Genomic DNA, 57,671 nt, shown 5'->3' on the forward strand with positions numbered 1-57,671 from the left:
GGTTTTCATGAAAAACAAACACTGAAACATCATATTTAAAATGACCGCGTAGATAACGATCGTTAGCAGTCCGGATGCGGTCCCGGTCAGGTCATGCGCGGAAAGCTTCCAAACGAGAATGGAGAACAATACGAAATGATCGAAGCACAAGCCCGCCAGCAAAGGTAAAAAGCGCCGCCGCTTCGGCAATCCCCATATCCCGTTCATCTCCGTTTCCAGCACGATAAAAAACAACCGGTAGCCTATTCCGATACGGGCAGGCAATCCCTCGGCACGAACCGCCAAAAAGTGTCCAAGCTCGTGAAACAACAGCAAGAGCAAAGAAACCGCCATCCAAACGAGCATGTTCGCGGTCATGGAAGGAAACACAAACCAGTCCGTATACCGGGGAAACAGACCCGGAAACGCAATCAACAACGCGATGTTCGCAGCAAATAGGAAGCCGAACAGGGTCTGCGTGATGCGATTAAATACCAATCTTGCAAAGCGGACAGGGATCCAGCTCAATTGCCCTTCTCCCGCCGTTCCGGTTTCCGTGCGTTCGATCTTACGTCCGTCCATTTCCTTTACCAGTCCGAATTCCATCAATTGCTCTACGAAGGAAGTCATATCGACTTCTTCCTCCGGATATTTTCTCCTTAATACCTCTTCAATCCGGTTTAAGGGCATTCCTTCTTCAAGCATATGGATCGCATCGATGCAAATGGGAGGCATTTCATAAAAATCGCCGCTATGCGGGTCCTCTACCGTAAACAGAGCTCCGTTCGGACGAATGTGCAGCGTATGCAGCCGGATTGACGTCATTGAGGTCATGGTGTCAGCCGTCCCCCGTTCTCTTTCATCTATATCCCTATTTGAGCGGCAAGCCGCTTGGAAGCAGCTGGACCGCAAACATTTGTCAACATGCAAAAGGATGCCTGTTAAGGCATCCTTTTGCCGAATGATTCCGTTTCAATCAACGAGGTGCCCAGAAACACCACCAGCAGGTAGTTTTGATCTTTTGCAATTTACGGATCTTCACATGGATCACCCCCTTCATGAAGTTTCAGCTTGTTCGAAAGCATGCATGTCCGGCCGTCGCTCGAAACTCGATGCCAGTTCTATCCAAACAGGATATATTTCTTTGAACACATTTACCAAAAACGGATCGAACTGCTTCCCGCTGCCTTGGCAAATTCGCTCATATGCAACGTCGGAAGGCAATGCGGGCCGGTACGAACGGTGCGTCGTAATCGCGTCGTAGGCGTCCGCTATCGTCGTGATGCGCGCCAGCAAGGGGATGTCCCGTTCTTTCAGCTGCTCGGGGTATCCTTTGCCGTCCCAACGCTCATGATGATATTTGATGACGTCCGCGCTCCATTGCAAGCCGTCGATCCCTTTGAGCGCTTCTACCCCTACGCACGGATGGGTCTTGATGACTTCATATTCCTCTTCGGTCAAGCTCGTGGGCTTGGTTAGAATATGATCGGGAATATTCACTTTCCCCACATCGTGCAGCAAACAGGAATAATAAAAGGAGTTTAGCTCTTCTTCGGAGTATAGGTTTAATTTCCGGGCAAGCAAAAGCGAGTAGTGCGCGACTCGTTCGCTGTGTCCCCTCGTATAAGGATCCTTAAGCTCCAATATGGCGACGATCCCTTTCACGATGCTGTCGATCTGCTTGCTGTAGGAAGCCGTAATCGACTTGACATACCCTTCGAAAATATTCAGCAGCAGGTACGCTACGACGGAAAGAGCGATAATAAGCGCGATCGGTACGAGCACCAACGGATATTGAATGCCTATGCCGACGATGGCGTACTTGAGCGCCATTCCGCATGAAACGGTCCAGAAGAACCGCTTGTTCACGAATATCGGCGTAAACAGGACAAGAAACAATTCGATAATATTACCGCCATGATATTGTTCCGCATTACCGTAATAATGGACGATTTCCGCTATCACGCTAAGGCAGACATAAACGTACAAATACATGTATTTGACCGTCTGAGGCTTATCGATTCTCATGAGGTAGAGGGCGATCGGCAACAAGCAGAGCAGGAGTCCGTTTAGCCATATCCCGCTGAAGCTGCTGACTATCCCGAGCCTAGGAATGCCTCCGGTCATGACCGGAAGAATCAGGTTGTAGACGATATCGTAGCCGATGCTGATTAAGTAGAACAAGGATAGAAACAGTCGCGTCGCCCGCCGTTCTTCCCCGATCAAAGCGGTGCTTAAGAACCCTTTTTGCATGAAAGCCTCCGGATTATGTTAGTAACTGTCATTATGTCACGGCGTTTGTGGACTTTCTTACCAGAAAAGATTCGACGAAAACGCTACCAATTCCTTCTTTTGCTGTATTTATTGGTTCTGTAGATATAGACAGCAGTAAATAATCGGTAGTTTCACGCATGAATCAAAAAAACTAAAAAAAATTAAAGTACAAAAAAAATGGCGCCGGGTAAGCGGCGTCATAAACGGCTGCCAATGGGGGATTGACTATTATTGCTCGGGTTGACCCGATGCTTTGCGCAGCTCGTTCGCAAGCCGGTGAATTTCTTCTTTATCCTCGTCCGAGCCGACAAAATACCATAGCGGCGATAAAAACGTATCGATCAGCTTATTGGCATCCTCCGGTTTCAGCATAGCCTCTTCCACCCCCGTTATCAGGTCGTAGTGGCGCTGCACCGTATCGACCGCATCCTGCCACGATTTTCCCCATTTGTTCAAATAGGCAATCGGGTCCATGTGCGTCGTTCCGCCTAGCCATCTGGTTACATCGGCATGTGCCCAAAGCGTACCCGAACCGTCGCTGGATGCGGAGTCAACCGGTAATTTACGTTCGCTCAGAAAAAAAGCGGCACGTTGACACCACATATCGAAGGACTTGTCGAAATCGCTTTGCGATTTGGCAACACACAGCTCCAGATGGACGAATCTCTGGTTCGCCGGGGAACCTGCGCCATACGCCAAATAATGAGGATCGGCAACCTGTAGAATCACGTTCGGATCGATAAATTCATGAACAAAAGCATTATCGTAATTCGTAGCCATATAGGCGCGCTCGTTCCACGCCGTACTATTCGAGTTGTCCGTATAATGCATGACAACCCCTTCCCACTTGCCTACGCCCAACCTGTATGCGATCTTGGGCAAGCCGGTAACCCAAACCGAATTGACCGGATAAAGCCCCACTCCGCCTCACCCCTTCTGTGCGTTTCCGGACTCCACGATGCCGGATCATTACAGAATATTCCTTTGGGACAAAGCTGGCATAGGGCTTATGCAGTAGTTCGGCAGAAATGGGGCTTATGTCCGAAGCGGAAGCCACTCCAGCACTCTTTTGATTTTCGCGTCCCAGTAGCCCCATTCGTGCGTCCCCGGTTCTTCCTCGTAGGTTAGGGGAAGAAAAAGCTTCTTCGCGTGCTCGCGGAACTGCGCATTCTCGGCATATAGGAAATCTTCCGTGCCGCAGCATTGATAAAGAAGCGGCGAAGAAACCTGCGTATTGCCTGCCGTTTTTTCCGCAAGCGCGATCAGATCGTTCTCGCTGCCGGCAAACTGCTCCTTGGAGCCGAATATGAGCCGAGCCTCATGCGGACGCGTTTCGAACAGCCAATCCGTAAGCAAAGCGCCAGATAAGCTCGCGGCCGCCGCAAATCGCTCCGGGTGGCTTAACGCCATCTTAAAGGCTCCGTATCCGCCCATCGACAAGCCGGCGACAAAATTATCCTCGCGCTTGTCCGACAGCGGGAAGAACGATCTCGCCAGCTTCGGCAGCTCTTCGCTGATGAAAGTCCAATATTGAGGACCCGTAACCATATTGGCATAGTAGCTCCGGTTCACGGCAGGCATCACGACTGCGATACCAAGACCGGACACATAGCGTTCGATCGAGGTTCTGCGCATCCAGATCGTATGGTCGTCCGACATTCCGTGCAGCAGGTATAAAGTCGGATGCTTGCCTTCGCCGGCCTTGCCGTTCATTCCGATCTGCTGAGACGTGCGCTGAGGTAAAATGACATTCATGGAGACAGCCAGGCCTAGCGTCTCCGAAGCAAAGTCGCATTGTATAAAGGCCACAAAAAAAGCCCCTTCCGGAGTTATAGTCGAAAAGCTCCTTCTATTATAGCAGATTTATCCTGCTAGCCCATAGCTTTCTTGTGCCGGAGGCTCACTCGGCGCTTGGCTAATCCGGTTTTACTCTATGTAGAAAAAAAAGCAGGCCCTGTGCAAGGATGCATAAAGCCTGCCGCATTTTAGTACGTGTTGTAGATGCTGTCGCATTCGCCGGCTCTTGGCTCGAAGAAGCAATGCTTCTTAAATCTGCCGACAAGAGGCTGATTGTACCAGGTCGGCGGACAATCACCCTCAGGCCTGAAATACCAGAGACTGAATTTTGACGGCCACAAGCGTTCCCCGTTTACCGCCCGTCTGGCCAAACGCCTGTCTCTATCCCTTGGTCTTTGATAAAAGTAACCGTGCTGGACGGCTTCGAACGCATGCTCCTGGTAAATCATTTGCGGAATCGTGCGGATATTTTTGAAGTCCGAGCAGTTCCCGATGATCCGGTTGATGCCCACGTTTCCGACCATCATCATCCCTTGTTCCCCTTCGCCCTCCGCTTCCGCGCGCAGCAGTCTCGCAAGCAGGTCGATATCGGAATCCCTTGCCTTTACAACAGCCATGATCTCACCTCTGTAGGTTTATATTCTTAAGGTATTGATACAATGGGCCGGGAGTGACTGCCTACTCGTATTTTTTGCGAAAACACTTTGATTGCCGAATCGGATGGAGGTTACAATTGAACCTTTTTTTGGTAAAATCATACGTATGGCAAGGAGGGAGTACGATTAGAAAAAAAGTGATTATTCCGTCTCTAGCATTGATTATTTTTATTTTACTGCCGTCGGTTTCGCCCGACTTATCCGTAAGAAGAGTTATATTCTTCAGGGGAAATCCCATTGAAGCCTTCACGGTACCTATCAAGAAGGGCAAGATTAACGAAAACGGAAATCAGCTCTATAACGTTCTAGATTATCATTATTGTTGTGTGTACGTACGAAAATCTATTTTAGGGTATTTCGTCACAGAGATGGGAACCGGCCCTTGACTTCTTTATCGGACAAAAAAAGAAAACCCCTTATCCATCAAGGGGTTTTAGCGTTTAAGTTATGGTGACCTGGGCCGGGTTCGAACCGACGACCCCTACCCTGTCAAGATAGTGCTCTCCCAGCTGAGCTACCAGGTCATGTTTTGCAGCAACGTGTTCAATCTTACCAAGTCTTTCATTCTTTGTCAACTACTTTTTTCTTTATTTACCTAGTTGAAAAAGTGGTGCCGTCGAGAGGACTTGAACCCCCAACCTACTGATTACGATTCAGTTGCTCTACCAAGTTGAGCTACGGCGGCAAGCCGAACATTTGTTTGCTATCGAACTGGTGTCGACAGTTATTTACTTTATCAGGGTTGTACCGCTTTGTCAACAACTATTTCATATTTTCCTTTTATCCAGCTTCCTCATGGTTCATGCCTTACGCAGCGCCTTGCTTTCCGTGCGTCCTTTGACTGCGCTCACCGCCAACGTCAACAACGGAAGGATCCACAAAAATACGGCGAACGGCACATAGCCTTCTACCGGTACGCCGACAATGGTGCCGCATAGGATGGCAAGCATATTCCACGGAACCATGGCGGCAAATACCAGGCTCGTATCCGCGACGACGCGTGCCAGTTGCTGTTTGCCGAAGGATTTGGACCAAATGGGCTGCAGCGCGCTTCCGCTCATCATGATCGGCAGCGTTTGCGTACAGGATACCAAACCTAGTCCCAGCCCGAACAGTCCCGAGCGCAGCGTCAAGCTTGCCATCGTTTCGGATCGGCCGATCCATCGTTCAATGTACGGTTGAAGCAGCCTATTTTCCTCCAGAATCCCGTTATATGCTCCCGCAAGCGCTATAAGCACAACCAGCCCCGCCATCTGCCATAAGCCATTGGTTTGAAGGGACGGCAGCTCGGCTGCGCCGTACCCGCTCCACAGCATGTCCAGCCACTGCGGAAGGGAAATCGCTTGCAGCCATGTCCCTATCCCGATACTTGCCCCTATAGACAGCATAAATGCATATTTGGTTCTCATCCGGAACAAAATCGCAGCGACAAGCACCAAAGGAGGAACCAACAGCAGCGGATGATAGCGGAAATAGCCGGCGAAGGAAACCGTTTCCGGCGCTCCCCCGCCCTTTCCCGTCCAACCGGCAAAAGCATCGAGACATGCATAAAACAGCAATGTGCATAGAATGGCAGCCGCCGTCGTCAGACGCAGCGCTTTCCACAACGAAGCGGTGCCGATTCCGGCCGAGGAAGCGACCAATTGATGAGCGCTTGAGAATGGCGAGGTCCGATCCCCGATGAACGCTCCGGATACGAGCGCGCCTGCGGCGGCAGGCAGCGGAATGCCGAGAAGAGCTGCCGTTCCCATTAGCGGGATGCCTACGGCGCTAAGCGTTCCCGTCGAAGTCCCTAAGATCATGGAAATCAGTGCGGCAAAAAGAAATGCGCTGACGAGAAATGATCGGGATCCAGCAGTTTGAGACCCGTTTCTATCATAAAGGGAATCGTACCGCTCGCCGTCCATGCCGGAATCAGCAGCCCGACAAGAACCAAAATCCAAACGACACCCAGCGTGCCGGAAACGCCTCTCCGCATACTTCCCAGCAGGTCAATCGGCTTCGCCACGTTCTTCCATACCCGTGCGTAAAGCGCCGCCAAGCCGAATGCGAAGCCTGACGCAAGCGGCATTCCAAGCCCGTACGCCGCGGCCAGGCCGCCGAGCGTTACTCCTAATACCGCCAACAGCTGCTTTGATGTCATCGTGGTTGTCCTTCCTTCCCGCAAACGGCGATACATGCAGCCCGATTCGATCAAATCTGCGAGCCACAAACCATTTTATCAGAATCGGTGTCAAGGATAAACGCCTTTCGGCGTCCTTTTCGTGCCGCGCGTTTGCCGAGTAATGAAGCAATCATAGAGGATAGACTTTCCGACATTTCAAAAAAACCTGCAACCAACCGCTTATTTTGCAGCCCGGATATTGCATTTCTTGCAATTTTGATTTTAACTGAACATATTCCTATACGATGCGAGCATATAACGATATTGCTTCAAGGAGAGACCCGAATGGAATCGGCTAAAAGACGTCATGTATATTTTCCGACATTATCCGAACCCACGCTCTTTTGTTTTCCCGAATCGGTGGGCAGATACAGCGATTTTCCCGAGCATCACGTCATCAGGCAGCCAGGCGCTCTAAACAGCTTTAGCATCCATGTCGTTGTGGAGGGCTCCGGGTTCGTAGAGGAAGAAGGAACGGAGCGGCTCCTTACGGCCGGCGACACCTTTCTTTATTTTCCGGATGACGAGCAGCGCTACTACAGCAGCAAGAACGACCCTTGGGACGTGCGCTGGATCCATTTTTACGGCACCAAGCTAAGGGAGCTGCTCATCGAAGGCGGCTTCCATCGCTCCACCATTTGGACACTCAAAAGAAGCGCGGAATGGGAACAATGGCATCAGACGCTGCTGGAGGAAGCCGAGCAGCACAAGCTGCTCCATGCTACCCGCTTATCGACGATGACCTACGGGCTGATCGCCGAATTCATGAGTCAAGCCATTCCCCTAACGCCTAACAAAGGATCGGAGGTGACGGACCGCATCGCCCAACTGCTGCCGTTAATCCAGCAGCAGGCTCATTTGCCGTTCGAGCTTTCGGAGTGGGCGGCGAAGGCCGGGGTCAGCGTCTATTATTTTTGCAGGCTGTTCCGAAAGCTGACGCAGATGACGCCGATGGAATTCGTGACCCTCTGCAGGCTGCAAAGGGCGAAACAGCTGCTTCTGGAGAAAATCGACTGGCCGGTTAAGCAAATATCCGCCTTATCGGGCTATTCGAACCCCAGTTACTTCAACAAACGCTTTTTAGAGCAGGAAGGAATGACGCCAACCGAATACAGAGCCGCACGACTCGAAAAAATGAGCGAAGAATAAGCAACATTATAGAGTCGTTCACCGTCAAGAAGGACGGAGGTGTTCAAGTAATGATATTACCCAAAATAAAACTATTGCTCCCCTTGTTAGTCGCCTTGCTCCTATTGCCTGCGGCCGGCTCCGCCTTCGCGTTCAACGATTTGAACGGAAATCCCGCGAAAGCAGCCATCGAACAGCTGGAACGGGACGGTATCGTAAGCGGCGTTGACGAGCACTCGTTCAAACCGAACGAATCCATGACGAATGCCCAAGCCGTTCATCTCATCGTCAAAGGCATGAAGCTGAATATCGATCATATCCGGTTCATTAAGGAACCGCTTGCCGGCGACTACTTCACGAACGTCCCTAACGACGCATGGTATGCTCAATCGTTCATCGTGGCGCAGTTGAACGGATTGCCGCTCGCGAAAGATATCGATCCAAGCAAGCCGATCACGCGGGAGCTCTTTGCCGATTTGTTGTTTCATGCCCTTCTTAAGACCGGAGATTATGCCTTCATCGAGTTGTTCGTCGTTATGAAAGACGGCGACGAGGTTACGGAAGGACGAATGGAAAGCATTCAGAAGCTGCTAATTGCCAAAATAGCAAAGCTTGACGAGAACGGGAAGTTTTATCCTCAGAAAGCCGTTACCCGCGGCGAGGCAGCAGCGATGCTCCATGCCGCAATCGTTTTCGTAAAGGAGCATTCGACCATGAATCAACCGGATCCGGAGCATACCGTAACGGTATCGAGCGAGAAAGTGAACGACGAGGTTAATAAAGTTACGCTGTCATGGGGAACAAGGCCGAACCCGGGCTACCGGTTAACGATCGACGGCATCGCATTCACAGGGAATGAAGCCGTGATCAGTTACAGTTTGCATACGCCGGAGCCGGGCCGGATGTATCCGCAGGTAATAACGGAAGCGAAGGCGTCCACATTTGTAGCCTCTTCGTACAACGTAACGATTAAACAAGCACAATAATATTTCTGATTCTTTACGTGTAAAGACGATCGTCGACCCTCGCCCATGCGAAATCGAATGATCGTCTTTCTTTGTGTACATAGTTTTTCCGGAGCAGCAAAAACTGTATGTGTTAAACTTCCCTGCAGCATGCGCGCAGCCGTTAAACCATACGCTTTTAGGCGAGACTTTGGAGGATGCTATGTGTAAAAATCGGCATTTTACGTTTATCGGCCTTCGTCTGTTTATGGGCGCGATTGTTTTGGCAGCCTTTGTCATCTTCGGTTTGCCGGCAGTCGTTCATGGCGAAAAAGAACCCGTTAAACCGCTAAGCATTACCGTGCGGACTTCCCCTGAAGCAGCTTTCGAAACGCGACTCGATATTTATTCCGCCAAGCTGTCTAAATCCGTTTCTGCGCTTGAACCGATTGAACTTAACCGCAGCGAAGACAGCGACGTCGAAATCGGTTGGATCGATGCTGCAGGACGAAAAAGAACATACGTTCTCGCTGAGAACGGGGAATTAGTAGATAAGCAAGCCGGCCAGGTTATGCTGCCGACGCCGCAGCTTCGCGAACAGCTGAAACGTTCTGCCGAACAGCTAAGAGCGGTGCACTATGGCAAACTGGTCCCTTGGGAGCAAGCGAAGCAGATCGTCGCCAAAAAAGATATCGTCACCGTCGTGGATCTCGAGACGGGACTTCGTTTCCGCGCCCAGCGAAGAGCCGGCAGCAGCCATGCGGACGTTCAGCCCGTCACGAAGGAAGATACGCGGATCATGAAGCAAATCTATGGGGGTGCCTGGAGCTGGAATCGCCGGGCCATACTCGTCTTGAAGGACCGCGAGCGGATCGCCGGATCGATGCACGGGATGCCGCACGGCGGAGACGGAATTCCCGACAACGAGTTCAGCGGACATTTTTGCATTCATTTTCAAAACAGCGTCACGCACGGTTCAGGCAGTCTCGATCCCGCGCATCAATTAATGGTGATGAAAGCGGCAGGCATGTTGCGCACATACTTGGCCGAACGAAGTCCTTATGAGCTTGTTGATCTGTTTATGAGCGCACTGAACCAGCATGACCGGCATACCGCTTCCTTGATGCTGGCGCCCGAAGCCCGAGATCGGTTTAGCGCCGAAGGGAATGACGATCCATCCATCGAGTCGATTCACCGTTTGACGCCGCCTGTGCGATCAGCGGACAGCTCCGCTCTCGTTGATCTCGAAATACCGATAAAAACGGTCGTTACCCTGCATAACCGGCAGAAAGTCAAGCGTACGCTACGTTTTATCCTGAAACGCAAGGCTGTGAATGAAGCGTGGAAAATCGAACGGATTGACAATATACCTGATTGATGTACGATGGAAGCAGGCAATAGGTCACTTGAAGGAAATGGGATGTCGTGAGAGAAATTATGCGGGAGGCGGTTCGTCTTGGAATTCAATGAAATGCGTTATGCCAATATGCCCTACCGGCAGTGCGGCAAATGGGGCTTGAAGCTTCCTGTCATTTCACTAGGAGGCTGGCAAACGGTCGGCGGCTACGAAGCGGAGAAGGAAGCGAAGCGCTGTTTTTATGCGGCTTTTAACGCAGGCATTACCCACTTCGATTTTGCGAACAACTACGGTACGCCGCCGGGGAACGGGGAAATCATCGGAGGCAAAATCCTGAAGCATTTGCCGCGGGACGAAATTATTATTTCCAGCAAAGCAAGCTATCTGATGTGGCCGGGACCTTATGGCGAATGGGGCAGCCGCAAGTCGATCATCGCATCTTGCGATCAAAGCCTAAAGCGGATGGGCGTCGACTATTTCGATATTTTTTACATACACCGCTTTGATCCGAATACGCCGCTCGAAGAAACGCACGGCGCCCTGGAAACGCTTATTCAGCAAGGTAAAGTGCTGTACGGCGGCGTGTCCAACTACTCGCCCGAAACTACGGAAGCGAGCATCAAGCTTAAGGATAAGAAAAACTGGTTTCCCCTCACGATCCACCAGCCCGTCTATAATCTGCTTCGGCGCGAAATGGAAGACGGCCTGCTCAAAAGCGCAGCCAAGCACGGCTACGGCTTAATTGCTTTCAGCCCGCTTGCGCAAGGCCTGCTTACCGACAAATATTTGGAGGGCGTGCCTAAAGAATCCCGCTTCGGCAAGCAAGGCAAGGAGCAAATCGACGATTTGCAGCTGCGTAAAATTAAAGCCTTTCATGAGCTAGCGGCAGAGCGCGATCAATCGCTAGCCCAAATGTCGCTGGCGTGGATTTTAAGGCATAAGGAAGTTACCTCCGTCCTTACCGCCGTCTCGAAGCTTAGTCAGCTGGAAGACAGTTTGAAGACCTTGCAAAACTTATCGTTCACGGCGGATGAGCTTGCCCGTATCGATGATATTAGCGGCTGGAACGAATAGTTTTGTTTCCAAGGAGGCGTCTTTTGATGCCGTGCGTTTGCCGAGACGATGAGCAATCAGCGGAGATCACCTTTCTGAATCGTTCAAATAAACCTTCTTTCGTCGTGAAGACGCGAGAAGGTTTTTGCGTTTACACGGGGCGAAATATTGGTAACAAACCGAAAAATTGGATATCCTAGTAACGAACAAATAAAGCGAGGTGCGATCATGAACTGGGTATACTGGTCCAAGCTGTATGACAGCAAATTTCAGGCAGGCTGTCTTGCGAAGCGAATGGAAGAGGATTGGTGGATTTACGGCTATGAGTGCCCCAACTCGGTTGAAGTCTATAAATCGCGAAAAGGACGATTCGGCGTCCGTTATTTGTTATAAAGTGTATGTAAATTTTATTCTTGACTTTCTCTTTGAGAATGTTGTATAGTTATTTTTGCCGCTAACAACCAAGTAGTCGGTACGAATGGCGCGGGGTGGAGCAGCCCGGTAGCTCGTCGGGCTCATAACCCGAAGGCCGCAGGTTCAAATCCTGCCCCCGCAACCAAAATTTCCTACATAAGGGCCCTTAGCTCAGTTGGTTAGAGCGGTCGGCTCATAACCGATTGGTCGGGGGTTCGAGTCCCTCAGGGCCCACCATCAGTGTGGAAATGCCTTCAAAAGATAAACACCTTTATCGCTAGGTTGCGAGAAAGGTGTTTTTTAGTGCTTTTCAAGTCCGCCTCTCGGACTCCTCTAGGCGCCATGCTTCAGCCCGCGCTTGCTTCACTTCCGGGTTCGCCTAATGCCGCCTCACGCTCTTCCTTATCCCGCTGCTTATGGGCAATTCTGCTGGATGCCGACGCCGCGATGCTGGCTACAAGATCGTCCAAAAACGTGTGTACGCCGTTCCCGACCTTCGTATCGAGGGTTTGAATGATACCGATTTTATGCTTATCGAGATGCCCGAACGTCGTTACCGCAATACTGCCATAGCCGAGAACGGAACCCAGTGCAAGCGTTTCGTCGCAACCGAACAAACCTTCGTCGCTCTCTACGAGAGATTGAAGCGGCTCGGACAGCATATTTTTCTCCGCCAGTATATCGAGTTCGATTCCCACAAGGAGTGCATGCTGCAGTTCTCTCTTCTCGAGTACGGCATTCACGCTTTCAATACAGGATTCCAGCTTCAGATGGGGGTTGTAAGGGGATTGCATTTGAAACACGATATGAGCGATGTCTTCGATCGCCACGCCTCGTTCGCTTAATTTTCGAAGGACCGCCGATTTTACCTCGTTGCTGTGCACTTTGCGTTTCATCCCAATCTCCCCTTTCGAAAGACGTACCACCATCATATCATATTTCAAAACGGATCGAATCAAAATAATGTTCGATCGCCTTCGCAAAATCACGGCCCTGCTCCGCTTCCAGGCCCGCTTCGACAAGCTCGCGGTCAAGCGCAGGGGCAAGCTTCATCGCCTGCTTCATGTGGGCCAGCGAGGCCGGGACATCCGCCTTGTGCAGGGTAAACCAGCCGAGCTGCTGGTAGGTGCGCGAGAGCGCTTCCGGTTTAGCCCGGTCGCTTTGCTGCTTCCGTAATATTTCTTCGGCACGGTCGATCGCATCCTGAATAAAGCCTTGCCCGAACCGGCATTCCGCGATTAGCAGAGATACGTCTGCTTTCGAGAAATCGCTCTGCCCGTCTGCGCCTTCATGATGGCGCGCTCTCCACAGCAAATCTTCCGCTTCGTCATAGTTAAGCTGCTCCATCTTCCGATAAGCGAGTTCGATCATCGCCCGAAAAACAGATTGCGCCTGTCCCGGCTGAGCGCTGTCCCCCATACGGACGATGCTGCCCAGCAGCAGCTCTCCTTCCTTATCCTGACCGGATTCGAGCAGTGCGGCTGCGACTGCAAGCCTTGCATCCGGCTGATGTTTTGCCAAATCGATCAACAATGCGTCTTCTTGCGAAAACCAAGGTCTAATTGTCTGCAGCAGTTCGACGATGCGAGCGTCAACCGTATCGTTCATCTCAAATCCCCGCTTTCTCCGGTTCCATTGCCTGTTTTCCGTTAGATCGAGCTTAGTTACGCTTGCTGTAAACTATTCTCATCATAACATAAAAGGTTATGATCTTACTCTATCCAGAACAAAAGCATCCCCATCCGCTTGGTAAGCGACACAGGGATGCTCTCGGCTTGCAGCTCGAACCATTTAGTTATAATTCTCGAACCAGCCTTTGGTCGTCGTGGCAAGCAGTTTGCGGTGCCCGTCGAATTCGGCATACATGTTAATCGTATAGGTTTGAGATTGATTCATCCGGTTCGCGATAAAATCGGTCGCCGTTCCTTTGAAACCGGCTGTATTTGTGCCGATCTTCCACGAAGCCGCCGATCCGCTAACGTCAAGGTCATACGATTGCTCGTATTTTTGTTGGGAATCCACAACTTCCATTACAAGCTTGTGACGATTGGCGTCCGACAGCTCCGGAAGTAAATCGTTGGACTTGGCCAGCGTATAGCCGAACGATAGCTCGAGATTCTTATCCGTCGGCGGCACCAATTTCACATTGGAGAGCGATACCGTATAGCCGCCCACTTTAAGTCCCTCGAGATTCGACTTGACCGTGGAGGCTGCCTCGTCAGGAAGCTGCATGCCGAATGCGCGCACATAAGCGTCGGTCGTCGGTGTTCCTTTGCCGTCGCCTCCGCCGGCGCTTCCCATCGCCTCGCCCAAAACAAGGCTCATATCCGCCATGCTGTAACCCTTCGGCACTTTGCTCCAAATCGCGACGATCGCCTTGCCGTTCGGCGCCATTTTTTGCGTGATGCCGCTGAAGAAGGCCGGATAATACATATCGTCCTTCGTTTTCCAGTAACCGGCCAGCTTGCCCGCCGACGCTGCGCGTTTCTCGGTATTCTTCACTTCCAGCTCGGCGTAGAACAAATCCGAATTGGTGCTGGCGTAAGTCTGCACTTGACTGATTTTCAGCTCGGCCGACTTTCCGGTATCCGTCAGCTTGCGCACTTGATCCTTCGCCACCTGCGGGATCCGCAGCAGATCGGAATTGTGTTTGAATTCCGCAACCTTACTTGTCGTCTTCTCGTCAACCTTATCCTGCAAGACCAGCTTAAGATCGGAAAATACCGATGTATAAGGGACTTTAGCGTACAAAATATAATTGACGCCGGATTGGCCCGGTACCGAGATGACATTATCCTGCTTGCTGAGTACGGCTTCTACCTTCACGCCGCCGTCAAGCAAGAAATAGCCCTGTAACGCCGGGAGAGGAAGAGACGCGCTTCCTTTGTTGCCGATCGAGACTTCAGCCGAAAGAATATCCTGATCTTCCCAAGGCAGACGTTGAACGGAGTTCAGCTTGGCCGTATAGGAACCCGCCTTTCCGTCGTACGGATATTCGATGCCAAGCGATACGTCGCTCGTCGTCGCCTTAGGTACCGAATAGGAAGCTACGGGATAGTCGTTGCCCGAGCTCGCCGTTTTGAGGTTCAGCTTCAAATCCTCAAGACTGACCGACGTCGGAATGCTGACGGAAAGCTGAACTTCCTTGCTCGCTTTCGGGTTCAGCGTAAATTCCGGCGTATCCAGCGCAAGCGGATACGTCAAGCCGTCTTTCGTAAGCAGATCGAATTGATAGCCTTTGACCGCAACCGCGCTGCTTCCGTTATTCTCAAGAGTGAAAAATAAGTTCACCATATAGTCCTTGTCGTTCTTGCTCATCGAAACGCGGGAAATCCCCGTATTGACGGTCGTACCGTTGATGTCGATCGGGCGCTTTTCGTTGATCGGAGCGGTCGGCGTATCCGTCGACGAAGCCGGCAGCATGAAATAGGCTAACGGTATGAAACCGATTTTATCGTCGATTTTATTCGTAATGACAAGCTTCCAGCCTTCCGGATTTACCGATTTAGGAATCGATGCCGTCAGTTGCACATCCTTCTTCACCCTTGGCGCGATCGTAGGAGAAGGCGCAGGCTTGTCTGGCGTTGCGGGGGAACCGGCTTCAGAAAGCGGATAGACCAATCCTTCGGAGGTCATGATTGCATAGGATAAGCCTGGCAGCGTTATGCTTTTCATGCCCGCATTCTCCATCTGCAGCGAAACGCTCGTTAAAAAGTAATCGTCATTCTTGCTTACGGCTACCTTCTTTACATTCGTTTTTAACGAAGAGCCGGCCAGCGAAAGAATCCGGCTTTGACCGATCGGCGTATCAAGCGAGTAGTCGCTTGGCACCGTGATCGTGCCTAGCGTCCTCTCGTAACTCGGCGCGGAGAAATCCCATTTAATCATTTTGAATTTCAAATCGCTCAGGTCGGTCGACTCGTTTACTTTGGCATAAAAGCTAACATCCATACTGCTGTGCGCCGGGATAACGTTCTTCTCTTTGTCCTGCGGCAGCAAGTTGACCGAAAATGCCGTTCCGGCTGAATTGTTCAATCGTACCCAATAATCGATGAAACGCATTTCGTTGTCGTCGCCATTCGTGAACGTCACGGTAAACACGACCGTTTTGCCGTCGTCTCCCGGCATCATAGCCGCTTGCTTCAGCTCGATATAGCTGTTCGCGCTAAGCGAAATCGAACCGATCGCCTGGAGCGGCGCAATCGTATCGCTTTGGACGGCAGTTGCGCCATCGTCCGCGAAGACAGGCAAGACGGTCCCCGTCGATAAAGCAAATGCCAGGGTTGCAACGGCAATACGGTTCTTATAGTGTCTCTTCATGTTGTGGTTTCCCCTTCCCGGTTATGGTTGCGGCGCGCTCTTCGATAGGCGAAGCTCCGCGAAACGCACGCAGATACGTCGACTATAAAGGAAGAAACGCGCCACTGCTAGAGCTAGTTTGTTCGAAATAGTGGCTATTTGTTCTTAACCTGCAGGTACCGCAACCGCATTGCCGCGGAACATTCCCATATCAACCGGCCCGTTCGGGTTATCCTTGATTTGCTGAAGCATCAAATCGCCGTTCGTCTGCCAAGATTTAAGCGCCTCCCGGACCGACTTCGTCCCTTGAACCGCCGCTTGAAACTCATTCCGGGCGAGATCCTGAACCATCCAGATGTTTGGTTTTTGGCGATAAAACTTGTTGAACTCGTTCTGCACCGGCGAAGGCTTCACGTTGTAGAACGCTTCAACATGGTATTCTTGACCGGCTTTCGGTTTAATGTAGTCTTTACGGGAAACCATTTGGCTCGAGCTATTGGCTCTAAGCTTCGCCCAGTCCACGCCGTTAATGAACTTGATAAGTTTCCAGGCATCGTTCACGTTACCGGCTTTCGTATTGATCCCCATAACCCCATTCATCCCGATGTTCGCTACGACACCGGGTGCTTCCGCATGGCTCGGTACGGTAACGATGTCCCAATCGATCGGGGTGAATCCTTTGATGTTCGTCGCATTTTTGTTCGCGTTGTTGATGCGAGTCAGATCGTAGTATTGAATGATCGTCATCGCTACGCGGCCAGACAAAAAGTCGTCGTACGCAAACGGGTTGTAGTCGTTCGGATCTTCACGGAGATTTTGATTTCTTTGATCGGGCGCCCCTGGCATAATGTTTTGCTTCTGCAGATCGATGAGCCGCTTCCAAGCTTGCTCCCATTGATCGTTGTCGACCGCCATCTTGTCGCCCGTATCGTCGAACATACGCAGCTGCAGAGGATTCGTATAAATGTTCATAGAGTTGAATATATCGCCGTATGACTGCGAGCTGAACGAGAAACCGTATTTGCGGTCAGCCCCTTCTCCGCGCGTCAGACGCTGAGCCAGATCGAACATTTGATCCCATGTCATGTTATCCTTCGGCAATTCGACGCCTGCATCCGCAAACATTTTTTTATTATAAATAAGTGCCGGCGAAGAGAATGTCGGGGTCATTGCATATAACTTGCCGTCGGTGCTGAGCCCTTTGATTCCGTCGAGAACAAGAGGAACGATACCGGACGTATCGAATTTGTCCTTGGTTATATGCGGATCGAGCGGTGCCAGCATGTTGCTTTCGATCAGCTCCGGAAGCTGCTCAAAGCCGGTAATGACGATATCGGGCGGGTTCTCTCCCTGCATGACCTCCTTCAGCTTTTCCATAGGATCCTGCATTTTCTCGTTCGGTCCCGGCGCTTTGTACATGAACCGGTCGTCGTTCGTCGGAATGAACTCGATTTTGATATTCGGATTCGCAAACTCGAATATCTCGGTAAAATCTCTGCGAAGATACTCGCTGTCGTCGCCGTAGCCGAAGCTGGTCGCGATACGCAGCACGCGCTCCTCTTTATCGTCTCCGCTGGATTTGGTGCACGCGGCAAGCGTGGAAACGCTCAGAATCGTGGCTACCGTAGCAGCCGTCCATTTTTTCAACACTTTCGGTTCCTCCCCTATTTATAAAACTGTAGCTATTGATTGACGTGAACTTTCGGCGCGCGAATCGTTATTTTCTCTCCGTCAAACTCCATCGTCGCCTTCCCGTCGATCTCCAGCGCCTCCAAGTACTCCTTCGGAACCTGCAGCCGTCCCGCACGGTCAAGCACGACGAACGCTTCGTGCCCTTCACCGATCGCGGTTTTCTCATGCAGTTCGCCTGACTCGCTCGATTCCGCATTTCTTTTGACAAACTCGGTGCTCGTCATGCCATCGCGTATGGCTACGACGCGGTCAACCTTGCCGGCCAGCGATAAATCATGGGTTACGATAACGATCGTAATGCCGAGTTCCTTGTTCAGCCGGCGAAAAATATCCATGATCATATCGGATGTTTGCGAGTCGACAGAGCCTGTCGGTTCGTCGGCAAGCAGCAGACCCGGGCGGTTGGACAGCGAGATGGCGATAGCCACCCGCTGCTGCTCCCCGCCGGATAATTGCTGAAGCTTGTTATACATCCGGTCTTTCAGTCCTACCCATTCCAGAAGCTGCTTGGCATACGCCCGATCGACTTTGCCTCCCAGCATCATCGGCATTTCCACATTCTCCAGCGCCGTTAAATAAGGCAGCAGGTTGCGGGCGTTGTTCTGCCAAATAAAGCCGACGGTCCGCCGTTTGTAATCGACGAGCTGGTCGTCGGTTATTTTCAGCAAATCCCACTCGCCTACGCGCACGGTTCCAGCCGACGGCCGGTCAAGCCCTCCGAGAATGTTCAGAAGCGTCGATTTGCCGCTTCCGCTGTTTCCGATAATCGCCATGATTTCACCCGGCGTGACGGTAATGTTCAATCCCTGGAGAGCGACGACCTCGAGATCGTCGGTTTTGAATATTTTGACGAGTCCTTCGCAGACAATCATCGGGCTATCTCTCCTCTCCCAGCTTAACGGCTTGATGGACGCGCAGACGCCTGATGTTCATGAACAACAGCCCTGCTCCGGCGGCCATCATGACCCCGATCACGATATAAAGCTGGAACGTGTCCTTCGCATCGAATACGATACGGAAAGGCGGCACCTGCTTTTTGACATCCTCCGCGGTTTGCAGGAACGGCAAGTACAGTCGGCTAGCCAACTTTCCGATTACGATGCCTAACGCGATGGATAAACCGGCCGTAAACAGCTGCTCCATTAGGAGCATGCCGGTCAACTGCCTCTTCTTGAGTCCCATCGCCCGCAGGACGCCGAATTGCACGACTCTGCTCGACAGGTTGAAGAACCAATAGAGCACATATCCAATGAAAGAGACCAGAACGGAAACGAGGAAGCCCAAGCTGAGAATGCCGAATACCCCGCCGCGCGAAGGATGCTTCTTCTGCTTCGCCAGCTCGATGCGCACATCCTGGACGTCCGCCCGAAGGTCGATCTTTTTCTGTTTGAGCGTTTCGAGCATCGGAGCCAGCTTCGCTCCATCCTTCATTTTCAGCCAGACGTCATATGGAATCATCGGAACCTGATCGTAAATGTAATCCAGATTCGTAATGAAGAAAGGCGAAGTATCCGGATATTGGCTAGGCCAGAAAGGCAACACGCCTACGATTACGAACTCGACGGCCTGCTGGGAAATGGCGAGCGTCACCAGATTCCCGGGCTGAAGATTGTATTTATCGGCGAAAGCCTTCGGCACGATAACCGCTTGCTCGTAATTGCCCAGCAAATTCAAATACTGAAACGGATGCGCAGGAAACAGATCACGGCGGAACCAGGCCACCTTCGAAAATTTATCGTTGTCGATCCCCATGACGATGCCCGTTCCGACGGAACGTCCCGAAACGATGACATTTCCTTTCGTTTGCAAGACACGTGCCGCTGCTTCGACGCCTTCCAGCTCCTCGAACACTTGGAACGGAGGTTCCAAGTAACGGACGGGCGACGACGGCGCTTCCCCGCCTCCGCCCTGACCGCCTTGACCGGAGCCGCCTCCGCCGGAGCCTTGGCCCCCTTGACCGCCTTGACCGCCCTGTCCGCCTTGGCCGCCTTGGCCGCCTTGGCCGCCTTGGCCGCCTTGGCCGCCTTGGCCTCCTTGACCCCCCTGTCCTCCTTGGCCTCCTTGAGGCTGTTGGTTCGTAGGCAGATCATCGGTGACACCTTCCCAAGCCGGCTGCATGATGACGTCCGTACCGTATTGGTATAAGACTCTCTCCGTGGAGTTTAAATCGATCGTCCTCGCCGCCGAGGCGTTGTACACGCCGAGACCGAGCGTCATGATCATAAGCAGCATGAGCGGGTAATAGGATTTTGCGGAACGCGACAGCTGCGTCAGCGTCAAATAAACCGGCACCGGCAAAAATCTGCGTCCGAGCCATCCGAAGAATCGGAGCAGCCAAGGAAATACGCGCAAGAAGAACAAGCCGAACGCAAATATCGATAGAGCAGGCACGAAAAACAAAAGCGGCTGCACCTGCAGCTGATCGCTCGACAAACCGGTTTGCTGCGATAAAAACTGTCGTTCTTGGAACAAATACCAGCCGTAGCCGGAAAGACCGAGCAACGCGACGTCGAGATATAAACGCATCCAGAACGGCTTTTTATCCGCTCTCGCAAGCTGCTGTTTATAGCTGACGATCGATGCTTTAGCGTACATAACAGCCGGTATGACGCTGGCCACGATCGCCAGGAGAACGGCTACTCCGCCATACATGAGCGATTCTAGCGTAAACCCGACCGGAATCGCCTTACGGTCGACGAATGTCAGAAAACCGCTGGAAGAACCGATGCTCTTGGCCATAAACCAGCCCAGCATCGGACCGATAATCATCGAAATGACGCCCAATAGGAAGCCTTCCAGCACGTACATCCAAATAATTTGCCGCGTGCTGCCGCCCCGCGAACGGATCACGGCTATGTCGCTTCGTTGTCTGTCCAGCGACTGCTTGGCGTTCATCACGATATAGTAAAAGACCATGGCGATCATCGGCGCTGCGAGCGTAAACAACAGCAGCTGGAGCTGCAAGCTTTGCTGACGGAACTCGCCGAGCATCGTCAGGAAAGAATAATCGACCTTCGTATCCTTCAGCTTCTCGTAGAGCGTCAGCTCGAGCTTGCCCAGCTTCCGTTCCAAAGGAGAAAGCTGGCTCGTTTTGATGTCGCGCAAATCGAATGCATAGTACCAGTTCGCCATATTCAGCGGAATTTTCTTGGTGCCGAGCAGCTCGTTCCTGAACGTATCGCCGCTGATCATCAGCGTATTCAGCAGCCCTTCCATTCCTTGGAACCAATACGGGTCTGTATCGGACTTCGGCTTTACCGATCCGACGATCTTTACTTTCAGCGGGGAGCCCGCTACGCCGACAGGCAGAGGATACGTGTACACGTCGCCGATATGCATGTCGTTACGGAACATCGCCTCCTCCAGAATGACGGCTTCGATAATCCCGCTTGCCGATTTATCCGCAAACATGGCTCCGCTCGACAGCTCCGTATGCTCGGTGAGGCCATATAGCGTTGTCAGTGTCATTTGCCGCTTTTTGCCTGCCTCGGCTTTTTTCGGATCCTCGGGCGTCAACTGCCCTCCGCGTATCGAGAAAACGCCTGCATATGCCGCTTGCGGAAAATCGATGTCCTTAGGGATTTGTTCGCGAATGTACGAATTGACGTCGTCGAAGGCGGCCAGGTCCGGCCTGTTGTTCCCGGTTGCCTGGTAACGCATGAGCAGCGAGCCGGCCGGCAAGCCGTCGCTTTTCTCTTCGAGCGATTTGGCGACAACCCGCTTCAGCGCGCCGTCCGCATACATCGGAATGCTTGTTGTGAACGCGACGGCGACGATTAATCCGATCAGCGAACTGATCGTCAGCCAGCGGGTATTCCACATTTTTCGGGCTAAAAATCGCAGCATCGGCATCACATTATCGACCTACGACTTTCTGGCCAGGCGTCAACCCTTTGACAATCTCCACATCCGTCGGCGTCTGCTGCCCGATTTCCACGTCGACTTCCCGTTTGCTTCCCTTATCGTCAATAACCTGCACGTAATTGCGGCCGGTAATCGAACGAAGAGCAGCAAGCGGAATAACCACCGCGTTCTCCTTGCGCTGGATGATAACCGCCACGCTGAGCGGCGTACCGCGCACTACATTATCAGGCACTTTATCCAGTTGGACGACCAAATAATTGTCGATGGAATCCTTCGGCTTCTGCCCGCCGCCGCCGTCTCCCGGATAAAAGCCGCCGTTATTGTTATTGTTTTGCGTTTTGCCGCTTGGAAGCTGCTTGACTTTGCCCTTGTGCGAGCCGGCTGCGTTAATGTCGACGGTTACTTCCATGCCGACCGCTACCTTCTTCAGGTCCTCTGCGGAGATCGTCGCCGCAACTACCAGCTCCGACAAGTCCGCAATAACCGAAACCGATTCATACGCCTTCGACATATCGCCTTTCTTCATGGAGACGGAAACGATCGTTCCGGACAAAGGGGCCGTAATTTTGGCTTTGGCTATGTCCTCTTCCAGCTTGACGAGTTCCTGCCGCTTCAGCTCGAAATCCAAACGATCCTGCTCCAGCTGCTCTGCGGTTTTCTCGGTAGCCCCGCGCAGCTTCTCGATCATGGCGATTTCTTCTTTCTGGATTTGCAGACGCTTCTGCCGCAGGTCGCGCTCCATATCGGAAACGTCGAGCTCCGCGATCGGCTGTCCTTTCTGCACGGCATCGCCGCTCTTCACGTATATCTCTTTAATCCTCTTGCCATCCTGGGTAAAGAAAATATCTTCTTCATTGACTGCCATCATTTTGCCGGCTCCGCGCACTTTCGTCTCGAGCGTATCGGTCTTGACCACGTAAGTCGGCTTCTGCGACAGCTTAGGAGGGCTGATCGTCGGCAGCGCTTCTTCCTCCGCTTCCTTCGGAAGCAGCGAACATCCCGTAGAAGCGAGCAGCGCTATGCATACGATGCCGACCAGCATCCTCTTTCCTTTAAACTTCGTACTGCTTGAATTTTCCGTCCACCATTTCGAATACATGGTCGGCAACCTCCAAAATCGTAGGATCATGTGTCGTCATGCAAATCGTAACCTGTTCTTCTTCGATAATGCTGCGAAAAACGCGCATAACCTGTGCACCCATCAGGGAATCAAGCTCGGCCGTCGGCTCGTCTGCGAGCAGAAGCGAAGGCCGGTGGGCAATCGATTTGGCAATCGCGACACGCTGTTGTTCGCCGCCTGAAAGTTCGAACGGACGATGATGCATCCGTTTGCCTAGTCCGACCAGCTCCAGACAGTGCTGCACGCGCGCTTTCCACTCCGAACGCGGCGCTCGGGCCATGCGGAGCGACAATTCCACGTTCTCGTATGCGGATAGTAACGGCATTAGCGCGTATGATTGGAAGATGAATCCAATTTCCTGCCGCCGAACTTCGGTTCTTTGCTCGTCGCTCCATGAATGAAAAGGCTGCCCTTTAAAAACGATTTGTCCGCTGTTCGGCTGGTCGAGTCCTCCGATTAGGTTCATTAACGTCGTCTTTCCGGAACCCGATCTGCCGCGCAGCATGACAAGCTGTTTCGGGTACAGCTCCATGCTTATGCCCTTTAGCACATGCAGCTTTTGGCTGCCGACCTGAAAGGATCGTTCAACATCCTTCGCCACGAGAAGCGGCTCGCTTGGGGCCGCAACCGATATCGCGCCATTCGCTTTGCTTCGCTCCGCATGTTCGCCCGGTTCCGTTTCGCCATACCCGGCTTGGGACGCTGGCGAAATCGCTGCGGCATGCTTAACGACAGCTTCCGGATCATCCTGCGAGCGCTGCCGCTTCGGTTCCCCCCCATTTTCCTGCAGGGATTGTTTCTTTCTAGCGAACCACGCCAATGCTCCACCCTCCCGTAATTTCGCGTCTCAGATAAGGAACCTGTCCATGACGCCATAGTTTCCCATAAGTATAGACGAAGCACCTAAGGAAAAAGTTACAAAAAATGAACATCATTTTCTTAAGAATCTATTAATTCCGACATTGCTGAAATTACGCAAAATAGAAAATTGAATTCGAGGCGGCCGTTTGTTACATTAGGGTTAACAAGCATGAGGTTGGAATCTAGTAGAATCTTGCAGCCGAAAGACTGCAGCAGAAGGAGAGAATCCCGTGAGCAAAGAAGACGACCTATTCGCCGCCATTAAAGCGAGGGATCTGGAAACGGTGCAAACGCTGATCGGCAACGATCCGTCCTTAACCGAATCCGAAAACGAGAACGGCATTTCCCCGATTCTGCTGGCTTCCTATTATGGAGCGCTTCCTATCGCTGATTTCATCCGGGCGAGAAAAGTACGGCTTACCCTGCATGAAGCGGCAGCGTTGGGCGATCTGGCGCAAGTTCGCGCCTCGATCGACGAGGCGGGCATGAACGTAGAAGCGATCTCGAAAGACGGCTTTTCGGCGCTTGGCCTCGCCTCCTTTTTCGGTCATAGGGACGTTGCCGCTTATTTGCTGGAGAAGGGAGCCGACGTCAACGCGCGTTCGCATAACCAAATGAAGGTCATGCCGCTTCATTCGGCGGTCGCGCATAGGCAAGCGGCCATCGTCGAGCTCCTGCTTGCCAAAGGCGCAAATGTGAACGCAAACCAGCATGGCGGCTGGACTCCGCTTCAAGGCGCCGCCCACAATAACGATACGGTCCTTATTCGGCTTCTAATCGAACACAGAGCAAACATCAACGCCCGAAACGACAGCGGCTTAAGCGCTCTCGGCATAGCACGGAAAGACAAACGTCAAGAAGCGGCTGCTTTGCTAGAGGAGCTTGGAGCTGTCGACTGACGACTTGGAGGTTATCGATAAATGCAATTCCCTATCCTAAACAGGCCGCTCGTCGAACGGCTGGAAGCTGCGGAAGCGGAATGTTTGACAGACAGGATGAACGCCATCCGGGAACGGCCGGGCAATCCCGAAGGCGTAGAGGTGATTGGGTTCGGGGGAGCAACGGCCTTTTACGCCAAAACGATGCCGTGGTCATGGTTCAATACCGTAAAGCGGCTCGGCGCGGAAGATATCGGCCGCCTTGACGAAATCCTCCTGTTTTACCGCGAAAGGAACCGCCCTTGCCAGTTCGAGTTGATCCCGTCCCGGACTACCCCGGAGCTGATGGACGCTTTAGCGGAAAGAGGCTTTTGCCAGACCGGCTTTCATACGACGCTCTACGGCGTCCCGGATATGGAAGGGACCGAATTGCCGGCGGAATTGTCGATCCGCGAGCTGCAAGAGGACGAATTTGAATTATACGGGGAGCTTCACTGCGTGGGCAGCGGGATGTCCGCTGACGGCAGATTGTATGTAGCGGCTAACAATAGAGTGCTGTACAATCGTCCGGGCTGGCGTTTCTTTATCGGATTTGTGGACGGGCAACCGGCTGGCGTCGGCGTCATGCACATGCGGGAGGGCATCGCCTCCTTTACCTTTGCCGCTACGGTGCCCGGTTATCGGAAACGCGGGCTGCAGTCCGCCCTTTTGCGCCGGCGGATTCGGGAAGCCGCCATTCATGGCTGCGATCTTCTTGTGAGCCAGGCCGCCTATGCTTCGACAAGCCAAAACAATATGGAGCGCGCCGGTATGCGCGTCGCCTACACCCGAGCGACCTGGAGCGAGAGAAAACGGTGATGGCAAACAAACGGCAAGTCCGGAACCCGTCCGGACTTGCCGTTTCCCTTTGTGGGGATTTTTCACGCCCGCCACTTGAAAAAGCGGCTTCCGATCGCGAAAGCAACCGCTCCCCAGACAGCCATCACGCCTACGTTCAGCCAAAACCCTCCGCCTACGGGAGCCAGCCCGTATACCATGCTGTCACGTATGCCATCCGCAAAATAGGTCAGCGGCAGCACGACCGAAACCGGCTTGATAAACTCGGGCAGCATCGACAATTCGAAGAAGATGCCGCTCAAGAACATCATCACAAAGCTCAGCAGGTTTGCGATGCCGAAATAGCTTTCCATCGTTTTGCTGAGCGCCGCTATCAGAAAGCCGATCGCCGAGAACGAAACGATGCCTACCGCCAGCACGATAATCAAGGAAACGATATGGACGTGAAGCGACGCTCCGAACAGCAGCACTCCGATCAGCGCAAGAAGAACCAGCTGGATGACCGCAAGCACGGCGCGCACCATCATATCGGCGAAGCCGAACGCCTTCGTGCTCATCGGCGAGAGCAGCAGCCTTTTCAGCAGGCCGTTTCTGCGCATTTCCACCATACCGACCATCCCGAACAGGCCGCCTTGCGAAATTGACATCGCCATCAGCCCGGTCAACAGAAAATCGATGTATTTCAGCTTATCGCTTCCGGAGGAAACGAAAGAGGGCTCAAGGGATAATTGAGGCTTAACGCCCGCAAGATTGTAATTGGCCTGCTGCAGCACACCGCCCATGATCCCGTTAAGCGCTTGAAACAGCGTAGAGTTTTCCTTTTCCTTATTCAGGACGAGCTCTATCGGCTTTCCCGGATCGGCTGGAATGGCGATGAGCGCATCGACGTCTTTTGCCTTTACCCATTCTTCCGCCTGCTGCCTGTCGGCCGGCCGTTCCTCCTTCCATTCGAGTACGGGAATTTGTTTTAGCGCCGCTAGCAGTGACTGGGATAGCGCATTGTCCTGTTCCGCTACAGCCGTCACCTTCGCTTCGAAGCTGCTGTCGCTTTTGCCTAACCCGCCGAAAATCATAAGAAAGACGACAAGCAGCAGCACCGGATAAAAAATAGACCAGAACCATACCTGCTTCTCGCGAAACGTAGTCTTGAAATTCGCCTCGAACAATTTGAGCAACTGCTTCATCGTCAGTCCCTCCATTCTTTGCCCGTGTAGGCAATAAAAACGTCCTCAAGGCTCATATCCTTGATGGAAATTTGTTCGATGCGATCCTCCCGCTCGGATGCCCACCGAAGCAAATGGAACAAGGATTCCTCCGGCTTCACGGTCCAGAATCGGAGATGCTCCCCATCCGCTTGCGTTCTCGTCACGGAGGGCATCGTTTCGAGCGCAGCCGTCACTTTACCGACAACCGCCTCGCCGGCAGCGAAAGCGAGCACCACTTCCCGTTCCTTCGTCAGACCGTCGATTAAATTTTTGGGCGTATCGAGAGCGATCACTCTTCCTTGGTCGACAATACAGACGCGGTCGCTCAGCTTTTCCGCTTCCTCCATATAGTGGGTGGTCAGAACCGTCGTCTTGCCCATTTCCTTCAAGGCCAGCACGATGTCCCATATGTTTCGGCGCGCTTGCGGATCGAGTCCTGTCGTGGGCTCGTCAAGAAATAAAATGTCCGGATCGTTGATCATCGCAAGGCCGATGGCGAGCCGCTGCTTTTGCCCGCCCGACAGCGCCTTCACCTTTTTGTTCCGGTGATCGCTCAAGTTTATGAGATCGATTATTTCGGAAGCCGGCCGGGATTTCTCGTATAGTGCCGCAAAAACATCCAAATTTTCATACACGCTAAGCAAATCGAACAGTGCGCTCGATTGGGGCTGCACGCCGATCACCTGCTTAATCCTCGCACCGTCCTTCTCCCAGCCGAGACCGGCTATACGGATTTCTCCCCTATCGGGCTTTTGCAGTCCTTCCACCATCTCCAGCGTCGTCGTTTTACCGGCGCCGTTAGGTCCGATGATCGTAAATACTTCGCCTTCCCCCACCGCAAAGCTGATCTCATCAACCGCGGTAACCGATCCGAACGTTTTGCGCAATCCGCTGACTTCAAGCATACGCATCGTCTTCCTCCTCCATCGTACGACTGATCGTTCATTATTCGTTCCCAAAAGACTTCTACCCCTTTATTGTAGAAGACTCTTCCTGCTCTCAGAACAGCCTCCGGCCTGTAAATGATCTCCTTCCCTAGACGGATAGCGGATACAACCAAAGGTCGCATCGGATCGGCGGATCGCAAAATAATCCCTATCTTTTTAATAGGAATTGAAGTATAATAAACGCAATAATTGAAATCGTGTACGCACAGAGGTGATGGAACATGAAGAAGCTGCTGGCTGCCGCCGTAATCGTCGGCGTGGCATCGATCGCAACGGCTTTTGCAGTAAACGGAAGCTCCGAAGAGAAGAAAGCCGAGCTGCCTACTCCACTGATCAAATTTAACGGGGATCAGGTCATTTACGCGGACAACTTTCCCGATTGCCACTAATCAAACTCGAAATTAATAAAAAGAGAAGCCCTTGTTCGAACAAGGTGCTTCTCTTTTTTTTGATAGATTCCGTATGTGGCGCTTGTCTGTGCTTACTTCCCGTATTCCTGCGGATTTTCGCGCCAAGTTTGCAGCAGGGAGACTTGTCCGGCGTCGATCTTGCCGATTTTGGCCGCTACGTCAAGCAGCGCCGTGTAGTTCGAGAGCGTATCCAGCGGAATGCTCTCGGCTGCGAAGGCGTCCAATGCCTGTTTAAACTGGTAGGTGAAAATCGCCAGCACGCGCTGCACGTCGCCGCCCGCTTCGCGTACCGCCAGCGCCGCCTTAAGCGAGCTGCCGCCGGTCGAAATGAGATCCTCGATAAGCACAACCTTCTGTCCCGGCTTCAATACGCCTTCAATCTGGTTTTGCTTTCCGTGGCCCTTTGCCTTGTCGCGGACGTAAACCATAGGAAGGTTAAGCTTCTGGGCAACGAACGCGCCGTGAGGAATTCCGCCTGTCGCAATTCCGGCAATGACTTCGGCGTCGGGCGCCTGCTCGCGGATCATTGCGGCAAAGCCTTCCGCTATGAGATCGCGGATTTCGGGATACGAAATCGTCAGCCGGTTGTCGCAATAAATCGGCGATTTGATGCCGGAAGTCCATGTGAACGGCTCGTTCGGGCTCAAGGCTACCGCTTCGATCTTCAGCAGCGCCTCCGCGATTTTTTCAGGCAGTTGTTGTACCGTTGTCGTCATATTAAACCAGCTCCTCTAAAATGGATTCAAGCGCCTCGCGCGGACTTGGCGCGGCGGTAATCGGACGGCCGATTACAATGTAATCGGTCCCTTGAGCAAAAGCTTCCTTAGGCGTCATCACGCGCGATTGGTCGCCGATAGCCGCCGATGCAGGTCGGATCCCCGGCGTAACCGTGACGAACGAGGCGCCGATCTCTTGCTTGATACGCACCACCTCGTGCGGGGAAGCAACAACGCCATGCAGCCCTGCTTCGCGGGTGAGACGCGCATAACGCAGCACGGCATCCTCTACGGAACCGGCTATGCCGATTTCCTCGTTCAGCATCGGCTGGCTTGTGCTCGTCAGCTGGGTGACGCCGATGACGATCGGCCGCTTGGCGCCGCTCGCGAGTCCCTTGTCCACACCCTCAAGAGCAGCTTCCATCATCTGCTTCCCGCCTGCCGCATGGACGTTGAACATATCGACGCCAAGACGCGCAATGCTCTCCGAGCCGCCTTTTACCGTATTCGGAATATCGTGCATTTTCAGATCGAGAAAGACGTGGTATCCTTCCTCCTTCAAGCGGGCGACGAATGCCGGTCCTTCCGCATAAAAGAGCTGCATGCCGACTTTAACAAAGCATGGAATGCCGCGCAGCGAAGAAAGCAGCATTTCCGCATCGCGAGCGGACGGATAGTCCAGCGCTACCATAATGCGTCCGGCTATAGCTGTGTTATTTCCCGTTTCCGTACTCATTCGCATCGCCTCCGTATATGATCTTTAACGTGAATGCTTGTTACTTTTGGGGAGCCTCTTGGATATTCCCCATTCCTATATCGCACGGGAAGCTTAATTCCCGCGGGAATTAAGCTTCCTGACAAACCAGTATTAAGCTTTAACAGCAGCGTCTGCCGGCATCGGACGGGAGGAGAAGTTGATCGACTCCAGCACGTGCAGCAAGGCACGGACCGTATCGAGGGACGTCATACACACAACGCCGTTCTCTACCGCCTCACGGCGGATGCGGAATCCGTCGCGCTCAGGCATTTTGCCCTTCGTCAGCGTGTTGACTACAAAATGAGCTTCGCCGTTGCGGATCAGGTCCAAGATGTTCGGCGAGCCTTCGCTCAGCTTATTCACCTTCATGACATGGATGCCTGCTTCCTGCAGCGCCTTCGCCGTTCCGCCTGTGGCGGCGATTTTGTAGCCGATCGCAGCGTAGCCGCGCAAAATTTCGATCGCTTCTTCTTTATCCTTGTCGGCAACGGTTGCGATGATCGCGCCTGTCGGCGGAATTTTCATTCCCGAGCCGATTAAGCCTTTGTACAAGGCTTTCGCATAGTTCGTGTCGCGGCCCATGACTTCGCCCGTCGACTTCATTTCCGGACCGAGCGTCGTATCGACGCGGCGCAGCTTCGCAAAGGAGAAGACCGGCACTTTAACCGATACGTAGTTGTCTTCCGGCCACAGGCCTTGCTCGTAGCCCATATCCTTCAGCTTTTCGCCCATAATGACGCGCGTTGCAACGTTCGCCATCGGAATTTTGGTCACTTTGCTCAGGAACGGAACCGTACGCGAGGAGCGCGGGTTCACTTCGATAACGTACACTTGATCCTGGAAGATAACGAACTGGATGTTCACCAGACCGACTACGTTCAAGCCTTTTGCGATTTTAATAGTGATGTCGACCATCTGCTGCTTGATCTCGTCCGACAGCGATTGCGGCGGATAAACCGCGATCGAGTCGCCCGAGTGAACGCCGGCGCGCTCGACATGCTCCATGATGCCCGGCACGAGCACCGTTTCGCCGTCGCAAATCGCGTCGACTTCCGCTTCTTTACCCAGCATGTAGCGGTCGATCAGAACCGGATGCTCCGGATTGATCTTCACGGCGTACTCCATGTAGCTAAGCAGCTCGGCATCGGAGTAAACGATCTCCATCGCGCGTCCGCCAAGGACATACGAAGGACGTACGAGCACCGGATAGCCGAATTGCGAAGCGACGCCAACCGCATCGTTCACGGACGTAACCGTTCCGCCCGGAGGCTGAGCGATGTTGAGGCTGCGCAGCAGCGCTTCGAACCGTTTGCGGTCTTCCGCCGTATCGATGCTCTCCAGATCGGAGCCGAGAATGCGCACGCCCGCTTTGGACAGCGGTGCGGCAAGGTTGATCGCCGTTTGGCCGCCGAACTGAACGATGACGCCGATCGGCTTCTCGCGTTCGATGATGTTCATGACGTCTTCGAAGAAAAGCGGCTCGAAGTAGAGTCTGTCGGACGTGTTGAAGTCCGTCGATACCGTTTCCGGGTTGTTGTTAATAATGACCGCTTCGTAGCCGGCGTTTTGGATCGCCCAAACCGCGTGAACCGTCGAGTAGTCGAACTCGATCCCTTGGCCGATCCGGATCGGACCCGAGCCGAGAACGAGCACTTTTTGCTTCGTCGTTTCCTGTACTTCGTCTTCCGTCTCGTAAGTCGAGTAGTAGTATGGCGTCGTAGCTTCGAATTCCGCGGCGCACGTATCTACCATTTTGTAAACCGGCTTCAGGTTCAGCTGCAGGCGGTATTCGCGAACGTCCGCTTCCAGCGTGTATTTAAGATCCGGATTAGCCAGGCGGCGCAGCTCGGCGATCGCGCGGTCGGTGAACCCTTTGCGCTTCGCTTCATTGAGCAGCTCAGGCGTCAATTCCGTTTGCTGAATCTCGTTCTCGAAGCGGATCATGCCTTCCAGCTTGTTCAGGAACCACCAGTCGATTTTCGTCAACTCTTGAATTTGCTCGAGCGTATAGCCGCGGCGGAAAGCTTCGGCGATCAGGAACATGCGCTCGTCGTCCGGCTTCTGCAAGCGGAGCTCAAGCGTTTCTTTATCAAGCGATTCCGCGTCTTTCAGGTAGAGGCGATGAACGCCGATCTCTAGCGAACGGATCGCTTTATGGATCGACTCCTCGAACGTACGGCCGATGGCCATGACTTCCCCGGTCGCTTTCATTTGCGTGCCCAGTTTGCGATTAGCCGCTGTGAACTTGTCGAACGGCCAACGCGGAATTTTCGATACGATATAGTCGAGCGTCGGCTCGAAGCAAGCGTACGTCTGCCCCGTAACCGGATTTTTCAGCTCGTCGAGCGTGTAGCCGATCGCGATTTTCGCCGCCATTTTGGCAATCGGGTATCCCGTAGCCTTGGAAGCGAGCGCGGAAGACCGGCTGACGCGCGGATTTACTTCGATAACGTAGTATTGGAAGCTGTGCGGATCAAGTGCGAATTGAACGTTACAGCCGCCTTCGATGTTCAGCGCCTGAATGATTTTGATCGATGCCGCGCGCAGCATTTGATACTCGCGGTCCGACAACGTTTGGCTCGGCGCGACTACGATGCTGTCGCCCGTGTGAACGCCGACCGGGTCGAAGTTCTCCATGTTGCACACGACGATACAGTTATCGTTTGCATCGCGCATGACTTCGTATTCGACTTCCTTCATGCCGGCGATGCTTTTCTCAACGAGACATTGGCCGATCGGGCTGTAACGGATACCCGAAGAAACGGTTTCGATCAGCTCTTCTTCGGAATTCGTAATGCCGCCGCCCGTTCCGCCGAGCGTGTAAGCCGGACGGACGATGATCGGGTACCCGATCTCGTTAGCGAAGTCTACCGCTTCTTTCACTGTCGTTACGATTACGCTGTCCGGAACCGGCTGCTCCAGCTCGCGCATCAGATCGCGGAACAAGTCGCGGTCTTCCGCTTTTTCGATCGCGGTCAGCTGCGTACCGAGCAGTTTCACGTTTTCGCGCTCCAGTACGCCGTGACGGGCGAGCTCTACCGCCATGTTAAGGCCGGTTTGACCGCCTAGCGTCGGCAGAAGGCCGTCCGGACGCTCTTGACGAATGATTTGCGTTACGAATTCGAGCGTAATCGGCTCGATATATACTTTATCCGCCATGTTCGTGTCGGTCATGATCGTGGCAGGATTGCTGTTGATTAGAACGACCTCGTAGCCTTCTTCTTTCAGCGCTTGGCATGCTTGCGTGCCTGCGTAGTCAAACTCGGCCGCTTGTCCGATGACGATCGGGCCGGACCCGATCACGAGAATCTTTTTGAGGGAATTATTTTTGGGCATAAGTCAGTTCTCCTTTCGGCGCGGCTTGCTTCGCTGCTTGTGCTTCCGCACGCATGATGGCTTGACGCGGCGGCAGCGGATTTTGTTCTTTATGTTTACGGATCATGGCGATGAAATCATCGAACAGGTAGCTCGAGTCGAACGGACCCGGCGACGCTTCCGGATGGTATTGCACCGAGAAAGCCGGGTAAGTCTTGTGACGCAATCCTTCGATCGTGCCGTCGTTGTTGTTGATGTGCGTCACTTCAAGCGGCGTGCCTTTGATCGATTCTTCCATAACGGCATAGCCGTGGTTTTGCGATGTAATGTAGCAGCGTCCGGTAGCCAGATCTTTGACCGGGTGATTGCCGCCGCGGTGTCCGAATTTCATTTTGGTCGTGTCGGCCCCGCATGCGAGCGCGAACAGCTGGTGACCGAGGCAGATGCCGAAAATCGGAATTTCGCCAAGCACTTCGGCGATAACCTTAGCCGCGTGCGGAACGTCCTTCGGATCCCCAGGGCCGTTGGACAACAGGATGCCGTCCGGCTTCAGGCGGCGGATTTGATCGGCCGTCGCGTCTTGCGGCACGACGACGACGTCGCAACCGCGTTTGGTCAAATCGCGGATAATGCCGCTCTTCGCGCCGTAGTCGACCAAGACGACGCGTTCTTTCGTACCCGGGCAGCCGAATACGCTCTTTGTCGAAACGCGCGATACTTGATCCGTCATCAGGCTGGACGCGCCGAGCTGCTCTTTCAGTTCGGCCAGCGATTTGTTCGATGTCGTGAGCAAGCCCTTCATCGTTCCGTGGTGACGAAGAATCCGGGTCAGCATGCGCGTGTCGATTTCGCTGATGCCGGTGATGCCGTATTCCTTCAGCAGGTGGTCGAGCGTATACTGGGCGCGCCAGTTGCTCGGCACCGTTTCGTATTGGCGTACGACGAAGCCGTGAATGAACGGACGAACCGATTCGAAGTCGTCGCGCGCAATCCCGTAGTTGCCGATCAGCGGGTACGTCATCGTGACGATTTGACCGCAGTACGACGGATCGGAAAGCACCTCTTGATAGCCTGTAATCCCTGTGTTAAATACGACTTCGCCCGTAGACTCGCCTTCGCTTCCAAACGCCTTGCCCGTAAACAGCGTGCCGTCTTCCAGCAACAATCTTGCCTGCATATATCTCGCTCCTTCATGGTTATTCATAAGAACAATCAACCTTCTAAGGTTTCACTGCGTGTTACCATATTGCCCGGAAGCTCAAACATCTTGTTTTGCGTTCTTTTGATTAGGTTTCAAGGATAGAACGCAAAGCCAAAACTCGCCCTCGGTCAACATGGCAACCCTCCGCTTCACGCGAATGTTATATTCAATGTCTACCTTTCACTCGCTCGCCTAAGCCGACCAAACCACGCGTCCGCCGACAATCGTAAGCGCAGGCCAGCCTTGCAGCTTCCAGCCGGTGAACGGCGTATTGCGGCCTTTCGACGCGAATTTGTCCGGGTCGACCGCTTGCTCGTTGTCGAGATCGATGATCGTCAAGTCCGCGATGGCACCGACTTCGAGCTTGCCGTAAGGCAGTCCGAACACTTCGGCCGGCTTGGCGGTCATCTTGTCGAGCAGGAACTCGAGCGTCCAGCGTCCGCTCTTCACGAATTTCGTGTACAGAAGCGGGAACGCGGTTTCGAAGCCGACGATGCCGAACGGCGCAAGCTGCATGCCTTTCGCCTTTTCTTCTTGGCTGTGCGGGGCATGGTCGGTAACGATGATGTCGATCGTTCCGTCCTCCAGGCCTTCCAGCACGGCTTGAACGTCGCGCGGCGTACGCAGCGGCGGATTCATTTTCCAGTTCGCGTCCATGTTGTCCGGAATATCTTCGTCCGACAGAAGAAGGTGATGCGGACAAACTTCCGCGGTCACTTTCACGCCATACCGTTTGCCGTCCCGGATCAGCCGGACCGATTGCTCGGTGCTGACGTGGCACACGTGATAGTGAACGCCTGTCGCTTCCGCCAGCAAAATGTCGCGCCCTACATGGATCGCTTCCGATTCGTTCGGGATCCCCTTAAGGCCGTGCTTCCGGCTGAACGCGCCTTCACTGACCGCTCTGCCTTCGACAAGCGTGTTGTCTTCGCAGTGCGCGATAACCGGCATGCCGATCGATGCGGCTTTTGCCATCGCGTCTTTCATCATTTGTGCGCTTTGTACGCCGACGCCGTCATCCGTGAACCCGACGATGCCCGCTCCCTTCAGCGCGTCAAAATCGGTCAGCTCGCGGCCGAGCTGGTTCTTCGTGATGCAGCCGTAAGGCAGCACTCTTACGATGCCTTCCGTTTGCGCCTTGTCCAGCACGTAGTTCACCGTGTCGACCGTATCGATAACCGGACGGGTGTTCGGCATGCAAGCGATTGTCGTAAAGCCGCCGCACGCTGCCGAGCGCGTTCCTGTCGCAATCGTTTCTTTATGCTCGAAGCCCGGCTCGCGAAGATGCACATGCATGTCGATGAGTCCTGCGGATACGAGCTTTCCTTGAGCGTCGATGACCTCGTGTCCCGCTGTGTCGAGAGTTTCCGAGCCTTCGACGATTTTCGCTATTTTTCCTTCTTCTATCAAAAGGTGTTTACCGGACGTTTCGTTGCTGCCGCTAACTGCCTTTGCGTTGATAATCCAGATTCCCATCCTGTCTCCACCTTCCATTACGGCTTCTATGGTTTCCATTGCTCGCTCGATATCCGAGCTTTAGTTTAGCGCCCGCTCGATGACGGCCATGCGGATCGGCACGCCGTTGCTCATTTGCGTAAAGATTTTCGACCGTTCGTGCTCGACCAATTCGTCGTCGATTTCGACGTTCCGGTTTACCGGCGCCGGGTGCATGATGATCGCATGAGGCGCCATTCGGCCGAGCCGCTCTACCGTCAACCCGTATTGTGCCCGGTAATCGTCGGCGGATGTAAACAGGGCGTTGTCATGCCGCTCCAGCTGCACCCTCAGCATCATGACGACGTCGGCTTTCAGCGCTTCGTCCATCGTGACATACGGCGCGTGCGCTTCAAGCTCCGGCGCCTTCATCATGTCGGGTGCGCAGAAGCTCACATTCGCGCCTACCGCCTTCAGCGCCCACAGATTCGAACGCGCCACGCGGCTGTGCTGAATGTCTCCGATGATGGATACGTTCAAGCCCTTCAACTCGCCGAACTGCTTGCGCATCGTATACAAGTCGAGCAGCGCTTGCGTCGGATGCTCGTTATTGCCGTCTCCCGCATTGATCAAGGGGACTTGCACCCGCTCGACCAGCTCCTGGAGAACGCCGTTCGGCTTCAGGCGAATGACGCCCGCGTCGATGCCCATCGATTCGAGCGTCCGCACCGTGTCGTAGATCGACTCGCCCTTTTGCACGCTCGAGACGGCAGCGGCAAAGTTCAGCACCTGCACGCCCAATCTCTTCTCCGCTACTTCAAAGGAAAACCGCGTTCTTGTGCTGTTCTCGAAAAACATGTTGGCGACGAATTTCCCGCTGTGCAAAGCCGTCACCTTCGACTCGTGCTGCTCCCAATAAGCGGCGCGGTCCAGGATGTCGGTAATGTCTTGCCCGCCCATCCCTTTTAACCCGAGTAAATGTTTTTGCGTCATCGTGTTCGTAGTTGTCATGAAGACGGCCTCCTCTGTTGTAAAATGAGTACTTTATCTATACCATCGACTTCCGCGATTTGAACTTCGATCGCTTCCATCTTGGAGGTAGGCACGTTTTTTCCGACATAGTCGGGCCGGATCGGAAGCTCGCGATGGCCGCGGTCCACAAGCACCGCCAGCTGGATCGATTGCGGCCTGCCCTGGTCCATCAGCGCATCCATGGCCGCCCTCACCGTCCGTCCGGTATAAAGAACGTCGTCGAACAGGATCAGCTTCTTGTCATGGACCGGAAGCATGGCGCCGGAGGAGGTCCTTGCTCCTTCCCGTTTGCCCCCTCGGTCGTCCCGGTAGGCCGTGACGTCGATTTCGGCAACGGGCATCGGGATGCCCTCGATTTCGTGAATCCGCTCGGCGATCCGCCTCGCAAGGTAGATGCCCCGCGTTCGAATGCCGACCAGCATACAGTTTTCGACACCTTTATTTTTTTCCAAAATTTCATGGGCAATCCGCGTCAACGCACGCCGTATCGCGGTTTCGTCCATGATGGCATGCTCTTCGTGAGACATGGCTCTCTCTCCTAGCGTCCCTCCGAACCGTGATGCCGGCTCCCTGTCGTTGGAGGAATCGGGAAAATGTCGTGCCTAAACCTACAAAAAAACCTTTGCCCGCAGGCAAAGGTTACGTACACGAGAAGTCGTCCGTTTCCGCAAGAGAACAATGCGGGCGCATAGCTGCGCCAGCCGATCACTTGCGAACCGTCTTCTTAGTCGTTCACCTTGCCAGCCTCACGGGACTGAATCTTAAAGGTGCTATGCGATTAAAGGAATTATCCCACTTTCGACAAAAGAAGTCAATAAGCATTTTCACGATTTATTTTCAACAGGGGGACGGCCGAAGCCCTTACATCGTTTTATATTGATATACTTCGCGAATCGCATCCTCGATATCCGGTTCTTTTACGCTCAAATCCTGGACATTCAGCTTTTGCGACAAATCCGCGATCAGGTCGGACGCCGTAATCTCGTGCTTATTGAACCGGTACGTGATTTGCATACCGTCCTGCTTGACCGTTTCGGCCAGCGGATGGTGAAGATCCGCTGCAGGCTCCGCCAGGGTCAGCTCCAGCAGCCGATAGGGAGCCACCTTGCCGACAATATCCGACAACGGCCCGTCCTCCACGATTTTACCGTGGTTGACGACGATCAGCCTCTTACACAGCTGCTCCACATCGTCCAGATCGTGCGTAGTCAGAATGACCGTCGTCCGCCGCCGCTTGTTAATCTCTTTAATAAAGCTGCGGATCGCATGCTTTGCTTCTACATCGAGGCCTATGGTCGGCTCGTCCAGAAATAAGATCGAAGGGGAATGCAGCATAGCGGCCGCCAAATCGCCTTTCATCCGTTGTCCGAGCGAGAGCTGTCTGACCGGCGTATCGATCAGCTCGTCGATTTTGAGCACCTCGTTCATCAGCTTCATATTCGCTAGAAACGTTTCGTTATCGATCTTGTAGATGCGTTTCAGCAGCTCGAACGATTCCCCAAGACGCAAATCCCAATACAGCTGCGTGCGCTGTCCGAAAACGACGCCGAGCCGCTTGACCACTTCCTTCCTGCTTTGCTGCGGGGAAATGCCGTCGACGCGAATCGTTCCCGATGTCGGATGTAGGATGCCCGCCAGCATTTTAATCGTGGTGCTTTTGCCTGCACCGTTCGGTCCGATATAGCCGACGATTTCGCCTTCCTCGATCGAGAAGCTGATGCCGTCGACGCCGCGCACTTTTTTCTTCTCGGGCTTGAAGAGACTTGCGAGAGAGCCGCGCAGCCCGCTTTTTTTCTTCACAAGCATGTATTCCTTCATCAAGTCTTTCACTTCGATTAGCGCCATCCGATCACCTCATGAGCCGGAGCTTTCGTATTTTTTCAATCCGATATGAAACACCTTGTGGGCGATAAAGAACGTAAGCAATCCTACGACCGGGGTCCAGACGGCAAGCCCTACCGGAATCGTAAACCCATCCTCTTGACCGAGAAAGTCGGCGGCCGGATAGAAGCTGATAAAACCGATCGGAATCACGAACGTGAGCAATAGCTGCAGCGCGTAAGGATAGATCGACAACGGGTACAATGTCGCCCTTTCCATCATGTTTATCGTCAAAGATATGAGCGAACGCGAGCCTTTGGTCCAAAAAGCGACACAGCCAAGCAGCGTATAAATGGCTGAACGAATGAGCGCCCCTCCTGCGATCACAAGCAGAAGCTTCACGATATTCAGGACGGACCAGTCGAAGTCGACCAGCGAGCAAGCGTAGAAAAAAATTACCGTTCCCGGAATAAGATCGATCAGTCCGATAAAATTGAAATAATTGAACGCGAACTGGAAAAACACGTTCATCGGGCGAAGCAGCATCCGGTCGAAGCCGCCGTGCACGACCATGTGGTCCATGTTCCAGGATTGGATGAACAACACCACCATGACGCCATGGCTTAACAGGCCGAGTCCGTATACGAATGCCAGCTGCGGGAAATCCCAGCCGTTAAGCGCTTGGAACCGCTCTACAAGAATGTTGAGCATCCATGCGCCGGCGAAATATTGCATCGGAATCATGATCAGCCAGCTGACCAGAAAGAGCGGATATTCGATTTGCCTCTGTATCGCCATCCGGATCAGGAAGCCGGCGACGGTGGCATGATATTTGATCGCGTGCAGCATCTTCATCCCCCTTGTATCATCGTGCTTCGCTTGGCTTTACGCCATACGACCGCAACCAGCGCCGCGAACAGCAGCACCCACACGGCTTGTATCCCCAATGCCCGGAGCGCTTCGGTTTGCGAGAGCTTTCCGATATAAATGCCGAGGGGCGTTTGGTAGGTATATTGAAACGGAAGAAATGCCGACACGGTTTGCACGCTCTGCGGAAAAAACCACATCGGCACCAGGCTGCCGGACAGCACGCGAACGAACGCGTCTTTCACATTGCCCATATTGCCGAGCTCCATTACCCAAAATGCCGTCAGCCCAGTCAAGGCGCTAAGCAGCCAAAGGATAGAGAAGCTTAACGCGCAGCTGACGACAAATAAGAGAAACGCCGTAAAACTTGCCGGAACCGGCAGCTGAAAGAAGATCGCGCTGAAAACGAAAAGCGGCAGCACCTTGTTGAGCAGCGAACTGACGGAGGAGCCGATATCCTCGGCCAAATAGTAGCCAAGCAGCCGAATCGGCTTGATCAAGTCGATCGCCACCTGCCCTTCGCGGATACGCTGGTTAATCATGTTATCCACGTTGCAGGTGAACAAGCCGGCGAGCAAAGATGACAATATCGCATACGTCACCATTTGATTTTGGTTTAGCGATTCGACGCTAGGTATCCCCGAGTAGGCGGATTTCCATAGAAAGATCGTCGCCAGCAGCAGAAACAGATTTGTCCCGATCGTCGCAAACACTTCGAAACGGTAGGCGAGCGACGTCAAAATCCGCATTTTCATGACATACAAATAAGCCTGCATTCGCACCCCTCCCGCTATTGTTGATATGGGCTTGTTATGGAAATTAACGTTCATTATAGTTTGGTAAAATAAGGTTTGTAAAGGTACATTTTCGTTTCGTTAAAAGTTTCCCTGCCCCCCAATTAATCGCCAAAAAAGCCGGCGCCTGTCGGGACAGGGCCGGCCTTTTGAAGGAATGCCGCAAGCCGTTATAGGCTTACAGCGAAAGTTTCGTCATGCGTTCTACCGCTTTTTCCGTGTTTTCACGGCTTCCGAATGCGGTCAAGCGGAAATAGCCTTCGCCGCTCTGGCCGAACCCTACGCCCGGCGTGCCGACGATGTTCGCTTCGCTCAGCAGCTTGTCGAAAAACGCCCACGAGCTCAGTCCGCTCGGCGTTCTCAACCAGATGTAAGGAGCGTTTACGCCGCCGTACACTTCAAATCCGAGGCTTTTGACGCCTTCGCGGATGATTTTTGCGTTCGTCATGTAGTAGTCGACTAGCTGGCGGATTTGCTCTTTGCCCGCTTCCGTGTAGATGGCTGCGGCGCCTTTTTGCGTGACGTAGGAGCAGCCGTTGAACTTCGTCGTCTGACGGCGGTTCCACAGGTCGCGCACCGTGACGGAGTTGCCGTCCTCGTCGTAGGCTTTTACGCCCTTCGGAACGACGGTGTACGCGCAGCGGACGCCGGTAAAGCCCGCCGTTTTGGAATAGCTGCGGAATTCGATCGCGACGTCCTTCGCGCCTTCGATTTCATAAATGCTGCGAGGCACGTCTTCTTCTTGAATGTAAGCCTCGTATGCCGAATCGTACAAAATGATGCATTTGTTCGCTTTGGCGAAATCGACCCACTTCTTCAGCTCTTCCTTGGACAATGTCATTCCCGTCGGATTGTTCGGGTAGCACAAGTAAATGAGATCGACTTTCTTGTCAGGCAGGCTCGGGATGAAATGATTTTCCGCGTTGCACGGCAAGTAGACGATATTTTCGTACCGGTTAGCCGATTTGTTATATTCGCCGGAGCGCCCTGCCATTACGTTGCTGTCTACATATACCGGGTAAACGGGGTCCGTAACCGCAATGACCGTGTCCAGGCTAAAAATCTCTTGAATGTTCGCAACGTCGCATTTCGAACCGTCGCTGACAAAAACTTCATCGGTGTCGAGGCTAATGCCGCGCGTTTTATAGTCGTTCTCGATGATTTGCGTAATCAGAAAATCATAGCCTTGCTCCGGTCCGTAGCCTTTGAACGACGCGGAATTCGCAAGCTCGTCTACGGCCGCGTGCATCCCGGACAGAACGGCGTCCGGAAGCGGACGGGTAACGTCGCCGATGCCCAAGCTGATAATGCTTGCATTCGGGTTTTCGCTGATGAACGTATTGCGCCGGCGGGCAACCTCGGAGAACAAATAGCTTCCTTGCAACTGCAAGTAGTTTTGGTTGATTTTTGCCATGGTTTGACCTCTTTCTGCCTCATTTACTGCCTTCCTGCGAAGGCTTGTTTACTTATAATGATGGCATAATTTCGGCTTGCGACGGAATGACCTTTTCGCCCAAAAACATGTACTTTGACGCCAAACGAAACGACTTGCAGAAGCCCGAATTCCATCCGGCCACGCCGGTAATACATCTATGTTATTCTTTGCGCAGTCTCGTCAGAACGAGCTGCATATCTTCGGGCAACGGCGCTTCAAACTCCATGTATTCGCCGGTGCGGGGATGCTCGAAGCCGAGTACCGCCGCATGCAGAGCTTGTCCCTCCATGTCAAGCGAGCCCTTGCTCTTGCTGTAAAACGGATCGCCGACCAACGGGTGGCCGATGAACTTCATATGGACACGGATCTGATGCGTGCGCCCCGTCTCCAGCTTCAGCTCGAGCAGCGTATACTTGTCGAATCGCTCCGCGACCAGAAAATGCGTAACGGCATGTTTGCTGTTCTTGTCCGTAACCGCAAAAAGCTTGCGGTCCTGAGAGTCCCGTCCGATCGGCGCGTCCACCGTGCCGTGATCATGCGAAACTTTGCCATGCACCAAAGCCAAGTATTTACGGGTTACCGTATGCGCCTTAAGCTGTGAGGCAAGCCCGTTATGGGCCAAATCGTTCTTGGCCGCCATGAGCAAGCCGGACGTATCTTTATCGATGCGATGGACGATGCCGGGGCGAAGCTCGCCGTTGATGCCGGACAGATCCTTGCAGTGGTGGAGCAGCGCATTTACCAGCGTCCCCGAATAGTGGCCGGGCGCCGGATGGACGACCAGTCCGCGCGGTTTGTTCACGACTATGACGTCACTGTCCTCGTACACGACTTCAAGCGGAATCGGCTCCGCTTCGATCGCGGCATCGACCGGCTCCGGAATGCGGACGATCACCTCGTCGCCTGCTTGAAGCTTGTGATTCGGCTTAACCGGATTGCCGCCGACGGTCACATGTCCGTTTTTGATCCACAGTTGCACCTGGGAGCGAGAATAGCTTTCGTCAACCGATTCCGCCACATATTTATCGATTCGCTCGCCGCTGTTTTCAGGTTCTACAATCAGCTCAAGCAAATCAGCCGTTTCCGGCTCAAGATCCGTGCGATTCATTGGCGTTGCCTCTTCTTTCTTGCAGCCAGCTGCGGATAGCGTCAAGGAAAATAAGCGCGACGCCGATTACGATTGCGGAATCCGCCAGATTGAAAATGGCGAACGTATAGTCGATCGCTTTACCGAAAAGCGAAAATTGGAAGCGGAATTGCAAAAAGTCCACGACTTCGCCGGTTAAAGCCCGGTCGAGAAAATTGCCTACCGCCCCCCCGAGCAGCAAACAGAGCGCCCAAGCCAGAAGCTTACGATTGCTTTTGATCATTTTGAGCAAATACCAGACGACCCCGATAACGACTACCGTCGTCACCAACAGAAAAAACCAGCGCTGCCCTTCCAAAATACTAAACGCCGCCCCGGTATTGCGATGCGAAGTAATCTGAAAAAATTCGCCGATTACCGGACGAGACTCATAGAGCCCCATCTTGTTTTTGACGAGCCACTTCGATCCTTGATCGAGTAAAAACACCACTAATGCGATAATGAAATAAAACAAATGCAGCCCTCCTCTTCAAATATCCCCGCAAATCGGCGTTGGCACCGGAGCATTTACCGGGTACGAACGCTGCGGGGCCACAAAAATCACAGAAACGTTATTCTCCATCCCTGCGACAATCTACGCGCCAGCCGGGCCGCGGTTTCAAATCGCTAATAGGCCCTGCCCTCGAGCTGCGCCTTCACGTATTTTACGACTTCCGCGATGTAATCGCCGACGATCGGCAAATTCAAGGCGCCGAGCGCTTGCAAGATGTACAGGATCGTGGAGGCGAAAAACGTAAAGCCGATCGCGATTCCTACGCCTCTCGAGATACCGGCGATAATGTTCGTAAAAATAATTTTGCGCGGGCTGTTCAAAAGCTGCACGTAATCCGCGATCTGCACCCGCTCCATTTGATTCGCCATTTCGGTAATCCGTTTGTTCATATCGGCGAGCAGTTTATTTTCGCTTTCGCCGTCAGGCTTATTCTTCTTTTCCTGCTGATCGGACTGATGATCCGATTGCCCGTCGGACTGCTGTTCCGCATCCGTCATGCCGCTGTCCGGAATCTTCTCCTTCTCGTCGATCCTGCCGTTCATACGATCCCCTCCCGGGGGTCCGAATAACCCCGCATATCGAAGTAAGCCCGCATCATCCGGTAAAGCTATACGATGCCATCCGCTTCCGCCGGCATGCTGCAGGCCCCATTAATGCTAAGTGCTGACAACGGCTAATCCGGCGGATCTTGCGATCCGCCCGACAAGGATGCTATTCGGTCCCGCCCCTCATACCGATAGGCAGCGTCACGCTTACGACAGCACCTTCACAACGTCCGAACATCGGCGGCAGAGCGTCGGATGGGCTTCGTCCTCGCCTACTTCGGGGGTCACGATCCAGCAGCGCTCGCACTTCTCCCCATCCGCGACCGATACCTGCGCCGATATCCCCTTCAACCGCATCGCATCGGACGGAACGGCATCATCTGCACGGTGAACCTGTACAGCCGATACGATAAACAATTGATCCAGAGCCTTGAATTGCGCTAACAGCCGTGTATGCTCTTCATTCGGATACAGATCGAGCTTCGCTCCGAGCGCGTTGCCGATTACTTTCCGATTTCGGGCATCTTCAAGCGCTTTATTCACTTCATTCTTCACTTCGATGAATTGATTCCATTTGAGTTCGAGCTGCTCGTCGTAGAGCGAAGTATCCGCATCAGGGATCTCCGTGAGCTGAACGCTTTGCTCGGTAACGCCCGGAATATGCTTCCACACTTCATCCGCCGTATGCGGCAAAATCGGCGCAATCAGCTTAGTTATTACCGTAAGCGCCTCGTATAATACGGTTTGTGCCGCTTTCCTGCCGATGTCTCCCGGCGCGCTTGCATAGATGCGATCCTTGATGATTTCCAGATAGAACGCGCTCAATTCGACCGAACAGAAATGATGGATCGATTGATAAACGATATGGAACTCATATTGATCGTAGGCTTTCACGACGCGCTCGTTCAACCGGTTCAGCCCGATCAGCGCGTAGCGGTCAAGCTCGTTCATTTGCGATGGCTGTACGCGGTCGGCTGACGGATCGAAGCCTGCCAAGTTGCCCAGGAAGTAACGCAGCGTGTTCCTGATTTTCCGGTAAATTTCCGAAGTTTGCGCCAAAATGCCGTCCGAAATGCGCTGATCCTCCTGGTAGTCGACGGAAGACACCCACAGGCGCAAAATATCCGCGCCGAGCTTGTCGCATACTTGATTCGGATCGATCGTATTTCCGAGCGATTTGGACATTTTGCGGCCCTCGCCGTCCAGCGTAAAGCCATGGCTCAAAATGCCTTTATAGGGCGCTTGCCCGTAAACGGCCGTCCCCGTGATCAACGAGGAGTTGTACCAGCCGCGATACTGATCGGAGCCTTCCAGATACAGATCCGCCGGCCACTGCAAATCTTCCCTTGTCTCCAGTACGCCGGCATGGCTCGAGCCGGAGTCGAACCAAACGTCCATAATGTCCGTTTCCTTGCGGAAATGGTCGTGTCCGCACTTTGGACATGCCGTTCCTTCAGGCAGCAGCTCCTTCTCGTCCTTGATGAACCAGGCGTTGGAGCCTTCCTTTTCGAAAATTGCGGCGACGTGCCCGATCGTCTGCTCGTTTACGATCGGTTCGTTGCAGGACCGACAATAGAAGATCGGAATCGGTACGCCCCACGCGCGCTGACGCGAGATACACCAGTCTCCGCGATCGGCAATCATATTGTGGAGGCGTATTTCGCCCCAGTTCGGCGTCCACTTCACCTGCTTGATTTGTTCCAGCATTTCCGTCCGGAATTTATCGATCGAAGCGAACCACTGCTCGGTGGCGCGGTAGATGACCGGTTTCTTGGTCCGCCAGTCATGCGCATATTGGTGATTGACCGTCGCTTGCTTAAGCAGAAGTCCCGCTTGCGTAAGCGTTTCAAGAATCGGACCGTTCGCTTTCTCGTAAAACATGCCTTCGAATCCAGGCGCTTCCGCCGTCAGCTTCCCTTGGTCGTCCACCGGGCATAGGACGCCGATATTGTAGCGCTGACCGATTGCGAAGTCGTCTTCCCCGTGTCCGGGAGCCGTGTGCACGCAGCCGGTACCGGCTTCGAGCGTTACATGCTCGCCGGTCATGACAAGCGACTCCCGCTCATAGAACGGGTGCTTGCAGGTGACCAATTCGAGCTCGGCGCCTTTGACGGTGGTCAATACTTGATAGGAAGTCCAGCCGATTTCCTTCGCCGCCGTTTCGAGCAGCCCTTGCGCGAGTACGTACTTGCCGCCGTTTGCCTCGACGACCGCATAGTCAAATTCCGGATGAACGCTAATCCCCAGGTTCGCAGGCAGCGTCCACGGCGTCGTCGTCCAAATGACGATAGCGGAATCTTGCGGCAGCTTGCCTTTGCCGTCCTTAACCGGGAAAGCGACGTAAATGGACGGCGATGTTTTTTCTTTATATTCGATTTCGGCCTCGGCCAGAGCGCTCTCGGATGAAGGGGACCAGTACACCGGTTTTAGTCCTTTATAGATGTAGCCTTTCTCGACCATTTTACCGAAAACGCGAATTTGCTGCGCCTCGTACTCGGGATTCAGCGTTATATAAGGATGGTTCCAATCTCCACGGACGGCGAGCCGCTTAAATTGCTTTTTCTGCTTCTCCACCCAAGTCAGCGCATACTCTTTACAGTACTCTCGAAACTCCGGCACGCTCATTTTTTTGCGGTCGACCTTACCGCCGTTGGCGATCGCCTGTTCAATCGGCAGCCCGTGCGTATCCCAGCCGGGAACATACGGCGCATCGAAGCCGCGCATCGATTTGTAGCGGACGATCATATCCTTCAGCACTTTGTTAAGCGCGTGTCCGATATGAATATCTCCGTTCGCATACGGAGGGCCGTCGTGCAGAATAAATTTGGGCTTACCCTTGGCTTTGGCTTGCACCTGCTCGTAAATCCCGATCTCATCCCACCATGCTTGAACCTTCGGCTCCGCTTGCGGCAGGCTGCCGCGCATCGGAAAATCCGTTTGCGGCAAATTCAGCGTTTTTCCATAATCCATCCGTTTCACTCTCCTCATTTTAATCCCCGTGAAAGGGGCTCCCTAAACCATGCAAAAAATAAAAAAGCTCCTCATCCCAAAAGGGACGAGAAGCTTGACTCGCGGTACCACCCTCATAAGACGCATCCCAAAAAAACAGGCATCCTGCTTACCCGGAACGCAATCCCACTCGACGATCGATAACGGGATCACCCGATTCTCTTTACTTGTCCCCTCTTAGCCTTAACCGGGCACCTTCATTCAAGAGATACTCATGGGAGATTTTCATGCAATTGCGGATATTAGGCTCACACCGTCCCTAACTCGCTTAACCCGCGCCATGCCTTACTCGGCCCATTCATCGATTTCCTGCTATACGTGCTTATTGTTGCCGATTCACGGCAGTTTTAACCTATACCATGAATGGCATGCTAAACGTCAGTATATCGAAAAAAGGCGAAATCGTCAACGATTCGCGAGCCTGTCCCAGCTAGTAACCGCCGACCCGTTGGAGAGCGCTTAGTTGCTCTTGATCAAGTAACCACCGCAAGCAGCTTTGTAAAATCGATATCGCTCTTCAGGAACCCTTCCTTCCTCGTTAGCTGAGCAAACGATCGCAGCGACTGCTCGTCGATATCCGGATCCCAGCGAATGCGGCGGAGCGCCTTTTCGACGAGATCTGCGGGAAACGCACCGGAAGTAAGCCACTCCAGCTGCCTCGAGATCATATCGTTGATTCCAGGCTGACCCGACTTCACCTGAAGGAGCGATTCCCGGTGCGCTTTCAGATAGCGGCGTACTTTGTCCGGATGCTGCCGCAGGAAAGAACCGTTTACGACGACAATCGTGTTTGGATAAGCTCCTTTATTGAAAAGCTCGTTCCAATCCAGCAGCACTTTAGCGCCTGCTCTCGTTTCAAGAAGCGTGATCCATGGCTCGGGCACCAGCGCCGCATCGATCGAGCCGGTGCGGAAAGACTCGGCGATCGTGGATGGCTTCGCTTGAACGATGCGTATGGAGCCGCCGCGAAAGATGTCCTTCAGACCGTTGGCTTGCAAAGCCTGTCTCAGCAAAATATGCTGACCGTTGCTATATTGAGGGATGGCGATAACCTTGCCTTCCAGCTGTTCAAGGCGCTCCGCCCTCAAATCGCCTCTAGTCAGGAGCGCCGCTCCCCCTTGGCATGTACCCGCAATAATCCGAATATCCCCGCCCCTCGCGAAAGCCTCGAAGACGGGACCGGGGCCCGTATAGCCGATATCGATCTGATTGGACAGAAGCGCATTGACAAGGGCCGGGCCTGCCGAAAACAATTTGGTATCGAACGCGTCCACGGACGCCGTTCCGGTCCGCTTACGTTCGCTAGCGATTAAGAGCGGCGCATGCGTTAAGCTCGGCATGTACCCGATGCGAGCGGCATCCGTTTCCCTATCTTTGAAGGTAATGGCATAATCTGCAGTCATGGCGGACACCCGCTTTTTCAATTCGTCCGCAACGGCTTGCAGATCCTGTGAAGCTCCCGCCACGGACAGTACCGAGGAAGCTTGCTTCTCCGTTAAATCCGCCACTTCGACGGCGGACGAATGCGATTCCTGCGCGAATGCCGTTACCGTGTGGATGCTCTCCACGAGACGTCTGTTATCCGTACTTGCAGCATGCAGCGAAGTGCGAACTTCTCCCATATAGCCCGTAATCGCGGTCAAGTTACCGTCCAGCTTTTGAAACGATCGTTTGGCCCCTTCCACGCCTGCAGCCACTTTCTCGGAAGCTTCCGAGGTGACGCGCACGATGTCTCCGCAATGGGACACCTGCCGCTGAATTTCGGACAGCATCTCGCCTATTCGTTTGCCGCCGGATTCGCTTTCTCCTGCCAGCTTGCGTATTTCTTGCGCGATGACGTCGAACCCTTTTCCCTGCTCGCCGGCATGAGCCGCCACGATCGATGCGTTCAAGGCGATCAATTGAATTTGCTTCGAAATGTTCGCGATCATGTCGGTAGCCGACGATATCGCCTTCGATTTCGCCTGCAGCTCTTCCATCACTTGACGCAATTGATTGGAAATGTCCTTATTTCTGTCCGATTCCGCCGCGAGCAGCTCCGAGACGGCTATGCCGTTCTTGGAAGCATCGAAGGCTTCTTCGACAGCCTCGCTCATCCGGGTGACCTGCCTCATCGAATCCTCCAGGGCCAAGCCAAGCTGTCCGGTATCGGCCAGGCTTTTTTCCGCTTCCGCGGACTGGATCGTCGCCGAGGTGACAATCTGATGAATGGACCTCGAAACGGTTTCCATATTATCGATCGTTCCTTTGACGAAGCCGGAGAGTGAATCCGCAGATTCCGTAAGCGTCCGGCTGGCCTGCACGAGCTTACCGGCCTGTTCCTGATTGCTCTTCCTTCCTTCATCCTCTGCCGAGGCTTGACGCGAAGGCTTCCATAACTGTAGTAGCTTATTCCCCATTCTGTACACCGCCGAACCGATTAAATTTGGATTAGTCCCATCCATATGTACCGCTATTCCTCCGGCGTTCCGGTCGGCCCAAACATTATTCATAGTATTTTAATAGGAATTATTAGTTTTAGAATATATCAGCAACACCCCACCCTGTCAATACATATTTTTACAACAGATTACACCTGCGTCCCTTGAATAACAAAAAAAGAAGGAAGCCCGCTTGCGGACTTCCCTTGGTCTTGCCGTATGAAGAATGGCTACCTGTCCGAGAACGAATGCGCGGGAGAGCCGTCCAGCACATCCCAATCGTCGGATCTCAGGAGCTCCAGCTGCGCCTCGAGCAGCGTACGGAAGCGCGTGCGGTAAATGGCCGCCTGCTTCTTCAGCTCCTCGATCTCCAGCGAAATTTTACCGGACTTGACCAGCGCTTCGTTAATGATCCGATCGGCATTTTTCTCCGCTTCGCGAATGATCAGCTGCGCTTCCTTCTTCGAGTTCGATTTCACCTCGTCAGCCGCTTCCTGCGCGACGATAATCGTTTTGCTGAGCGTTTCCTCGATATTCGAAAAATGGTCCAGCCGCTCCTGCAACGTCGTCAGTTGGTTTTGTTGCTCTTTATTTTCCCGGATCAGCGCTTCGTAATCTTTAATGACGAGATCGAGAAATTCGTTAACCTCGTCTTCATCGTAACCGCGAAACCCGCGTTTGAACTCTTTATTATGGATATCTAGTGGCGTTAACGGCATTCCTGCACCTCCAAAAATATCGTGCTATGCTCGTAAATATTCGACAGAAGCCGCGATACTCCTGCATTTTCCTGCACAAAAAATCGAACATTTTCGCACGCGCGGGCGCAAACGAAGCAGGAGGAACGAGCTCGCTCTCCCGTTTAACGATATTTTCCGATTTTGACGCGAATTCTGCCCTTCTTCGTCACGCCTTCCACTTCCGTAACCCGAAACCTGCCGAACCCTTGAAGCGAGACGACGTCTCCTTCTTTAAGCGGCTTGCTCGGATCTTCCTCCACCTTCCAATTTACCCGGCAGCGGCCTGCCTTGATCGGGATTAAAATTTTGGCGCGGCTTAGCCGGAACGCATCGCTTGCAATCCCGTCCAGCCGCATGGAGGCTACCGATATATTCATCTCTTCGAACGAAACATTCCCGTTCTTGAGCCGATCCAGCGGCAGCAGCTCCGTCTGCACATGAACGCGGTGCACCTGCTGCAGCTGCAGTCTTATGTAATCGCCGATTTCTTCCGCAACCAGACATTGGCAGCCGCCGTCCTCCAGCACGAGAATATCGCCGATTTTTTCGCGTTTGATGCCGAGCGACAGAATGGCCCCCATATAATCACCGTGATCGAGCGACTGAAGCTTACTGTCTTCGGACGTAACAGAAAGAACGAGGATTCCCGCATCCTCGTCTTCCACGTTCCTGTATTCGGGAGCGATGATCGCCCGCTTTCGTTCCGCTCCGTCATAGCCGCCTTCCAGCCGAAAAGCGACTTCTCCGGACCGATTGGCAAGCATGGTCAAAATTTGGCACTGTCTCGGATCCAGAAAGTCTGTCCGTTTTAGGACGTGCTGTTCCGAAGCTCTGTCTACCCACTCCGCGGCTTTATCCACGAAATGCTGCTCGCTGGGATGAAAATGCGCGTAAATATCTTTGTTCATAACCGTTAAAACAACCCGGCAACATAACGAATAACTTCTTTAATACCCAAGACGACGAATTGCAAAGCAAAGATAGCGACGATCGGGGATATGTCGAGCATGCCGCCGATAGGCGGAATAATTTTGCGGAAAGGGGTCAAATAAGGCTCGACCAGCTTGCCCAGCAATTGCCCTACAAAACTTTCCCGAACGTTCGGCAGCCATGAAAGCAGCACGTAGCCGATAATCATGCACCAATACACATAGGACAAAGTATCAATTAAACTGTAAACTTGTTGCAAAGATCGTCACCTCGTTTTGTTGGTTTCCGCCTCGTCGTCAAGCAATTCCGAAATAACGCCATGAATTTCTACCGAATCCGGCGTGCACAAAAAAATATTTGGCCCGATTTTGGCCATCTGTCCGTTAAGAGCATATACCGTGCCACCCAAAAAGTCGACGATGCGCATGCCTTGATCGGCGGAGACGCGGTGCAAATTCACCACGACCGATCTCCGCGACCGCAGTTGATCGGCAAGCTCCTGCGCATCTTCATAGGCACGCGGCTCGCTGAGCGAAACGCGCGTGTTTTTCTGGGAGTGAATGCTGACGACGTTTCCTTTATGCTTACGTTGCTCGAACGGATTGGTTTCAGTTTCTTCCGGTTCGTCCACCACACGCTCCCGTTCGACGACTTCTTCTTCCTCCTGCAATCCCAAAAAGTTCATAACCCTGTTCATGACGCGCATTCGCGAATCCTCCTTTAAAGCTTGTATAGTAGCCGTTGTTATTTGCCCACCAGTACGGTGCCGAGCCGAATCCAGGTGGCCCCTTCTTCGATCGCGACTTCAAAATCGTTCGACATCCCCATTGAGAGATGCGGTACTTCGTAAGGCAAAATCCCGCGGCGGTTCAGCTCGTCACGCAGCTCGCGCAGTCCGCGAAACACCGGGCGCGTCGCCTCGGGCTCCGCTTCCAAGGGTGCCATCGTCATCAGTCCGGCGACTCGGATATTGCCGCATGATTTCAAGCTTTCGGCAAAGGCGAACAACGACTCCGGCGCAAGTCCGTATTTACTCTCTTCCCCGGATATGTTGACTTGAATGAAGCAGGTTTGCGTGATGCCAAGCGCCGCCGCTTTCTTATCGATCTCCGATGCCAGAGACGAACGGTCCAGCGAATGGATATACTGAAATTTTCCGACAACATCCTTTACTTTATTCGTTTGCAGATGTCCGATAAAATGCCAGTTCGCTTGCTCGCCGATCGCTTCCCGCTTCGGCGCCGCATCCTGCAGCCGGTTTTCGCCGATATCGCGAATGCCCTGCCTGACGACCTCTTCCGTCGCTTCAAGCGAGACATATTTCGTCACGGCAATAATATGTATGTCACTCGTGCTGCGGCCGGCTTTGCGGCATGCTTCCTCCACACGCTTGTCCACTTCCATCATTCTTTCCTGCAACCCCATTGCATGCACTCCGTTCCAGCCTGACACGTTTATTTGCGTAAACCGATCCATGCGATCATACGTCCGGTCGAGCCTTGCTCCTTGCGGTGCGAGTAAAACTTGTCGACCCGACAACTGGTACACAACCGAGTTAATTCGATACGTGACGGCAAAATTCCTGCTTTTATCATAATTTGTCGATTGATTTGTTGCAAGTTCAGCATCCATTTTCCGTTTGGCGAAGGTTCATAGAACGTTTCCGCACCGCTATCAAAGGCTTCGGCGTCTGCAATCTCCGGAAGCAGAGCCTTCACTTTGTCCATAACCGTGTCGTCCACCTCGTAGCAGCATACGCCGATCGATGGACCGACAGCCGCAACGAGCTGAGCCGGCACGCTGCCGAAGCATTCGCCCATAGCCGTTACGGTCTGCTTGGCGATCTGCAGAACGGTGCCCTTCCAGCCGGCATGAGCCAGTCCGACAGCCCGGTGTACGGGATCGTAAAAATAGAGCGGCACGCAGTCCGCGAACATGGCGGCCAGACACAGTCCCGTTTCGCTCGTTATGAAAGCGTCTCGCGCCTGGATCGCGTCGCTGCGCGAAGCCGTCCCTCTGCCGGCATCCGCGGTTGTCACGCGCGCAACGTCGCTTCCGTGGACCTGCTCGCCGTAAATCCAGCCCGTCAGCGGCATCCCGATCGCATCGGCAACCCGCGTGCGATTGACGACGACGCTGTCGTCCGCATCCGCTACATGCAATCCGCAGTTGAGCGAGCCGAAAGGAGCTGCGCTTACGCCGCCGTTTCTCGTCGTAAAGCCAGCGGTCAGTTCCGGATAACGTTCCGTCCAATGACGGATATGAAGAAGCTCCGGCGTTCCGGCTTCCGCTAAAGCAACAAACGGTTCCACAAGTTGTCCTCCCCGGGTAGCGCAATAGGCCGGGATGCCGCAATCGGGCTTCTCCTCGGCCGCGCTTTTTCTTTCGTCTTGCAGCTTCTTACAAGTGTAACACAAAGCAGCCGGTTGTTCACCAAGGTTCGACCCGGTGCTTTATCTCTCGCGATAGGAACGGCTGTAATCCGTATCGACTTCTTCCGGATTGCGGTAAGGCCTCGCATCGTCCAGCTTGACAAGGACGACGTCTTCCCCGATTTTGACGATGTTGCGCCAAGGAATGACCACATCCGCACCGCCGCCGAACAAACCGAAAAAGCGGCTGTAATTCGGCACGACGATCGACTCGATCCGCCCTTGGCGCAAATCGAGCTCTAGATCGCTGACTTGACCGAGCTTTTTGCCGTCCACGATATTGACTACGTCCTTGGACTGGAAATCGGATATTTTCATGCCGCGTTCACCACGTATTCGCTTCGGATTTGTTTTTCTTTGTACTAATATATGTCGGGCAAGGTCAAAATGTCCTGCATCGCAAACTATTCTTTGGGCTGCGGAGGCCGGGCGGCTGCCGGAGACCGGAATCTCTCGATAATTGGGCAACAAAAAAAACGCAGCTTGTCCCGGCTGAACCGGTCTCCGAAGCTGCGTCATTGCCTTTCCTTACGATTTTACATGCTTTTGCATTTGCGAGATGGCCGACTTCTCGAGCCGGGAAACTTGCGCCTGCGAAATGCCGATCTCATCCGCCACTTCCATTTGGGTTTTTCCTTCGAAAAAACGCATCGATAAAATCATTTTTTCCCGGTCGTTCAGTTTTCGCATGCCTTCCCGAAGGGCTATCCCTTCAATCCAGGAAATGTCCTTGTTCCGGTCGTCGCTGATCTGATCCATAACATAGATGGGATCTCCTCCGTCATGGTAGATCGGCTCGAAGAGCGAAACGGGATCCTGGATCGCATCAAGTGCGAATACGACGTCCTCCTTTGGAACGTTCAGCACTTCGGATATTTCGTAAATGGTCGGTTCTCTCGAGTTTTTATTGGTCAAGTTGTCTCTAACCTGCAGCGCTTTATAGGCGATGTCCCGCAGCGACCGGGAAACCCGGATCGGGTTGTTATCGCGCAAATACCGGCGTATTTCGCCGATAATCATCGGTACCGCGTAGGTCGAAAACTTCACGTTCTGGCTCAAATCGAAATTGTCGATCGCCTTCATCAGTCCGATGCAGCCGACCTGGAACAAATCGTCGACGAATTCCCCGCGGTTGTTAAAACGTTGGATGACGCTGAGCACGAGCCTCAAGTTGCCGTTGACCAATTTCTCTCTTGCCGCCCTATCCTTGTGCGTTTGCAGCTGCACGAACAATTCGCGCATTTCCGCGTTTGTCAGCACGGGCAGTTTTGCGGTATCAACTCCACAAATCTCGACTTTATTTCGGGTCACCGTGATTACCTCCCAAGGAGAAACATTATTGTACATTATCCCCTTGGAAGCTTTTTTTATGCGTTCGCCCGAAACCGTTACGCGGTGCCGAACAGACCCGCGAACCGCAAGGCTTTACACCGATTTGGAATGATGAACGCCTTACGGCGCCTTAAACTTTTCGCAGAAAACGACTTCGGAAGCCGTTCTTTTGCCGGGAAATGGAACAATCAGCATAGGATATGCTTGCTGACATTTGTCAAAAAGCCGGCACCTCTACGCAAGAGGAATGCCGGCTTTTTCCCGAGAATCAAACCATTTTATTGAACTCCTTACGCAGTCTTTTGATGATGCGCTTCTCCAAGCGGGATATGTAGGATTGCGAAATACCAAGCATATCGGCGACGTCCTTTTGCGTCTTCTCTTCGCCGTCGACAAGGCCGAAACGCAGCTCCATAATCATGCGCTCCCTCTCGGAAAGCTTATCCAGCGCTTTATGCAGCAGCTTGCGGTCCACCTGCTCCTCGATATTGCGGTAGATCGTATCGTTCTCCGTCCCGAGCACATCCGACAGCAGCAGCTCGTTGCCGTCCCAATCAATGTTCAGAGGCTCATCGAACGAAACTTCCGTACGAATTTTGCTGTTACGGCGCAAGTACATCAGAATTTCATTCTCGATGCAGCGAGAAGCATAGGTGGCAAGCTTGATCTTTTTGTCCGGATCGAACGTATTGACCGCTTTAATGAGTCCGATCGCTCCGATGGATACAAGGTCCTCGATATGAATGCCCGTATTTTCGAACTTGCGGGCGATATAGACGACCAGCCGCAAATTGCGTTCAATCAGCATCGCCCGGATAGCCGCATCGCCCGAAGACAGCTTCTGCAGCAAAAACTCTTCTTCCTCGCGCGTAAGCGGAGGCGGGAGCGCCTCGCTGCCTCCGATATAATAAATTTCATTGCTCTTCAGTCCGAACAGCAGCAGCAGGCGGTAATAATAAAGATGCATCGTCAGCTTCCATTTGACAAACATATGCAGGTTCCTCCCTTGGGCCTTCCGCCCGTCTAGTTTGTATTGGCATAAAGGCTCAAGACCAGCCTGCCTTTGTATCGATCCGGCGGCTCTCCTATAGACTGCGCGGCCCTTTGGAATGCCTGTGCGATTTCGCTTTTGCGCCAGCCGACGCCGGTTGACGGAAACGACTATTTATGCCTGCAGCAGCATAGGATGAATTATGGCATGGTAGGAATCGTCCGAACAGAGCTTGCCGGCGTCAAAGCCGACCAGCACTTTATGCGTATCGATTTTCTGCTCGTTGTACGTGACCGTGACCCTGTCCGGCTTGATGGCCAGCATGAATTGGGTTCCCCGGTTCACACCGCGGTAAGGCACGAGCCGAAGCCGGTCCTGCCAGCAAAAATCGTCGTTACCGATCGTCGATACGATTTGATCCACTTCCGCCTTTCGAATTCGTTCAACCCACGCCTCGGGCAGCACATCCTTCCACATTGCCGTTTCTACGACCATAACGGGCGTTTTCGTAAGAGGATCGTACAGTTGATTTCCCGTATCGACCAGCCCCTTGCAGCGAAGCACGAAGTCTTCGACGGCCACCTCGACTTCAGCCAAATAGGTGACGAGCCGCTCCTTCTGCTTGACTCCGCGAAACACGCGCAGGTAGAACCATAGAACGATCGCGAATACCGCCAAAATGAACCAAATGCCCGTTTGCATTTCGAACAGCATGCCGCCGGAGTGTACGTAAAAAATACCGTTCAACACATCGCCGGACGCCATAAAAAAATAATGAAAGCCGAATATCCCGCCCGCCGCAGCAAAGCTGACCACATAAAATGCGGCCATATTACGCAAAAAGGGACCTGCACCGCCAAATCCGAAAGCCGTTACGATCATGAGGGCGGAAAACAGCAGCTTGACCAGAAACGTGTACATAAAAGAGAGCTCCGGGACAAGCATCATCACGACATAGGCGCCGCCGATCGCAGCTGCCGCGGCGATCCGCCATATCCGCACTTTAGCGCTGCGGGTCCAGGCGGTAACGAGCAGCAAAGCGCCGTCAATGACCACGTTCAGCAAAAAGATAAGATCGACATAAACGACCACCATTTCAGCCCCTAGCCGGCTCATTCCCCGCAAAAAGAAGCGAAGCTTTGCAGATCACATTTTCGTTACCGGTAAAAACGCGCTTGCCTGACTTCTTGCCTCCATTACTCTCATAAACCGTTGTGAACCCAGTATAAAAGAATCTATGCTCAATGTCTGTCTAAACGTGAAGGGTACTAGCATGTTTTTTTGTCGAACTTTAGGTGACGGTATTCCCTGAATGCAAGCAAGGATAAACGGCTTCGTCTTCTTTTGAGGCTTCAAAAAAAAGAATGCCCCGGCCGGTAAAATCCCGGTCAGGGCACTCGAGTTTCGCTTATGGATTAGTCATTCAGACTGCTTTTGCCGCGGTTGCGCAGGAATGTCGGAATGTCGAGATGACTGGAATCCTGCTGCTGGGTCGGATAGGAAGGTCTTGCATTCGGCACTCTGCCGGTATCGGCCGATGCGGACGAGGACTCTTGCGGCCTGCGAATCGGCTGCGCCGGAATAGGAGCCGCTTTGTGTTCAAAGCCGGTTGCAATAACCGTTACTTTGATCTCGTCCTTCATCGCTTCGTCGATGATCGCTCCGAAAATGACGTTTACTTCCGGATCGGAGGCCGCCATAACGATTTCGGCCGCTTCGTTTACTTCATACAGGCTTAGGTTGATGCCGCCCGTAATGTTCATGATGACGCCGCGCGCGCCGTCGATAGACGTTTCGAGCAGCGGGCTTTGGATCGCTTTCTTGGCTGCTTCGGCTGCACGGTTCTCGCCGGCTGCAGTGCCGATCCCCATCAAGGCGGAGCCGCGCTCCGACATGATCGTTTTCACGTCGGCGAAGTCAAGGTTGATCAGTCCGGGCACCATGATCAAATCGGAAATGCCTCGAACGCCCTGGTTAAGAACGTTGTCCGCCTCGCGGAACGCTTCCAGCATCGGGGTTTTCTTGTCGACGATTTCAAGCAAACGGTCATTCGGGATGACGATCAGCGTGTCGACTTTTTCCTTCAGTGCGGCAATGCCGGTTTCCGCCTGCAGGGAGCGTTTGCGTCCTTCGAACGTAAACGGTCTTGTAACGACGCCTACCGTTAGCGCGCCGACTTCCTTCGCAATCTCGGCGATTACCGGTGCCGCTCCCGTGCCGGTTCCTCCGCCCATGCCTGCGGTAACGAAAACGAGGTCGGAGCCTTTGAGGGCTTGTACGATCGCTTCGCGGGACTCTTCGGCCGCTTTCTTGCCTACGTCGGGATTGGCGCCAGCACCCAGACCGCGGGTCAATTTCTCGCCGATTTTCAGCTTTACTTC

General features: G+C 53.3%; 52 protein-coding genes and 4 tRNA genes (2 of these 56 running past the window's edge). 10 read left to right on the plus strand and 46 right to left on the minus strand.

Annotated features, from left to right (window positions below; all coding sequences use genetic code 11):
- From ACKGJP_RS23280 to ACKGJP_RS23320, 9 genes are all read right to left on the minus strand, one after another.
- Positions 1-813 carry the 5' portion of a hypothetical protein gene (locus ACKGJP_RS23280; RefSeq protein ID WP_409341187.1) on the minus strand. 369 nt of this gene lie to the left of the window's left edge, so 813 of the gene's 1,182 nt are visible here — the first part of the coding sequence; the start codon lies at positions 811-813; its stop codon lies beyond the left edge, outside the window.
- A gap of 222 nt (positions 814-1,035) precedes the next feature.
- Positions 1,036-2,232 (minus strand): HD-GYP domain-containing protein, encoded by a 1,197-nt coding sequence (locus ACKGJP_RS23285; RefSeq protein ID WP_409341188.1) that lies wholly within the window; start codon positions 2,230-2,232, stop codon positions 1,036-1,038.
- Positions 2,233-2,481: 249 nt separating this feature from the next.
- Positions 2,482-3,174, minus strand: a complete 693-nt coding sequence (locus ACKGJP_RS23290) for an N-acetylmuramoyl-L-alanine amidase family protein (RefSeq protein WP_409341189.1) — start codon at positions 3,172-3,174, stop codon at positions 2,482-2,484.
- Between the two features lie 114 nt (positions 3,175-3,288).
- Positions 3,289-4,062, minus strand: a complete 774-nt coding sequence (locus tag ACKGJP_RS23295; RefSeq protein ID WP_409341190.1) for an alpha/beta hydrolase — start codon at positions 4,060-4,062, stop codon at positions 3,289-3,291.
- Between the two features lie 176 nt (positions 4,063-4,238).
- Positions 4,239-4,667 carry a cell wall hydrolase gene (locus ACKGJP_RS23300; RefSeq protein ID WP_409341191.1) on the minus strand — a complete coding sequence of 143 codons (429 nt, stop codon included), beginning with the start codon at positions 4,665-4,667 and terminating at the stop codon, positions 4,239-4,241.
- 487 nt (positions 4,668-5,154) lie between these two features.
- Positions 5,155-5,230 (minus strand) — tRNA-Val (locus ACKGJP_RS23305).
- 84 nt (positions 5,231-5,314) lie between these two features.
- Positions 5,315-5,391: transfer RNA gene (locus tag ACKGJP_RS23310), tRNA-Thr, on the minus strand.
- Between the two features lie 115 nt (positions 5,392-5,506).
- A complete protein-coding gene (locus tag ACKGJP_RS23315) occupies positions 5,507-6,508 on the minus strand; it encodes a Na+/H+ antiporter NhaC family protein (protein ID WP_409341192.1) in 1,002 nt (333 codons plus the stop codon).
- A gap of 5 nt (positions 6,509-6,513) precedes the next feature.
- The gene (locus ACKGJP_RS23320; RefSeq protein WP_409341193.1) at positions 6,514-6,849 is read right to left on the minus strand and encodes a hypothetical protein; all 336 of its coding nucleotides are present in this window, start codon (positions 6,847-6,849) and stop codon (positions 6,514-6,516) included.
- Between the two features lie 306 nt (positions 6,850-7,155).
- Between ACKGJP_RS23320 and ACKGJP_RS23325 the strand changes: the two genes are divergently transcribed.
- From ACKGJP_RS23325 to ACKGJP_RS23355, 7 genes are all read left to right on the plus strand, one after another.
- Positions 7,156-8,019, plus strand: coding sequence for a helix-turn-helix domain-containing protein (locus tag ACKGJP_RS23325; RefSeq protein WP_409341194.1), 864 nt, complete (start codon positions 7,156-7,158; stop codon positions 8,017-8,019).
- 50 nt (positions 8,020-8,069) lie between these two features.
- Positions 8,070-8,984: an S-layer homology domain-containing protein gene (locus ACKGJP_RS23330; RefSeq protein WP_409341195.1), complete on the plus strand. Its 915-nt coding sequence runs from the start codon at positions 8,070-8,072 to the stop codon at positions 8,982-8,984.
- A 181-nt stretch (positions 8,985-9,165) separates the two neighbouring features.
- On the plus strand, positions 9,166-10,320 hold the full coding sequence (locus ACKGJP_RS23335; RefSeq protein WP_409341196.1) for a hypothetical protein: 1,155 nt from the start codon (positions 9,166-9,168) through the stop codon (positions 10,318-10,320).
- Positions 10,321-10,398: 78 nt separating this feature from the next.
- A complete protein-coding gene (locus tag ACKGJP_RS23340) occupies positions 10,399-11,373 on the plus strand; it encodes an aldo/keto reductase (RefSeq protein ID WP_409341197.1) in 975 nt (324 codons plus the stop codon).
- A gap of 207 nt (positions 11,374-11,580) precedes the next feature.
- Positions 11,581-11,745 (plus strand): hypothetical protein, encoded by a 165-nt coding sequence (locus ACKGJP_RS23345; RefSeq protein ID WP_409341198.1) that lies wholly within the window; start codon positions 11,581-11,583, stop codon positions 11,743-11,745.
- An 89-nt stretch (positions 11,746-11,834) separates the two neighbouring features.
- A tRNA-Met gene (locus ACKGJP_RS23350) sits at positions 11,835-11,911 on the plus strand.
- Between the two features lie 15 nt (positions 11,912-11,926).
- Positions 11,927-12,003: transfer RNA gene (locus ACKGJP_RS23355), tRNA-Ile, on the plus strand.
- A 110-nt stretch (positions 12,004-12,113) separates the two neighbouring features.
- Here ACKGJP_RS23355 and ACKGJP_RS23360 read toward each other — a convergent pair.
- From ACKGJP_RS23360 to ACKGJP_RS23395, 8 genes are all read right to left on the minus strand, one after another.
- On the minus strand, positions 12,114-12,662 hold the full coding sequence (locus ACKGJP_RS23360) for a phosphatidylglycerophosphatase A (RefSeq protein WP_409341199.1): 549 nt from the start codon (positions 12,660-12,662) through the stop codon (positions 12,114-12,116).
- 37 nt (positions 12,663-12,699) lie between these two features.
- Complete coding sequence (locus tag ACKGJP_RS23365; protein WP_409341200.1) at positions 12,700-13,374, minus strand: hypothetical protein; 675 nt, start codon at positions 13,372-13,374, stop codon at positions 12,700-12,702.
- Between the two features lie 183 nt (positions 13,375-13,557).
- Positions 13,558-16,086 (minus strand): hypothetical protein, encoded by a 2,529-nt coding sequence (locus tag ACKGJP_RS23370; protein ID WP_409341201.1) that lies wholly within the window; start codon positions 16,084-16,086, stop codon positions 13,558-13,560.
- Between the two features lie 144 nt (positions 16,087-16,230).
- Positions 16,231-17,715, minus strand: a complete 1,485-nt coding sequence (locus ACKGJP_RS23375; protein WP_409341202.1) for an ABC transporter substrate-binding protein — start codon at positions 17,713-17,715, stop codon at positions 16,231-16,233.
- Between the two features lie 32 nt (positions 17,716-17,747).
- Positions 17,748-18,629: an ABC transporter ATP-binding protein gene (locus ACKGJP_RS23380; RefSeq protein ID WP_409341203.1), complete on the minus strand. Its 882-nt coding sequence runs from the start codon at positions 18,627-18,629 to the stop codon at positions 17,748-17,750.
- Between the two features lie 4 nt (positions 18,630-18,633).
- Positions 18,634-21,609 carry an FtsX-like permease family protein gene (locus tag ACKGJP_RS23385; RefSeq protein WP_409341204.1) on the minus strand — a complete coding sequence of 992 codons (2,976 nt, stop codon included), beginning with the start codon at positions 21,607-21,609 and terminating at the stop codon, positions 18,634-18,636.
- 4 nt (positions 21,610-21,613) lie between these two features.
- The gene (locus ACKGJP_RS23390) at positions 21,614-22,720 is read right to left on the minus strand and encodes an efflux RND transporter periplasmic adaptor subunit (RefSeq protein WP_409341205.1); all 1,107 of its coding nucleotides are present in this window, start codon (positions 22,718-22,720) and stop codon (positions 21,614-21,616) included.
- Positions 22,674-23,375 (minus strand): ABC transporter ATP-binding protein, encoded by a 702-nt coding sequence (locus tag ACKGJP_RS23395; protein WP_409347236.1) that lies wholly within the window; start codon positions 23,373-23,375, stop codon positions 22,674-22,676. Before ACKGJP_RS23395 ends, ACKGJP_RS23390 begins: the two co-directional genes overlap by 47 nt.
- 457 nt (positions 23,376-23,832) lie before the next feature.
- Between ACKGJP_RS23395 and ACKGJP_RS23400 the strand changes: the two genes are divergently transcribed.
- Entirely contained in the window at positions 23,833-24,501 is a 669-nt protein-coding gene (locus ACKGJP_RS23400; RefSeq protein ID WP_409341206.1) for an ankyrin repeat domain-containing protein, read from the plus strand.
- A gap of 21 nt (positions 24,502-24,522) precedes the next feature.
- A complete protein-coding gene (locus ACKGJP_RS23405) occupies positions 24,523-25,338 on the plus strand; it encodes a GNAT family N-acetyltransferase (protein ID WP_409341207.1) in 816 nt (271 codons plus the stop codon).
- 62 nt (positions 25,339-25,400) lie between these two features.
- Here the strand turns inward: ACKGJP_RS23405 and ACKGJP_RS23410 are convergent, their stop codons facing one another.
- Positions 25,401-26,501, minus strand: a complete 1,101-nt coding sequence (locus tag ACKGJP_RS23410) for an ABC transporter permease (RefSeq protein WP_409341208.1) — start codon at positions 26,499-26,501, stop codon at positions 25,401-25,403.
- A gap of 2 nt (positions 26,502-26,503) precedes the next feature.
- On the minus strand, positions 26,504-27,433 hold the full coding sequence (locus ACKGJP_RS23415) for an ABC transporter ATP-binding protein (protein WP_409341209.1): 930 nt from the start codon (positions 27,431-27,433) through the stop codon (positions 26,504-26,506).
- 257 nt (positions 27,434-27,690) lie between these two features.
- On the opposite strand from ACKGJP_RS23415, the gene ACKGJP_RS23420 reads away from it, so the two are divergent.
- Positions 27,691-27,858, plus strand: coding sequence for a hypothetical protein (locus tag ACKGJP_RS23420; RefSeq protein WP_409341210.1), 168 nt, complete (start codon positions 27,691-27,693; stop codon positions 27,856-27,858).
- A gap of 92 nt (positions 27,859-27,950) precedes the next feature.
- Here ACKGJP_RS23420 and pyrE read toward each other — a convergent pair whose 3' ends face one another.
- The 27 genes from pyrE to ftsZ form a co-directional block, all read right to left on the minus strand.
- The gene (gene pyrE, locus ACKGJP_RS23425) at positions 27,951-28,595 is read right to left on the minus strand and encodes an orotate phosphoribosyltransferase (protein WP_409341211.1); all 645 of its coding nucleotides are present in this window, start codon (positions 28,593-28,595) and stop codon (positions 27,951-27,953) included.
- Position 28,596: 1 nt separating this feature from the next.
- Positions 28,597-29,331, minus strand: a complete 735-nt coding sequence (gene pyrF / locus ACKGJP_RS23430) for an orotidine-5'-phosphate decarboxylase (RefSeq protein ID WP_409341212.1) — start codon at positions 29,329-29,331, stop codon at positions 28,597-28,599.
- A gap of 132 nt (positions 29,332-29,463) precedes the next feature.
- Positions 29,464-32,688, minus strand: coding sequence for a carbamoyl-phosphate synthase large subunit (gene carB, locus ACKGJP_RS23435; RefSeq protein ID WP_409341213.1), 3,225 nt, complete (start codon positions 32,686-32,688; stop codon positions 29,464-29,466).
- Positions 32,675-33,844 carry a carbamoyl phosphate synthase small subunit gene (locus ACKGJP_RS23440; protein WP_409341214.1) on the minus strand — a complete coding sequence of 390 codons (1,170 nt, stop codon included), beginning with the start codon at positions 33,842-33,844 and terminating at the stop codon, positions 32,675-32,677. The genes carB and ACKGJP_RS23440 overlap by 14 nt, the downstream gene beginning before the upstream one ends.
- Positions 33,845-34,060: 216 nt before the next feature.
- Positions 34,061-35,344 (minus strand): dihydroorotase, encoded by a 1,284-nt coding sequence (locus ACKGJP_RS23445; RefSeq protein WP_409341215.1) that lies wholly within the window; start codon positions 35,342-35,344, stop codon positions 34,061-34,063.
- Between the two features lie 60 nt (positions 35,345-35,404).
- Positions 35,405-36,313 carry an aspartate carbamoyltransferase catalytic subunit gene (locus tag ACKGJP_RS23450; protein WP_409341216.1) on the minus strand — a complete coding sequence of 303 codons (909 nt, stop codon included), beginning with the start codon at positions 36,311-36,313 and terminating at the stop codon, positions 35,405-35,407.
- Entirely contained in the window at positions 36,310-36,861 is a 552-nt protein-coding gene (gene pyrR, locus ACKGJP_RS23455; protein WP_409341217.1) for a bifunctional pyr operon transcriptional regulator/uracil phosphoribosyltransferase PyrR, read from the minus strand. The genes ACKGJP_RS23450 and pyrR overlap by 4 nt, the downstream gene beginning before the upstream one ends.
- 334 nt (positions 36,862-37,195) lie before the next feature.
- On the minus strand, positions 37,196-38,179 hold the full coding sequence (locus ACKGJP_RS23460; protein ID WP_409341218.1) for an ATP-binding cassette domain-containing protein: 984 nt from the start codon (positions 38,177-38,179) through the stop codon (positions 37,196-37,198).
- Between the two features lie 9 nt (positions 38,180-38,188).
- Positions 38,189-39,004 carry an ABC transporter permease gene (locus ACKGJP_RS23465; protein WP_409341219.1) on the minus strand — a complete coding sequence of 272 codons (816 nt, stop codon included), beginning with the start codon at positions 39,002-39,004 and terminating at the stop codon, positions 38,189-38,191.
- Between the two features lie 2 nt (positions 39,005-39,006).
- On the minus strand, positions 39,007-39,798 hold the full coding sequence (locus ACKGJP_RS23470) for an ABC transporter permease (protein ID WP_409341220.1): 792 nt from the start codon (positions 39,796-39,798) through the stop codon (positions 39,007-39,009).
- 196 nt (positions 39,799-39,994) lie between these two features.
- Positions 39,995-41,230 carry an LL-diaminopimelate aminotransferase gene (locus tag ACKGJP_RS23475; RefSeq protein WP_409341221.1) on the minus strand — a complete coding sequence of 412 codons (1,236 nt, stop codon included), beginning with the start codon at positions 41,228-41,230 and terminating at the stop codon, positions 39,995-39,997.
- Between the two features lie 181 nt (positions 41,231-41,411).
- Positions 41,412-42,359: an RluA family pseudouridine synthase gene (locus ACKGJP_RS23480; RefSeq protein WP_409341222.1), complete on the minus strand. Its 948-nt coding sequence runs from the start codon at positions 42,357-42,359 to the stop codon at positions 41,412-41,414.
- Positions 42,340-42,852: a signal peptidase II gene (lspA, locus tag ACKGJP_RS23485; protein ID WP_409341223.1), complete on the minus strand. Its 513-nt coding sequence runs from the start codon at positions 42,850-42,852 to the stop codon at positions 42,340-42,342. Before lspA ends, ACKGJP_RS23480 begins: the two co-directional genes overlap by 20 nt.
- A 152-nt stretch (positions 42,853-43,004) precedes the next feature.
- Positions 43,005-43,433: a DUF5665 domain-containing protein gene (locus ACKGJP_RS23490; protein WP_409341224.1), complete on the minus strand. Its 429-nt coding sequence runs from the start codon at positions 43,431-43,433 to the stop codon at positions 43,005-43,007.
- Between the two features lie 210 nt (positions 43,434-43,643).
- Positions 43,644-46,406, minus strand: coding sequence for an isoleucine--tRNA ligase (ileS, locus tag ACKGJP_RS23495; protein WP_409341225.1), 2,763 nt, complete (start codon positions 46,404-46,406; stop codon positions 43,644-43,646).
- A gap of 512 nt (positions 46,407-46,918) precedes the next feature.
- Entirely contained in the window at positions 46,919-48,844 is a 1,926-nt protein-coding gene (locus ACKGJP_RS23500; protein WP_409341226.1) for an aliphatic sulfonate ABC transporter substrate-binding protein, read from the minus strand.
- Positions 48,845-49,095: 251 nt separating this feature from the next.
- Complete coding sequence (locus tag ACKGJP_RS23505) at positions 49,096-49,584, minus strand: DivIVA domain-containing protein (RefSeq protein WP_409341227.1); 489 nt, start codon at positions 49,582-49,584, stop codon at positions 49,096-49,098.
- 143 nt (positions 49,585-49,727) lie between these two features.
- Complete coding sequence (locus ACKGJP_RS23510; RefSeq protein ID WP_409341228.1) at positions 49,728-50,513, minus strand: RNA-binding protein; 786 nt, start codon at positions 50,511-50,513, stop codon at positions 49,728-49,730.
- A 5-nt stretch (positions 50,514-50,518) separates the two neighbouring features.
- On the minus strand, positions 50,519-50,794 hold the full coding sequence (locus ACKGJP_RS23515; RefSeq protein WP_409341229.1) for a YggT family protein: 276 nt from the start codon (positions 50,792-50,794) through the stop codon (positions 50,519-50,521).
- A 6-nt stretch (positions 50,795-50,800) separates the two neighbouring features.
- The gene (locus tag ACKGJP_RS23520; RefSeq protein WP_409341230.1) at positions 50,801-51,241 is read right to left on the minus strand and encodes a cell division protein SepF; all 441 of its coding nucleotides are present in this window, start codon (positions 51,239-51,241) and stop codon (positions 50,801-50,803) included.
- A gap of 38 nt (positions 51,242-51,279) precedes the next feature.
- Positions 51,280-51,960, minus strand: coding sequence for a YggS family pyridoxal phosphate-dependent enzyme (locus ACKGJP_RS23525; RefSeq protein WP_409341231.1), 681 nt, complete (start codon positions 51,958-51,960; stop codon positions 51,280-51,282).
- 29 nt (positions 51,961-51,989) lie between these two features.
- The gene (gene pgeF, locus ACKGJP_RS23530) at positions 51,990-52,847 is read right to left on the minus strand and encodes a peptidoglycan editing factor PgeF (protein ID WP_409341232.1); all 858 of its coding nucleotides are present in this window, start codon (positions 52,845-52,847) and stop codon (positions 51,990-51,992) included.
- Positions 52,848-52,988: 141 nt separating this feature from the next.
- On the minus strand, positions 52,989-53,285 hold the full coding sequence (locus ACKGJP_RS23535; protein WP_409341233.1) for a YlmC/YmxH family sporulation protein: 297 nt from the start codon (positions 53,283-53,285) through the stop codon (positions 52,989-52,991).
- A gap of 210 nt (positions 53,286-53,495) precedes the next feature.
- The gene (sigG, locus tag ACKGJP_RS23540) at positions 53,496-54,278 is read right to left on the minus strand and encodes an RNA polymerase sporulation sigma factor SigG (protein WP_409341234.1); all 783 of its coding nucleotides are present in this window, start codon (positions 54,276-54,278) and stop codon (positions 53,496-53,498) included.
- A gap of 289 nt (positions 54,279-54,567) precedes the next feature.
- Positions 54,568-55,290 carry an RNA polymerase sporulation sigma factor SigE gene (gene sigE, locus ACKGJP_RS23545; protein ID WP_409341235.1) on the minus strand — a complete coding sequence of 241 codons (723 nt, stop codon included), beginning with the start codon at positions 55,288-55,290 and terminating at the stop codon, positions 54,568-54,570.
- A gap of 174 nt (positions 55,291-55,464) precedes the next feature.
- Entirely contained in the window at positions 55,465-56,385 is a 921-nt protein-coding gene (spoIIGA, locus tag ACKGJP_RS23550) for a sigma-E processing peptidase SpoIIGA (RefSeq protein ID WP_409341236.1), read from the minus strand.
- 320 nt (positions 56,386-56,705) lie between these two features.
- Positions 56,706-57,671 carry the 3' portion of a cell division protein FtsZ gene (gene ftsZ / locus ACKGJP_RS23555; protein ID WP_409347237.1) on the minus strand. It continues 165 nt past the right edge of the window, so 966 of the gene's 1,131 nt are visible here — the last part of the coding sequence; its start codon lies off the right edge, out of view; it ends in the stop codon at positions 56,706-56,708.

This window comes from Paenibacillus litoralis, assembly GCF_046244365.1.
In the GTDB taxonomy this organism is placed as follows: domain Bacteria; phylum Bacillota; class Bacilli; order Paenibacillales; family NBRC-103111; genus Paenibacillus_V.

What these genes read in the sequence shown, in the direction of transcription:
- ACKGJP_RS23335 (WP_409341196.1), top strand. Translation starts at nt 9,166, where the DNA reads ATGTGTAAAAATCGGCATTTTACGTTTATCGGCCTTCGTCTGTTTATG.
- ACKGJP_RS23470 (WP_409341220.1), bottom strand. Translation starts at nt 39,798, where the DNA reads ATGCAGGCTTATTTGTATGTCATGAAAATGCGGATTTTGACGTCGCTC.
- ACKGJP_RS23415 (WP_409341209.1), bottom strand. Translation starts at nt 27,433, where the DNA reads ATGCGTATGCTTGAAGTCAGCGGATTGCGCAAAACGTTCGGATCGGTT.
- ACKGJP_RS23390 (WP_409341205.1), bottom strand. Translation starts at nt 22,720, where the DNA reads ATGTATTCGAAATGGTGGACGGAAAATTCAAGCAGTACGAAGTTTAAA.
- ACKGJP_RS23490 (WP_409341224.1), bottom strand. Translation starts at nt 43,433, where the DNA reads ATGAACGGCAGGATCGACGAGAAGGAGAAGATTCCGGACAGCGGCATG.
- ACKGJP_RS23520 (WP_409341230.1), bottom strand. Translation starts at nt 51,241, where the DNA reads ATGCGCGTCATGAACAGGGTTATGAACTTTTTGGGATTGCAGGAGGAA.
- ACKGJP_RS23330 (WP_409341195.1), top strand. Translation starts at nt 8,070, where the DNA reads ATGATATTACCCAAAATAAAACTATTGCTCCCCTTGTTAGTCGCCTTG.
- ACKGJP_RS23475 (WP_409341221.1), bottom strand. Translation starts at nt 41,230, where the DNA reads ATGGCAAAAATCAACCAAAACTACTTGCAGTTGCAAGGAAGCTATTTG.
- ACKGJP_RS23480 (WP_409341222.1), bottom strand. Translation starts at nt 42,359, where the DNA reads ATGAATCGCACGGATCTTGAGCCGGAAACGGCTGATTTGCTTGAGCTG.
- ACKGJP_RS23525 (WP_409341231.1), bottom strand. Translation starts at nt 51,960, where the DNA reads ATGGGGTTGCAGGAAAGAATGATGGAAGTGGACAAGCGTGTGGAGGAA.
- ACKGJP_RS23440 (WP_409341214.1), bottom strand. Translation starts at nt 33,844, where the DNA reads ATGCAGGCAAGATTGTTGCTGGAAGACGGCACGCTGTTTACGGGCAAG.
- spoIIGA (WP_409341236.1), bottom strand. Translation starts at nt 56,385, where the DNA reads ATGGTGGTCGTTTATGTCGATCTTATCTTTTTGCTGAACGTGGTCATT.
- ACKGJP_RS23405 (WP_409341207.1), top strand. Translation starts at nt 24,523, where the DNA reads ATGCAATTCCCTATCCTAAACAGGCCGCTCGTCGAACGGCTGGAAGCT.
- carB (WP_409341213.1), bottom strand. Translation starts at nt 32,688, where the DNA reads ATGCCCAAAAATAATTCCCTCAAAAAGATTCTCGTGATCGGGTCCGGC.
- ACKGJP_RS23370 (WP_409341201.1), bottom strand. Translation starts at nt 16,086, where the DNA reads ATGAAGAGACACTATAAGAACCGTATTGCCGTTGCAACCCTGGCATTT.
- ACKGJP_RS23320 (WP_409341193.1), bottom strand. Translation starts at nt 6,849, where the DNA reads ATGACATCAAAGCAGCTGTTGGCGGTATTAGGAGTAACGCTCGGCGGC.
- ACKGJP_RS23360 (WP_409341199.1), bottom strand. Translation starts at nt 12,662, where the DNA reads ATGAAACGCAAAGTGCACAGCAACGAGGTAAAATCGGCGGTCCTTCGA.
- ACKGJP_RS23300 (WP_409341191.1), bottom strand. Translation starts at nt 4,667, where the DNA reads ATGGCTGTTGTAAAGGCAAGGGATTCCGATATCGACCTGCTTGCGAGA.
- ACKGJP_RS23325 (WP_409341194.1), top strand. Translation starts at nt 7,156, where the DNA reads ATGGAATCGGCTAAAAGACGTCATGTATATTTTCCGACATTATCCGAA.
- ACKGJP_RS23450 (WP_409341216.1), bottom strand. Translation starts at nt 36,313, where the DNA reads ATGACAACTACGAACACGATGACGCAAAAACATTTACTCGGGTTAAAA.
- ACKGJP_RS23465 (WP_409341219.1), bottom strand. Translation starts at nt 39,004, where the DNA reads ATGCTGCACGCGATCAAATATCATGCCACCGTCGCCGGCTTCCTGATC.
- ACKGJP_RS23535 (WP_409341233.1), bottom strand. Translation starts at nt 53,285, where the DNA reads ATGAAAATATCCGATTTCCAGTCCAAGGACGTAGTCAATATCGTGGAC.
- sigE (WP_409341235.1), bottom strand. Translation starts at nt 55,290, where the DNA reads ATGTTTGTCAAATGGAAGCTGACGATGCATCTTTATTATTACCGCCTG.
- ACKGJP_RS23500 (WP_409341226.1), bottom strand. Translation starts at nt 48,844, where the DNA reads ATGGGGAATAAGCTACTACAGTTATGGAAGCCTTCGCGTCAAGCCTCG.
- pyrF (WP_409341212.1), bottom strand. Translation starts at nt 29,331, where the DNA reads ATGAGTACGGAAACGGGAAATAACACAGCTATAGCCGGACGCATTATG.
- pyrE (WP_409341211.1), bottom strand. Translation starts at nt 28,595, where the DNA reads ATGACGACAACGGTACAACAACTGCCTGAAAAAATCGCGGAGGCGCTG.
- ACKGJP_RS23410 (WP_409341208.1), bottom strand. Translation starts at nt 26,501, where the DNA reads ATGAAGCAGTTGCTCAAATTGTTCGAGGCGAATTTCAAGACTACGTTT.
- ACKGJP_RS23420 (WP_409341210.1), top strand. Translation starts at nt 27,691, where the DNA reads ATGAAGAAGCTGCTGGCTGCCGCCGTAATCGTCGGCGTGGCATCGATC.
- ACKGJP_RS23345 (WP_409341198.1), top strand. Translation starts at nt 11,581, where the DNA reads ATGAACTGGGTATACTGGTCCAAGCTGTATGACAGCAAATTTCAGGCA.
- ileS (WP_409341225.1), bottom strand. Translation starts at nt 46,406, where the DNA reads ATGGATTATGGAAAAACGCTGAATTTGCCGCAAACGGATTTTCCGATG.
- ACKGJP_RS23445 (WP_409341215.1), bottom strand. Translation starts at nt 35,344, where the DNA reads ATGGGAATCTGGATTATCAACGCAAAGGCAGTTAGCGGCAGCAACGAA.
- ACKGJP_RS23285 (WP_409341188.1), bottom strand. Translation starts at nt 2,232, where the DNA reads ATGCAAAAAGGGTTCTTAAGCACCGCTTTGATCGGGGAAGAACGGCGG.
- ACKGJP_RS23365 (WP_409341200.1), bottom strand. Translation starts at nt 13,374, where the DNA reads ATGAACGATACGGTTGACGCTCGCATCGTCGAACTGCTGCAGACAATT.
- ACKGJP_RS23510 (WP_409341228.1), bottom strand. Translation starts at nt 50,513, where the DNA reads ATGAACAAAGATATTTACGCGCATTTTCATCCCAGCGAGCAGCATTTC.
- ACKGJP_RS23385 (WP_409341204.1), bottom strand. Translation starts at nt 21,609, where the DNA reads ATGCCGATGCTGCGATTTTTAGCCCGAAAAATGTGGAATACCCGCTGG.
- pyrR (WP_409341217.1), bottom strand. Translation starts at nt 36,861, where the DNA reads ATGTCTCACGAAGAGCATGCCATCATGGACGAAACCGCGATACGGCGT.
- ACKGJP_RS23505 (WP_409341227.1), bottom strand. Translation starts at nt 49,584, where the DNA reads ATGCCGTTAACGCCACTAGATATCCATAATAAAGAGTTCAAACGCGGG.
- ACKGJP_RS23380 (WP_409341203.1), bottom strand. Translation starts at nt 18,629, where the DNA reads ATGATTGTCTGCGAAGGACTCGTCAAAATATTCAAAACCGACGATCTC.
- ACKGJP_RS23460 (WP_409341218.1), bottom strand. Translation starts at nt 38,179, where the DNA reads ATGGCGCTAATCGAAGTGAAAGACTTGATGAAGGAATACATGCTTGTG.
- ACKGJP_RS23315 (WP_409341192.1), bottom strand. Translation starts at nt 6,508, where the DNA reads ATGATCTTAGGGACTTCGACGGGAACGCTTAGCGCCGTAGGCATCCCG.